General features: G+C 42.9%; 40 protein-coding genes and 3 pseudogenes. 11 read left to right on the forward strand and 32 right to left on the reverse strand.

Annotated elements, in window-relative coordinates; genetic code table 11:
* Positions 1 to 176: 176 nt before the first annotated feature.
* The gene (locus GC56T2_RS17440) at positions 177 to 602 is read right to left on the reverse strand and encodes a very short patch repair endonuclease (RefSeq protein WP_023634600.1); all 426 of its coding nucleotides are present in this window, start codon (positions 600 to 602) and stop codon (positions 177 to 179) included.
* Positions 603 to 724: 122 nt separating this feature from the next.
* On the opposite strand from GC56T2_RS17440, the gene GC56T2_RS18270 reads away from it, so the two are divergent.
* From GC56T2_RS18270 to GC56T2_RS17460, 3 genes and pseudogenes are all read left to right on the forward strand, one after another.
* Positions 725 to 1120, forward strand: a complete 396-nt coding sequence (locus tag GC56T2_RS18270; RefSeq protein WP_255516162.1) for a hypothetical protein — start codon at positions 725 to 727, stop codon at positions 1118 to 1120.
* A gap of 348 nt (positions 1121 to 1468) precedes the next feature.
* Positions 1469 to 2067 (forward strand): annotated as a pseudogene (locus GC56T2_RS17450) (RsfA family transcriptional regulator).
* 383 nt (positions 2068 to 2450) lie between these two features.
* Complete coding sequence (locus tag GC56T2_RS17460; protein ID WP_144977498.1) at positions 2451 to 4109, forward strand: IS1634 family transposase; 1659 nt, start codon at positions 2451 to 2453, stop codon at positions 4107 to 4109.
* A 188-nt stretch (positions 4110 to 4297) separates the two neighbouring features.
* Here the strand turns inward: GC56T2_RS17460 and GC56T2_RS17470 are convergent, their stop codons facing one another.
* From GC56T2_RS17470 to GC56T2_RS17490, 6 genes are all read right to left on the reverse strand, one after another.
* Positions 4298 to 5572 (reverse strand): Clp protease N-terminal domain-containing protein, encoded by a 1275-nt coding sequence (locus tag GC56T2_RS17470; RefSeq protein WP_012301099.1) that lies wholly within the window; start codon positions 5570 to 5572, stop codon positions 4298 to 4300.
* Between the two features lies 1 nt (position 5573).
* Positions 5574 to 6833 (reverse strand): MFS transporter, encoded by a 1260-nt coding sequence (locus GC56T2_RS17475; protein ID WP_012301098.1) that lies wholly within the window; start codon positions 6831 to 6833, stop codon positions 5574 to 5576.
* Between the two features lie 5 nt (positions 6834 to 6838).
* Positions 6839 to 7582, reverse strand: a complete 744-nt coding sequence (locus GC56T2_RS17480; protein ID WP_012301097.1) for a phosphorylase family protein — start codon at positions 7580 to 7582, stop codon at positions 6839 to 6841.
* A 26-nt stretch (positions 7583 to 7608) separates the two neighbouring features.
* Positions 7609 to 8829: a tRNA lysidine(34) synthetase gene (locus GC56T2_RS17485; protein ID WP_012301096.1), complete on the reverse strand. Its 1221-nt coding sequence runs from the start codon at positions 8827 to 8829 to the stop codon at positions 7609 to 7611.
* Between the two features lie 94 nt (positions 8830 to 8923).
* Positions 8924 to 9067, reverse strand: a complete 144-nt coding sequence (locus GC56T2_RS17910) for a hypothetical protein (protein ID WP_012301095.1) — start codon at positions 9065 to 9067, stop codon at positions 8924 to 8926.
* Between the two features lie 22 nt (positions 9068 to 9089).
* A complete protein-coding gene (locus GC56T2_RS17490) occupies positions 9090 to 9629 on the reverse strand; it encodes a class I SAM-dependent methyltransferase (protein ID WP_144977502.1) in 540 nt (179 codons plus the stop codon).
* A gap of 128 nt (positions 9630 to 9757) precedes the next feature.
* On the opposite strand from GC56T2_RS17490, the gene GC56T2_RS17495 reads away from it, so the two are divergent.
* Positions 9758 to 10948 (forward strand): ISL3 family transposase, encoded by a 1191-nt coding sequence (locus GC56T2_RS17495; RefSeq protein ID WP_144973182.1) that lies wholly within the window; start codon positions 9758 to 9760, stop codon positions 10946 to 10948.
* Between the two features lie 167 nt (positions 10949 to 11115).
* Here the strand turns inward: GC56T2_RS17495 and GC56T2_RS17500 are convergent, their stop codons facing one another.
* The 4 genes from GC56T2_RS17500 to GC56T2_RS17515 form a co-directional block, all read right to left on the reverse strand.
* Entirely contained in the window at positions 11116 to 12354 is a 1239-nt protein-coding gene (locus tag GC56T2_RS17500) for a hypothetical protein (RefSeq protein ID WP_144977505.1), read from the reverse strand.
* Positions 12351 to 12662 (reverse strand): hypothetical protein, encoded by a 312-nt coding sequence (locus GC56T2_RS17505; RefSeq protein WP_012301093.1) that lies wholly within the window; start codon positions 12660 to 12662, stop codon positions 12351 to 12353. The genes GC56T2_RS17500 and GC56T2_RS17505 overlap by 4 nt, the downstream gene beginning before the upstream one ends.
* The gene (locus GC56T2_RS17510; RefSeq protein WP_012301092.1) at positions 12643 to 13308 is read right to left on the reverse strand and encodes a hypothetical protein; all 666 of its coding nucleotides are present in this window, start codon (positions 13306 to 13308) and stop codon (positions 12643 to 12645) included. The genes GC56T2_RS17505 and GC56T2_RS17510 overlap by 20 nt, the downstream gene beginning before the upstream one ends.
* Before the next feature lie 318 nt (positions 13309 to 13626).
* A complete protein-coding gene (locus tag GC56T2_RS17515) occupies positions 13627 to 14862 on the reverse strand; it encodes an IS256 family transposase (protein WP_031406929.1) in 1236 nt (411 codons plus the stop codon).
* 167 nt (positions 14863 to 15029) lie between these two features.
* On the opposite strand from GC56T2_RS17515, the gene GC56T2_RS17520 reads away from it, so the two are divergent.
* Entirely contained in the window at positions 15030 to 15752 is a 723-nt protein-coding gene (locus GC56T2_RS17520) for a nucleotidyltransferase domain-containing protein (protein ID WP_012301091.1), read from the forward strand.
* Between the two features lie 31 nt (positions 15753 to 15783).
* Here GC56T2_RS17520 and GC56T2_RS17525 read toward each other — a convergent pair whose 3' ends face one another.
* From GC56T2_RS17525 to GC56T2_RS17540, 4 genes and pseudogenes are all read right to left on the reverse strand, one after another.
* Positions 15784 to 16917, reverse strand: coding sequence for an IS4 family transposase (locus GC56T2_RS17525; RefSeq protein ID WP_144977509.1), 1134 nt, complete (start codon positions 16915 to 16917; stop codon positions 15784 to 15786).
* A 462-nt stretch (positions 16918 to 17379) separates the two neighbouring features.
* Positions 17380 to 17679 (reverse strand): IS3 family transposase, encoded by a 300-nt coding sequence (locus tag GC56T2_RS18415; protein ID WP_139761701.1) that lies wholly within the window; start codon positions 17677 to 17679, stop codon positions 17380 to 17382.
* Positions 17660 to 18205 (reverse strand): annotated as a pseudogene (locus tag GC56T2_RS17535) (IS3 family transposase); the annotation flags it as partial. The pseudogene GC56T2_RS17535 and the gene GC56T2_RS18415, both read right to left, overlap by 20 nt.
* Before the next feature lie 15 nt (positions 18206 to 18220).
* Positions 18221 to 18556 carry a helix-turn-helix domain-containing protein gene (locus GC56T2_RS17540; RefSeq protein WP_144977512.1) on the reverse strand — a complete coding sequence of 112 codons (336 nt, stop codon included), beginning with the start codon at positions 18554 to 18556 and terminating at the stop codon, positions 18221 to 18223.
* A 95-nt stretch (positions 18557 to 18651) separates the two neighbouring features.
* Here GC56T2_RS17540 and GC56T2_RS17545 point away from each other — a divergent pair, with 95 nt between their 5' ends.
* Positions 18652 to 20310, forward strand: a complete 1659-nt coding sequence (locus GC56T2_RS17545) for an IS1634 family transposase (protein ID WP_144973931.1) — start codon at positions 18652 to 18654, stop codon at positions 20308 to 20310.
* A 277-nt stretch (positions 20311 to 20587) separates the two neighbouring features.
* Here GC56T2_RS17545 and GC56T2_RS17555 read toward each other — a convergent pair whose 3' ends face one another.
* Together GC56T2_RS17555 and GC56T2_RS17560 are read right to left on the reverse strand one after the other, a co-directional pair.
* Positions 20588 to 21745, reverse strand: coding sequence for a DUF455 family protein (locus GC56T2_RS17555; RefSeq protein WP_012301089.1), 1158 nt, complete (start codon positions 21743 to 21745; stop codon positions 20588 to 20590).
* Between the two features lie 268 nt (positions 21746 to 22013).
* Positions 22014 to 22320 (reverse strand): annotated as a pseudogene (locus tag GC56T2_RS17560) (DDE-type integrase/transposase/recombinase); the annotation flags it as partial.
* A gap of 251 nt (positions 22321 to 22571) precedes the next feature.
* Between GC56T2_RS17560 and GC56T2_RS17565 the strand changes: the two are divergent.
* Positions 22572 to 23486: a tyrosine-type recombinase/integrase gene (locus GC56T2_RS17565; RefSeq protein ID WP_144977515.1), complete on the forward strand. Its 915-nt coding sequence runs from the start codon at positions 22572 to 22574 to the stop codon at positions 23484 to 23486.
* A gap of 467 nt (positions 23487 to 23953) precedes the next feature.
* On the opposite strand, the gene GC56T2_RS18275 is transcribed toward GC56T2_RS17565, so the two are convergent.
* The 13 genes from GC56T2_RS18275 to GC56T2_RS17640 form a co-directional block, all read right to left on the reverse strand.
* Positions 23954 to 24082, reverse strand: a complete 129-nt coding sequence (locus GC56T2_RS18275) for a hypothetical protein (protein ID WP_255211305.1) — start codon at positions 24080 to 24082, stop codon at positions 23954 to 23956.
* A 425-nt stretch (positions 24083 to 24507) separates the two neighbouring features.
* Positions 24508 to 24723, reverse strand: a complete 216-nt coding sequence (locus tag GC56T2_RS17575; RefSeq protein ID WP_008881774.1) for a DUF3006 domain-containing protein — start codon at positions 24721 to 24723, stop codon at positions 24508 to 24510.
* An 11-nt stretch (positions 24724 to 24734) separates the two neighbouring features.
* Positions 24735 to 25580: a ComEC/Rec2 family competence protein gene (locus GC56T2_RS17580; protein ID WP_011229479.1), complete on the reverse strand. Its 846-nt coding sequence runs from the start codon at positions 25578 to 25580 to the stop codon at positions 24735 to 24737.
* A gap of 1193 nt (positions 25581 to 26773) precedes the next feature.
* Positions 26774 to 28093: a hypothetical protein gene (locus GC56T2_RS17590; protein WP_063211346.1), complete on the reverse strand. Its 1320-nt coding sequence runs from the start codon at positions 28091 to 28093 to the stop codon at positions 26774 to 26776.
* 1036 nt (positions 28094 to 29129) lie between these two features.
* Entirely contained in the window at positions 29130 to 30227 is a 1098-nt protein-coding gene (locus tag GC56T2_RS17600; RefSeq protein WP_255516163.1) for a thermonuclease family protein, read from the reverse strand.
* Between the two features lie 2 nt (positions 30228 to 30229).
* Positions 30230 to 31300, reverse strand: coding sequence for a DUF4236 domain-containing protein (locus tag GC56T2_RS17605; protein WP_068895938.1), 1071 nt, complete (start codon positions 31298 to 31300; stop codon positions 30230 to 30232).
* A 54-nt stretch (positions 31301 to 31354) separates the two neighbouring features.
* Positions 31355 to 32515, reverse strand: a complete 1161-nt coding sequence (locus tag GC56T2_RS17610) for a replication initiation protein (RefSeq protein ID WP_074044067.1) — start codon at positions 32513 to 32515, stop codon at positions 31355 to 31357.
* Between the two features lie 1077 nt (positions 32516 to 33592).
* Positions 33593 to 34162, reverse strand: coding sequence for a site-specific integrase (locus GC56T2_RS17615; RefSeq protein WP_011229516.1), 570 nt, complete (start codon positions 34160 to 34162; stop codon positions 33593 to 33595).
* 181 nt (positions 34163 to 34343) lie between these two features.
* Positions 34344 to 34814, reverse strand: coding sequence for a M15 family metallopeptidase (locus GC56T2_RS17620; protein WP_011229515.1), 471 nt, complete (start codon positions 34812 to 34814; stop codon positions 34344 to 34346).
* A gap of 19 nt (positions 34815 to 34833) precedes the next feature.
* Positions 34834 to 34980 carry a YvrJ family protein gene (locus GC56T2_RS17625; protein ID WP_011229514.1) on the reverse strand — a complete coding sequence of 49 codons (147 nt, stop codon included), beginning with the start codon at positions 34978 to 34980 and terminating at the stop codon, positions 34834 to 34836.
* A 64-nt stretch (positions 34981 to 35044) separates the two neighbouring features.
* Complete coding sequence (locus tag GC56T2_RS17630; RefSeq protein WP_041467679.1) at positions 35045 to 35257, reverse strand: DUF2922 domain-containing protein; 213 nt, start codon at positions 35255 to 35257, stop codon at positions 35045 to 35047.
* 18 nt (positions 35258 to 35275) lie between these two features.
* Positions 35276 to 35497 carry a DUF1659 domain-containing protein gene (locus tag GC56T2_RS17635; protein WP_020961687.1) on the reverse strand — a complete coding sequence of 74 codons (222 nt, stop codon included), beginning with the start codon at positions 35495 to 35497 and terminating at the stop codon, positions 35276 to 35278.
* A 141-nt stretch (positions 35498 to 35638) separates the two neighbouring features.
* Positions 35639 to 36169 (reverse strand): competence protein ComK, encoded by a 531-nt coding sequence (locus tag GC56T2_RS17640; protein WP_144977519.1) that lies wholly within the window; start codon positions 36167 to 36169, stop codon positions 35639 to 35641.
* Between the two features lie 296 nt (positions 36170 to 36465).
* Here GC56T2_RS17640 and GC56T2_RS17645 point away from each other — a divergent pair, with 296 nt between their 5' ends.
* From GC56T2_RS17645 to GC56T2_RS17660, 4 genes are all read left to right on the forward strand, one after another.
* A complete protein-coding gene (locus tag GC56T2_RS17645) occupies positions 36466 to 36873 on the forward strand; it encodes a DUF6290 family protein (protein WP_049752141.1) in 408 nt (135 codons plus the stop codon).
* Between the two features lie 104 nt (positions 36874 to 36977).
* Positions 36978 to 37775, forward strand: a complete 798-nt coding sequence (locus tag GC56T2_RS17650; protein WP_011229510.1) for a ParA family protein — start codon at positions 36978 to 36980, stop codon at positions 37773 to 37775.
* On the forward strand, positions 37759 to 38052 hold the full coding sequence (locus GC56T2_RS17655; RefSeq protein ID WP_012820753.1) for a hypothetical protein: 294 nt from the start codon (positions 37759 to 37761) through the stop codon (positions 38050 to 38052). Before GC56T2_RS17650 ends, GC56T2_RS17655 begins: the two co-directional genes overlap by 17 nt.
* Positions 38053 to 38141: 89 nt before the next feature.
* On the forward strand, positions 38142 to 39254 hold the full coding sequence (locus GC56T2_RS17660) for a DNA cytosine methyltransferase (protein WP_023634597.1): 1113 nt from the start codon (positions 38142 to 38144) through the stop codon (positions 39252 to 39254).
* A 26-nt stretch (positions 39255 to 39280) separates the two neighbouring features.
* Here GC56T2_RS17660 and GC56T2_RS17665 read toward each other — a convergent pair whose 3' ends face one another.
* On the reverse strand, positions 39281 to 40912 hold the full coding sequence (locus GC56T2_RS17665; protein ID WP_033845077.1) for an AlwI family type II restriction endonuclease: 1632 nt from the start codon (positions 40910 to 40912) through the stop codon (positions 39281 to 39283).
* Positions 40905 to 41319 (reverse strand): hypothetical protein (locus tag GC56T2_RS17670; protein ID WP_255516164.1); only part of this gene is annotated, 415 nt, incomplete at its 5' end. The genes GC56T2_RS17670 and GC56T2_RS17665, both read right to left, overlap by 8 nt.

Raw genomic sequence — 41319 nt, forward strand, 5'->3', positions numbered from 1 at the left:
CTTATAATTTTGCTTAATATTTTTTGCAATAAATTTTTGTTCCTCCTGGAATTATGAAGCAAAAAATTCCTCCCCCTCCTCCAATTAACATCATAGTTTTTATCTTTGTATAATACATAAACCTTATAAGGTTATAATTTTCTACAAATAAAAAAACGCTTGTTGCATCCAAGCGCTCATCCATCCATGGCTTGATCAATGAAATTCTTTATTTGCTTTATTGTTTGATCAAAATCCTGTTTCAAATCATGCTCCCACACTCTCAAGCAATTCCAGCCCATTTTTCTATAATATTCGTTGACTTCTTGATCCCTATTTTTGTTTCTCAAGAGCTTTTTTTCCCAATATTCCCTATTGCTTTCAGGCATATTTCCGTGCAGTGGACATCCATGCCAGAAACATGAATCAATGAAGATGGCGACTTTATACTTTTTGATGGAGATATCAGGTTTCCCAAGGAGGGTCTTGTCGTTCTTTCTAAATCGATATCCTTCCCTCCAGAGGGCTTTTGAGACCGTATCTTCCAACTGCGAGCGCGACTTTATGGCTTTCATGGTCTTGGAACGTTGCTCTTTGGTAAGATTGTCGCTCAAATGGATCACCCCAGTCAGCGAAGCCTTTCAGAAGCGTATATTTACTACTGATTATATCAGATAAACGAAATCCGCGCCGGCCTGTCCGCGGATGCCGCTTGCAAGCATGACCATCCATAGCCGTGCGAAGCGTGACCGAAGAAGCCAATGCATTGCACCGCTGCTTGAAGCAACAAATCATTAAACGAATAAGTGATGATAAAAATAATAGAGTATACATTAAAATAATTAAAACAATAAATAAACGTTTATTTCATCTTTTCTTCCAACAAACAAAAGTTTCGTGGTTCGCACGAAGATTCCATTTCCGCGCCGGTCTTCCCGGCTGGCCGCCTTCTGGCCCTTGGCCATCCGGCCGGAGCCTGGGGAAGCCCGGCGCTCAGCCGCTCGGAGAAGCTGCTTGCGATCCAGAACCTTCCGCTGTCCACGGCCGTGCGAAGCAGAATCAAGGAGTTGCTCAAAGCACCGCCGCGATCAATAATGATGTTTATTGTTTTATTTTTTGTCTGACATTAAATATTGGTTAATTTTCGACAAAAAGCGACAGATAGGTGTAGCTGCACCGGCGCTTCCGTTTCCTTTTGGTCCGGGTCCCCGGGGCGGTGTGATGGTCGGCTGGCAGCCGGAAAGGCTCAGCCACTGCAAGCCCAAGCGCCGAAGCCCTCGCCTTCCGGCTCGGTCCAGCCTATCACACCGCCCTTCCCGGCCCAAAAGACTACGGGTCGCCGGTGACCGAGGAAAGAGTGTTGAGCACATTGAGACGATATCCATATAACTATTTTCCGGCTTAAACTTATCGCATAATATACATTATCTCCTATCTTTTCTACTAGTTGCATAACATATAGTAAAAAAGAAACTGGAGGACAAAAATGATGAAGAACGTACGCCAAGATGCATGGAAGCAAGACAAAGATTTGCTGTTGGCTGAAGTCGTATTGCGCTATATTCGCAAAGGGGGGACTCAGCTCGCCGCATTTAAGGAAGTAGGGCGCCTTCTATCGCGGACGCCGGCCGCCTGCGGATTTCGCTGGAATTCATACGTGCGGAACAATACAAAGAAGCGATTGAACTAGCGAAAAGGCAGCGGAAGGAAAAGAAAAAGGAAATTATCGTAGCAGTGGAGCAAGAGAAGGAAAAAAACGAAGAAACGGCTGAAAACAAATTAACATGGAGGGATGTAATCGTATTTTTAGAAGCCCAAAGGACAGATGCATTTGATTATCAGCGGTTAGAGGATGAAAACCGTACGTTAAAAAGAGATATGGAGCAGCTGCAGCAAACGGTGACAAAGCTGCAGTTGGAAAAGGAGTCTTTACAGAAAGAGCTTGCCGTTATTCAAAAAGATTATAAGATGCTTATCGGGATTATGGAACGGGCAAGAAAAATGGTTATACTTGAAGAAGATGAGCATGCGCGAAAAGTAAAATTCCAAATGGAGAAAAATATAGTACTCGAAAAAGTTGAAAAGTAACCGTAAATATGAACATTCGTAGCTTTCGTAAAGGATATTGGTTGCAAGTGAAGGAAAATTGTCAGCAAGGAATTGCGGCAGAACAAGCAACAGTTGAAACGACAGTACCATCTTTCGAAAAATGAAAATCGACTATTGCCGCAAATGTAATAAATCCATTTCATTAGCCCCCTAATAAATTTGGTCACTGTACAAGGTTGTTTTTTATCTTCGTGGTGACCAAATGAAGGGGGCTTTTATATAGATGTACGCAAGAAGATATTCGAAGGAATTTAAGTTGCAACTCACATTTCGCACCCTCCCAACGAAAATCGGGAGGATTTTTTGTGTCCATCGTCGAATGAATCCTTGACATACAAGGAAAGTGAAGGAGTTTTTCTCTCATGAACGTTCAAGTCAAAAAGGTCTATCGCAATTATTATTTGAATATAATAAGTGCCCTATTCAAGAAACTGGGCCTGCCCCAATTGATTGACCATCTCGTTCCCGTTGATCCACAGTGCCAGACTCGAGTCAGCGATGCCGTTCAGGCCATCATCTACAATATGTTTGACGGCCGGCAAGCCCTCGTTCACGTGGAACGATGGGCTCAGGAGATCGATCTAGAGAAACTCATCCGTCCCGGTCTCCATCCTTCCTGGTTGAACGACGATGCCTTGGCTCGTCATCTCGACCGCTTGTATGAGGCCGATATTCACAAGGTGATCAGCACTTGCTTGATTCACATTTATCGCAAAGAAGGCCTTTCCCTCCGAGCCTTCCACGCCGATACGACGGACAAGACCGTTTACGGCGCGTATGAATCGGCCTCGTTAGAGGCCTTACAAATCACACATGGCTACAACCGCCATCATCGTTGGCAAAAACAGATCGGTTTCGGACTGGTCGGCAACGAGGACGGCATCCCGTTTTACGGCGATGTGCACGATGGCAACCTGCCCGATAAAACATGGAATCCCGAGGTGCTGTCTCGTGTCCATGAACAGCTGAAGCAGGCCAAAATCGAAGACGAATGGATTTACGTGGCCGATTCTGCCGCGATGACGAAAGAGACCCTGGCGCAAACCAAAGCGGCCAACGCCTTTTTGATCACCAGAGGCCCTTCGTCGCTCCGGATCGTGAAAACCGCGCTGGCCGAAGCGGATGCTGAGGACACGACGTGGAGCGATCCCTTTACGTTGGCGGAGAGAAACGGCGCCACGTACCGGGTATGGGAAACGGCCTCGACGTATGAAGGCCACCCCGTTCGGCTGATCGTTGTTGAATCGAGCGCGCTCGACCAGCGAAAAGGAAAGACGCTTGAAAAAGAACGAACCAAAGAAGCGGAGCTTCTTCGCGAGGAACAAGCCCGTTGGGAGCGTCACCCCTTCTCCTGCCGGGAAGATGCCGAACAAGCCTTGGCGTCCCTCAAGGCGTCCCTTCGCCCCCGGTTTCATCGGGTTGAGGCCGCGGTCGAAGAGATCGTACGCCTGAAAAAACGGCGCGGACGGCCGAAAAAAGGGGCGGAACCCGAGGTGGAGACGCTGTATTTCTTGCACCTTGACGTCGAATTCGACCAAGACGCGTGGGAACAGGCGAGACGGAAAGCGTCCCGGTTTGTCCTTGTCACGACCGTTCCGAAGGAATGGAAGGGCCAACCCATGGATGCCCAAGAGATCTTGAAGCTGTATAAAGGGCAGATCTCGGTGGAAATGAACTTCGCTTTTTTGAAAGATCCGTTTTTCACGGATGAGATTTACGTCAAAAAACCAGAACGGGTCGCAGTATTAGGCTATTTGTTTCTGTTGGCCTTGGCTATTTACCGCGTTTTTCAGCGCCGAGTGCGTCAGTTTATTACTCCAGAACACCCGTTGAAGGGTCCTGGAGGCCGCAAGCTGACCCGGCCGACGGGACAGGCGATTTTTCAGCTGTTTCAATATGTGAACGTCGTCCTGTTCAAGCTGCCGGATGGGCGCATCCAACGCTCACTGGATCGCTCCCTTACCCCTGATCAGCGAAGGATTCTGCAGGGATTGGGCATGGATGAGAGCATCTACGTGTAACGTGATACGGAACGATCAGTGATGGTAAAAAAAGGATTGCCATCGCTCGTTGTGTTGGTCAAAAAGTTATTCTGAAAAACTAAATAAAAAATCCTTTGTTTTGACCTTGTTAGGGTGCGAAATGTGAGTTGCAAGTGGTGAAAGAAGTGCTTCTTCACTGTTTTTTCATGAGTGTCTCCCTTTTAACGTCAAGTGATATATGTTCCTCTATCTTCACATATTAGTAAATCAGAAGTTGCGCGTTCAATGTCTAGCTTACTAATCTTATAAACCTCATTATAAGTAAATTTATGACTATTTTTTGCCCCAACGTAATCTAATAAGTCGATTGCTTTATCAGGGAAATATCGGTCTGGAAAGTATTTATCAGCTAATTCAACTATTTCTTCTAATACCTCCTGACTATAAAAAACATTATGGTATTTACCGTATTCATGAGATAAAACACTAAGAATTTTTAACGTTTCTGTTTTAGAAGGTTCCTGTAAAGGTATCCTTTGAAACCTTCTATCAAGAGCAGCATCTTTTTTAAAATATTTTTCGTATTCTTCTTCAGTGGTAGCACCTATACAAATAAAGTTACCGGTTGCTAATACCGGTTTTAGTATATTCGATGCATCTAATCCACCAGGAACAGCACCGGCACCTATCAAAGTATGAATCTCATCTATAAATAGAACTATATTAGGGTACATACTTAACTCCTCTACTATACCTACTAACCGTTCTTCAAACTCCCCACGAAATTTGGTACCAGCGACAAGGCTTGCCAAACTTAGGCTCTTTATCTTTAAATTATAGAGTTTTTTAGAAACCTCTTTAGATGTTATTCGGATAGCTAACCCTTCAACCAATGAGGTTTTCCCTACTCCTGGCAAACCGGTAATTACGATGTTTCTCTTTTTCTTTTTTAGAAGTACAGTTTGCAATATATCAATTTCTTTTTCTCGCCCTACTGGAAAAGATAACTTTCCTTTAGTACTTAAATCAGTTAGGTCAATACAATATTTATCTAAATTAGGCGTATTATAGTAAGTGCTAGTTAAAGATTCTCCATTAATATACTCTAAACAGAGAGATTTTATTCTCAGGGGATCCCCTCCAATTTTTTTAATAATATTGGTTCCTGTACAATCAGTACTTATGAGTGAATATAATAAGTGTTGTGTATCTATTATGTTTTGGTGGTGTTCTGCGAGAGATAGCATGCTCTTATAGATTTTTTCACCATTTTCAGAATACATTCTACCTGGTTTGATTGATGTTAATTTAGATTCTATTTCCTTTTTTACTACGTCCAAATCGATACCGGCATTAATTAGTATCTGTGCTGAATTAAATTTAGTATCTGCAATCAATCCCCATAATAGGTGTTCAGATTTAATTTCCGATACACCAAATTTCCACGCTTGTTGCTTAGCTAATGATAAAGAATTTTGTAAATCGGAACTGAACATTTTCATTTCAGATCCCCTCTTTAAAAGGTTCAATTTGATTAGAAATATTTCTTTTTAAGGATTGTATATATAAAACTCCTAATATACTCACTATTAATAAAAATATTCCTGTACATAGGAATAAAATATTTACGCTTAGAACCTTAGGTACTATTAATCCAATTAATAATGTTATTAGCGGGAAAATTGCGGATGTCACAAAGTAGTTAAAGCTTAATACACGCCCTAAAAAACTTCCGTCTGTACTTTCTGTAATAATGGTTTGAAAACTGGAGTTTTGAACCATTACCACGACTCCAAAAACAATGAATGTTATGAATAGAACATAGAAGTTTATAGGAAAAAACATTACAAAGAATAAGATAGGGAAAAGTAATAGAGAAGTAGTAGCTAGGTTGAAACTATTTAATCTCTTTTGGATATTTCCAATTAAGACACCTGCAAAAATTGCTCCTATTGCATATGCACCTTCAATAATCCCAAAATGAGTACTAGTTAATTTCAACTGAGAGTGAACGTAGTAACTAAGAAATGTATTAATTACTACCATTCCTAACCCTGGTCCTAATCCAATTAACAAAAATGTATATACCTTCTTATTTGTTCGCAGATAAGTTAATCCCTCTTTTATATCTTTAAATAAAGTAAATTGTACAGATATACTATGTTGTTCATTTTTAATTTCTCTATCCTCAGGGAAAGATAAAAAAATAAAGATAGAAACTATATAGGTACAAGCATCTATTATTAAAATTATTGGAAATGCAAAAAGGTTTAATAGGAAGCCACTAAGTGAGGCGCCAACTAGATATCCCCCCTGTAAACAGGCACCTCGGTATGCAGAAGCTTGAAGAAATTTTTCTCTAGGTATAATATCTTTGATGAGAGAGGAGACAGCAGGAAAGAAGAAATTGCTTCCTGCTGTTACACATAAAATTCCAATTAACAATCCTGCTATTGTAAAACTAGGAAATACTAGAATTATGACAGCAGTAATAATTTGTGTTAACGCTCTAAATAAGTTAGATATAATAATAATTTTTTTTCTGCTGAATCGATCAGCCATAACACCTGCAATGGGAGTAAACACCAAACCAGTAAGTGTTTTTAGAATGATATATAATCCTACATATGTAGGATTATCGGTAATAATTATTAGTGTCCAGAGAATGGCGATTTCCACCATACCATTACCTAAAAAATTAACTAAATTTTCTAGTAGCCATAATCTTATTAGACGATCTAATGATCTTCCTTTAAGAACCACTTACGTCAACTCCTCTGTTGAAAATAATCACATACTATTTGGACGGCTTGATCCAACACAATTTTCCTGCCAGAGAATACGATATCCCAATCTTTAATACTTTCGTTATTAATAATTAACAAATCAGTTAAATTAACCCCTCTGAAGTTACAGACAGAATGAAGAGCAGCTCCTTCCATATCAACAAACTCATATCCTTTTTTTTGTAGTATAGAGAATAGCTGTTTAGTTTCCATGTAAGGCGCATCTATACTAACTCCTAGAGAAGAAGTTATACTACTTGATATTAGATAATTATAAAAATTATTATCGAAAGCAGCCGTAATATACTCACTTCCTCCGTAATACTTAGAGGTGCCTTCTAATGAAAGATATCCTTTAGATGTAACTAAGTCTCCTATTTTTAAATTTTCTGATATAGAACAAGCTAAGCCAATCCTTATAATATTTTGGACACCTAAAGCTATGAGTTCTTCAAGTTGTAAAGTAGCAGCCGGAGCTCCTACTCTAATTGCTGCAATACTTAAATCTTTATTTCCGAATTCAGTGTAAAACAGAGGATAATATGGGTGATATACCCATTCTCTTACAATATCAGCTGAACATAAAGAAGCAATTTTAGTAGCAAGTTCAGGATTGTGAGTAATTATTATATTTTTAGAAATATTCAAATCAATAATGTCTATTCCCTTTTGTTCTAAATATTTGCTTAAGACTTTTTTGGGTGTAAAAATATAGTTTCTAATCATATTATTTACCTTTCTATTTGTAGTTTTTACTTCTTTTTGTGATAATCAATAGCCCCATATTCCTCAAACAATTGACAGACATCACAAAGTTCTGGGGGTTCATATCCAATTTGATTGAGTAAAGTTCCTCCACAGTTCTTACATTCTGAAAAGGTGATCTTATCATTCCATAATTTCTGTAAATTTCTAAATCCATGATAAAAATGATGCTCTATACCTGGCCAAATATCCTGCATATAATCTGTCATAGCATAGTAGAAGTGTCTTAAAGCGGGACCTACATTAAAGCGACTCGGTGGCCCCTGTTTAGTTAAGTGTTCTGCTTCTGAATATAGATAAAGATTTAATTCCTTTTTGGGGAATAGCCATAATGGGTATATATAATCTATGTTCCCAATTCTTCTTACAGGCATTGCACCAGTAAGATAACCTGTTGAATAACAGGAAAGCACCGTAGCTAAACAATCCTCTTCATTTAATGCTAAAGCCACTTTATTTGCGTTTAGCCTTTCTGCTGCTCTTCGAAGCATGTGCCTTATCATGTGATGTCCAATCCAAATAACATGCATTGCATCAGGACCGTGCAATAGTTCATCAAGTACTTCCGATATTGGTGCTTTAAGATTAAATTCCTGTTGTATATCCTCTGGTTCTACAACATATTGCTCTATTCCAAATTTATTACTTAGCTCTTTTGTATACCCGAAAGCTGTTTCATCATCCCAGTCTGGTAATCCTCTCAGGGTTACATTTGTTATTTTATGGTTAGGTAACTTATTTAATATCTTTTGCCTCGCAACTAAGAAGGCTGTACTATCTCTACCGCCAGAAAAACCTAAAACTATGTGATCGTTTTCTTCAATCATTTTGTCAGTGATTAAAGTATTGGCAAGCTGTGTTTCAATATAATGGGCCAGAGATTCTTCGTTAAATTGTTTTTCAATTCTATGAACATTTCCATTTTTGAACCATAAAATTGGTTTGGTATATATAGGATTTTGAGTTTCATGTTTTTCTGTTTCCATTAGCATGATATGTACCAAATCATATCCTCTATTCATTTCCAGATAGATAATGTCATCTTCTTGTAGTATTATATCTTCTGTGACTATTTTATTCCCTTTTCGAGCTGTAACAGAATTTCTAGGAATTTTCGTACTATAAAGTACATCTGATAATTTCTGTCCTTTTGAGGCATCAAAAGTAAACATTCTTCCTAACTTATCTTTATAAATGACTTGTGCCATATTATCAGCTCCTTATCCATAATTTAGGAGACTGTGCTCTAAAAAAGAGCACAGTCTTTACTTTAGGTACTGAAAATAAATCGAATCCAGAGGGTTACCAGCTTGTTATTGGGTCGGTTGCACAAGTGCGGAATCTGAGCAAATCTTCTTGAACTTTTTCTTCAACCATTGCTTTAATATCAAGAGTTTCTAAAGATGTTTCATTGTTAAGGAATTCAATAATTTCCGTTTTTTTCATATTATCACCTCCTTTCAAATTACTATTTTGTAATAAAACTTAGTTTTGATTCGTTCCCTTTTCTCCTAGCTAACACCATATATCCGTCCATTTTACTATTATCATTAATCCAAGGTATTTTACGTGCGTAAACGATGTCAAAATCATTCCCAAGGATATTTGTAACCCTATCTTTATTTAATCCCAAAATGTATCCACTTATCGTTCCCCTCAATGTTGGGCTAATATAGTGAGGGAAAGGATTTTCAGAATAAATTCCTCGTAAGAAAAGCCACCCGCCAGGTTTAATAATTCTTTTTATCTCTTTTAACCATGCTAACTGTTCTTGATCTGTAAATAAGTGTTGGAATGTTCCTCTATCATTGACAAAATCAACCGAATTAGAATTAACTCCGGTATTTTGCAGGTTGCAACATTTAAAAGTCATATTTTCGTGTTTATATCTATTCTCAGCTAAATTAATAGCTATCTCAGAAATATCTATTCCTGTTGTTATTAAACCATTTTGAGCCATAAAGTAAGTTTCTGCACCAATTCCACATCCTATGTCCACTGCGTTTATTTGACTAAAGGTATTATCTCTTTTGGTTCATCACCAAATTTTGTGATTTAGTGACAAAAAAGAGAAAGCACTGACGAGATCCTGGCAATAATGTTAGCGGTGAAATCAACATTAAGGAGGTCTCGTAAGTGCTTTCTATACCACTAGGATTGCCAGAATTTAAAGTGATTAAACAAGAACTTCATTCCTATGGTTATGCGATTCATGTAGAGAAAACAGAGACACAGGAACATTGCCCTCATTGTGGGTTTGCCACTTCCTCTGTCCACGACAGACGGACAAGAAAAGTACGGGATTTGGCGATTTTCCATCAACCGGTGTACTTGTTCGTGAAAATAAAGCGCTATCGGTGCTGGAATTGCTCTCAAGTGTTTTCCGCCTCTTTGGAATCGGTTCAACCCAATCAGCACTACACCAACCGATTTTGTGAGTACTTGTATGAACTTTGTGAAGGTTCCACCATTCAAGAGGTGAGCCGAAAGCACCGTATCCCATATACGACATTGGAACGCATCTATTACTCCATCGCATCGAAAAAAGCAAAAGAGCGTCAGACAGCGATAGAAACATCTTCTCAAGAAGAGATGGTGCTTAGCTTAGATGAAATCGCTGTAAAAAAGGGACATCAGTATGAAACCATATTGATGGATGCCAAAGCTGGATCCGTCATGGGAATGCATGCCGATCGCCAATGTGACTCCGCTATCCACTTGTTGAGCCAAAAGGTCCTGTCGAAAGAAAGGGTTCAAACGGTGATTCTTGACATGTGGGAACCTTATCATAAGGCGGTTCGTGCCCTGTTTCCATCTGCTTCGATTGTCATCGATAAGTACCATGTGGTTCAAAAAGTGACACAAGCCTTGGATCAAGCAAGAAAGGAATGTTCTCCATTGAAAAAGGCTCGATATCTTCTCTTGAAAGGCTGTGAAAAGCTTCGTCAGGACCAACGGCATCGATTAGACGATATCTTGGAGGAGTATCCGGTACTTTCCATTGCCTATTATCTGAAAGAGTTGTTTCGGGATTTTTACCGAACCGATGGATATAACGAAGCAAAGGAACGCTTGGAAGAATGGATTCAGTTAGCCAAACAGAGCCCTTTTGCTTCTTTTCAGGAAGTAGCCAACACGCTTGAAAGGTGGAAGGAGCCGATTCTTTCCTACTTTTTGTGCCCCTATACCAATGCCCGAATCGAGGGAACGAATCACAAGATCAAAAACATCAAACGCCGGGCATATGGCTATCGAAATCGGGAACGGTTTCGTTTGCGTGTATTTCTGGAGTGTATAGGGAACACTACAGGTAGTCAGGCTGCCTAAACGCTCCCTTCTTCCGCTCTCGGTATGATCGTTGGTAGAATGGAACCCGTCAAGGAAAGCACTTGACTGTTTCCATTCTACCAACTTCGTGGTCTGTATGCGGAAGAAGGATCCTGACTGATGAACCTATTTCATCCAGCTAACATGTTTCTAGGATTGAGTGGAAATCACAGAAAATGGTGAAGACCCTCTCTTTTTAACAATTTAAATAGTGATTGAATTTCTTCAGACGGGCTTGTTATTACAGTCCGATAATATCTACCTGTCTTATATATTTCATTCCAAGCATCTTTACGACTTTTACCCATCCAACTTTCAACTTTGATTTCTGGTGCAGGTAATGGATCTATATGGTTTAATATAGATACTAATCCTAATTTTGTTAATTTATTTAAAGAGCTTATAGTTTGCTCTCTAGTTAAGTTAAGCTTTTTAGCCAACTCATTAATTCTAGTATAAGAATATTTATTATTTTTTAAAAATACAAATATTTTATTTTCGAAACCACTTAGTTTAATAGATAAGTCGTAGTCTTTATTAAATCGTGTTAATTCGCATATATGATCATTAACTGTTTGCAATTCTGAGGACAACCCATTAGGCGAAAGTAAAATATAAGTGTTGTCATTGATGTTTATATCTTGTTTTACTTTTATTTCACTAATACTAACTTTCGGTAGTTTAACAAGTATCCAACTAAGTAAAGGTTCACCTCTAGGTATAGTGACAGAATCCTGGTTATCAGGAATTTGAGAAAAGTCAATTTTTACAGGTATTTTAAGTGACCCCATTATTCTTGGAACAGATTCTGAAACGCCTTGATGTAAGACTACACCTGGAATATCTTTTTTGTGGGCAACAGGGGTGATAATAAGTGCATAATCTTTAGGGACATCTAGTAAAAAAACGCCTGAATCAATAATCCATGTATTTAATCTAATATCCCCCAAGACAAATAAACCTAGCGAAGCTTGGCTGTCTATTGGTTGCGGAAGTGTCATAAGACAAGCTGGAAACTCTGCAAAGCTTTTTTCTTCATTAGAAGATCTATTTAAAACGATCCCCTTTCCTTGGCGGGGGTGATAACGATATGTTGTATTATCTTCTTTTCCATAAAATTCTTTAATTTCAATAGAACCATCTCTGTAAAAAGTGGCAGTGTAAGGCATCCTAATTGTTATTCCAATTTCCTCACGTCTCATCATAGCCGGACATGATCTTTCATCGGCTAGAATATTAGGTACGTCTTTGTTAATCTCGCTCCATTTAGCTTTATATCCTATAGTAGGTTGTGGTATGTGATCATGATACAATGTATACTTTACCTCAAGATTTTCGCAGAAAGCTTCGCCGGAGAGAGGTACATATTTAGGGAAAGGACATTCATCTACTTTAGCTTTTGTCATATAATTACACCTTCTTCCACTACTATTAGAACTGTATCCTCCCAAGCTGGGTCTCCAGTTTCCCAATTGGAAGGGCAAGATTGATAGAGAATCTTGTCATTGTTGCTAAGTTTTATAACGCATTTATAGTTTCCAAAACTTTTTAATTTAAAATCTAATCTTTTATTACTTACTAAACCATCTAATAGGAGCACATCTTTATCCCTTATTGTTTTTAGTAAAATTCCATCACAAAAAATTTTTAATTCACCATTAACATCTTCAACCTCAACTTTTAAGGTATTACCTTTATCTAGTGTGATTTGCATGATTAATTTCACTCCTTGTGTATTTTAAAATTCTCTTTTCATACTCCTCTTTTTTTATTAAATTTGCTGCGTATGCCTTATTTAATATAATTATTTCCTCTTCTATCCATTTTTCAAAAACTATATTATTTTGTAAAAAACTGAGTAACAAATCTATGTATGCTTTGTCATAAAAAACAAATTCATGAGATATTCCTAAATACTCTATATCTTTTGATATTACCCGTTGAAACGAACGAATAAGACCCTGAATCATTCCATGGAATCTAAATAGTTTTGTTCTGACTTCAAGACCCGTATATTCTCTTGCTTTCTGGGAAGACAATAATTCGATTGGGATATTTAATATACCTTTTGCCTGATCAGTAGAAGAAAAGCGAAGTGAAGAGCATTCCATTAAAAGAGAGTTAGGTTTTTCTTTGTCTGATATCAATAGATTATTATGTTCATCTCTATAAACTGCTGCTCTTTTATTTACTAATAATTCATTTAAAATATTTTTTAATAAATTCTTGTCAAGCCAATAATTGAGATACTTATTTCCTCTTTCAGTTTTCGGCTCTATCCAAAAGCTTGAGTTTACTAATGTAGTTATTACAATATCAATAACCTTTTTTAGTTTAATTTCATGTATTCCTTCAGGCATAAAGATCCACCTACTTTATAAAAATCGATATGAAATAACCAATAAAAATTTACACAACTTAAATATTAAATATTCCAAAAAATTAACTATGTATAGGGCACTATTGGGTCAAGTCCAAATTATTGTGTAAATTCCCCTTTGATAGACAACATGGACCTGATGACTTGACGTATGGTAGGTAAGACTGGAAAGTCTCCCTGCCGGTCGCCTTCCCGGACAAATGATCATGTTGTCAAGGAACAGGCGTGTCAAGGAGCTTTCGCGGCATATCCTCGCTTCGCTCCGGTATTCCACGTTCTCCTTGACACGGCGTAGAGGTTATCCCACTCTCTTGATCGCCGGAGCCTCCTGATTCACCGATCGGACTCCTTGCTCTTTCGTTTTCCGCCACTGCCAATATTCAGCCATATCCAAGTATTTGCGCCCTGACATCCATTTTTCATCGATTTCGATCAACACGGCACCAACGAGGCGATACACCGATTCCCGGTTCGGAAAGATGCGGATGACCCGTTCTCTGCGGCGAATTTCTTCGTTCAGCCGTTCCACTCCGTTGGTCGTGCGCAGGCGCCGCCGGTAACGGTCCGGATAGTCCAATACGGCGGTGGCGTCTTCGAATCCCTCTTCGAGGATTTGCATGGCTTTTGGGGCTTTTTCTTCCCATTTGGCCAGCACTTGTTCCAATAACAGCCGGGCCGTTTGCTTATTTGGAGCATGAAGAATCCCACGAATCTCCTCGAGCAAGGCATCCTGCATATACTTTGGTGCGGCATCGAGGATATTACGAATAAAATGTGTCTGGCATCGTTGCCATGTAGCGCCTTGGAAATGCTTTTCAATGGCTTGCACCAGCCCACCGTGCTGATCCGAGATGATCAAGTCCACTCCCCGGAGTCCCCGGTCTTTCAGCCATCCGAAGAACTCGCTCCAGCTGGACTCCGATTCACTGTTTCCGATTTGCAGGCCAAGAATTTCTCGATATCCTTCCTCATTCACTCCTGTAGCGATCAACACGGCTCTGGAGCGTACTCGTCCATCCTCCCGGACTTTCGTATAAATAGCATCTACTAGCACAAACGGATACACGTGTTCATGAAGGGAACGATAATTCCAGTCTTGGATAATCGGATCCAGTCCCTTGCACAGTGAGGAGACCGTGGATTTGGAAAACGAAGTGCCGCATAATTCCTCCGTGATTTGAGTGATTTTTCGGGTAGACACCCCGTTTACCACCATTTCCATTAGTGCCAGTACCAGTGCTTGTTCGCTCCGTTGATACCGTTGGAACAGTTCCGTAGAGAACTCCCCATCTCTTGTCCGTGGAACGCGCAAGGTCAACCGTCCTACCCGGGTCGTCAGCTGGCGTGGATACGAACCGTTTCGATAGCCTTTTCGTTCTTCCGTTCGTTCATAACGGCGAGCTCCCAGCTGTTCTTCTACTTGTGCCTCGAGGATTTGATTGAGGACTTGTTCCAATAGCTTAGCTAATCCCTCATCTCTGGTGAATAACCCGTGCAAAAGTTCATCATTTAGGGTAATATGATATTGAGCCATGGTTGCATTCCTCCTTATGTTTGGTGTTTTTGGTCCACTGTTTATTCTACCAAAGGGGAAGCAACATGGCTCTTTTTCTATTTCCCTTTTTACACAATTATATGGACTTAACTCACTATTGAGTGGTAAAATATTCATAATACAAATATTCAAAAGGAGAGATAAATATGTCTTTACGGATACCGCCTATAGAAGCTGCTTTAAAATTTATAGATAACTATATCCCAAATTGTGATTTGGCTATCTTAGGGGGGAGTATAATTAGAGGAGATTACACAAATACTTCAGACCTAGACATTGTGGTAATTTGTAATGATGAAAACGCACCCTACAGAGAATCATTTATAGAATATAATTGGCCAATTGAGCTATTCGTACATACTAAAGCTTCACTGTACGAGTATTTTAATAGGGATTGTAAACGAGCAAGACCTTCATTACCAAGAATGTGTTGGGAAGGAGTTGTTATTAAAGACAAATTAGGATACAGTGAAGAAATCAAGAAGGAAGCTAAAAGACTACTTGACATGGGTCCTCCTAAATGGGAGCATCATGAAATTGAAGTTTCTAGATATGGCATATCAGAATTATTATATGACTTAGAAGGTTCTATTGATTATATTGAAGATATATTTACTGTAAATAAGTTAATTTATTCTATACATGAATTTGTACTAAGAACAAATAATTATTGGATAGGAGAGGGAAAATGGGTTTGGAGAGCACTGCAACAGTACGACATTAATTTTTGTTCTCAACTTGCTCAGGCACTTAATAATTTCTATAAAAATCACAATAAAGATGATCTAATCAACCTCTGTGATGAGGTATTGAGGCCATACGGTGGACGTTTGTTCAAAGGGTTTTCAATAGGAAAAAATCAAAAATAGTGAAAAGATTTTAGAATATCACGAGTGTTGATTATCCAAAATTATACATACGCCTTCCATAAATTTGGGCATACTCAAACAAAGCAGCGGCCATCCCGGATTTCCAATCGAGAGGAAGCTGCCCAGAGAAAAAACGGCGAACAAACGAAATGAAGGAAAGAGAGACGTTCGTCTGTTTTTTGGTTTGATCATACAGCCATCGCAGCAACACATACGCGATGAACGCCCCAAACAGCTGATTGTATACCGCATTTTCCGTCGTGCCAAACAAGATCGGGACATTCAGATATTGCTTCACCCAACGGAAAAAGACCTCAACAGTCCAACGTTGTTGGTACATGTCGGCAATGGTTTCCGCAGACGCATGGAAGAGGTTCGTCACGACCCGAATGTCGCGGCCATTTGCATCTCGAAAGATCACGACCCGGTGACGCTTGGTCGATCGGCATTGTTTCGTCCCCAACTGGCACGTGAAGTCGGCTTGAACCGATGAGGATGTGCTGGAAAGGCGTTTCAAGCTTTTTTTCTGATGAAGTTCGATGTTGTCCTTCATCCGAATGACAAAGAACTGATGCTGCTCTACAAATCGATCGAGGCGTTCGATTTTGAAATACGCCCGGTCTTCCACCAGCACTTGTTGAGCGTTCGTCAACTGTTCTCCCACTGGGCCATCATGACGCAGTCCGATGGTTTCCACCACGTCTGCCGGCAACGAGGATTCCGGCGAATACGCGACGTGCAGCTTCACTCCGGCGCGTTCGCCGTGATACGGCGCCCATGGCAGGCGGTTTTTCCCGACCGTGACGGTCGTCGAATCCACCACCCGAAGCGGTTTGGGAAACCGAAGCGAACGGCGGGTTTGGCGGTTGCACTTGGAAATGATCAACGCCAACAAGCGTTTCATGATGTCATAGGGAACTTCTTTCGCTTTCTTGGATACTGTGGAATAATGGAATCGCGGCAATCCATACAGAGGCCCCACATCGGCTCCGTGGCGAAAGCTTTTCCATTGATGCATGGCGGCCAGCAGGAAGAAGTGAATCAACTCGCGCAACGGAAAGGTTCGAGACGAATCACGATCCCCAACCGCTTCGGCAATCAGTTGAATCTCTTCATCCGAAACAAGTTTTTGCATCAAATTCGGGAGTGTGGTATGCTTGTTCATAGAGAGCACCTCCTGGGTTTGTTTGTGTCGTTACTCACATTCTACAGGAAAGGTGCTCTTTTTTCTATACCCTTTGGATTTTATTGGATAATCAACACGCCTGTTAGAATATTTTAATTTACACTGATCCTGTCAAAAAACTCATAATTACACAAAAATCACATAAAAATATTATTATAGATAGAAACTTTTTAACCATAGAAAGGAAGATGGAATATCATTGTGTTACCAATTGTATGAAGGAACATGTATTCACCCTAGATAGTAAATGCGCGTTTAAATATTGGTCGTTTACATTTGGAGGAATAACAATATTATTTCTAATGAAACGAAGAAGTATAATTGGATAAATTTACCGCAATCTAAAGTATAAAGAGAAAGGAAACTAGTGATTTAAGGAAAGGCTGACTCAAAATGGTCTTACCCCTGTCAAGTAGACAGTAATAAAAAAAGAATGATTCACTAAGCAGCCATACCCCTAAATTCGATCAGAGTAAGGTTGTTTAGTTTCTTTTGAAATCGTTTATGATTATAAAACGTGATATACCGTTCTACAGCTTTCCGTACCTCCATTGGGGTTTGAAAGCGATAGCGATAAAAACACTCGGTCTTAAAGTGGCTAAAAAAGCTTTCGATACAGGCATTATCGAAACAATTCCCTTTTCTAGTCATGCTTGCTTTTATGTTGTATTCTTGTAATAATTGGTGATATTTTTGGGAGATGTATTGGTATCCTTGATCACTATTGGAGGAGGAGACCATTTACATCTCGTTTTTTTATGGCTTTTTTTACCGTGTTTATTACAAGTGAAAGATCATTTCTTTCACTGATTTCATACCCTACGATCTCATTATTGTAGAGGTCTAAAATGGCAGATAAATATAAACGTTGTCCATTGAAAATCAGATATGTAATATCAGTCACCCATTTTTGGTTCGGTCTTTCAGCTGTAAACTCTCGGTTTAAATGATTTTTTGAAACCACATACGCTTCTTTTCTGCCGAAATACTTCCACTTTTTCCTTCTGATTTTGGCTTGGATTCCCATCTTTTTCATTAATCGATAGATACGCTTATGATTGATGTTTATGTTGTACTCACGTTGGAACCACGTTTTCAGCCTTAGATAGCCATAACTCCAATGGATTTCCTTGTCTGTTTCACACTCCATTATTTTATCCATGATCCATTGATCTTCTAATTGTTTTTTCGATGGTTCTGTCTGACGTTTCACCCATTTGTAATATCCAGCTGTAGAAACCCCTGCAATCTCACATAATAGGACAACCGGAAATTGAGTTCTTCATTCATGAATGATCGTAAACACTAAAGATTTTTCTTTTGTCGTATCAACCCCCTTTCTCACAGCCAAGAGCTTTTTTAAGTAGGCATTTTCTGCTTCTAAGCGTTTCATTTTCTCCTCTGGACTTGACGGATTTTTACGCAGTCTTCCCTTATTCGTTCCTATCGTTTTTCCTTGTTTTTCTTTCAGGCCCTTTATTCCTTCTCTTTGGTACTGATTCACCCATCTCTGTAACATCGAGTTATGAATATGAAAGTGTTTTAAAAGGTCACTTTGGCTCCAACCTTCATGAAGGTACTTATGAACAATGTCCATTTTAAATTCTGCAGAACTCACATTTCGCACCCTCCCAACGAAAATCGGGAGGATTTTTTGTGTCCATCGTCGAATGAATCCTTGACATACAAGGAAAGTGAAGGAGTTTTTCTCTCATGAACGTTCAAGTCAAAAAGGTCTATCGTAATGATTATTTGAATATAATAAGTGCCCTATTCAAGAAACTGGGCCTGCCCCAATTGATTGACCATCTCGTTCCCGTTGATCCACAGTGCCAGACTCGAGTCAGCGATGCCGTTCAGGCCATCATCTACAATCTGTTTGACGGCCGGCAAGCCCTCGTTCACGTGGAACGATGGGCTCAGGAGATCGATCTAGAGAAACTCATCCGTCCCGGTCTCCATCCTTCCTGGTTGAACGACGATGCCTTGGCTCGTCATCTCGACCGCTTGTATGAGGCCGACATTCACAAGGTGATCAGCACTTGCTTGATTCACATTTATCGCAAAGAAGGCCTTTCCCTCCGAGCCTTTCACGCCGATACGACGGACAAGACGGTTTACGGCGCGTATGAATCGGCCTCATTAGAGGCTTTGCAGATCACACATGGCTATAACCGCCATCATCGTTGGCAAAAACAGATCGGCTTCGGACTGGTCGGCAACGAGGACGGCATCCCGTTTTACGGCGATGTGCACGACGGCAACCTGCCTGACAAAACGTGGAATCCGGAGGTGCTGTCCCGTGTCCACGAACAGCTCAAACAAGCCAAGATGGAAGACGAATGGATTTACGTGGCCGATTCCGCCGCGATGACAAAAGACACTCTGGCGCAAACCAAAGCGGCCAACGCCTTTTTGATCACCCGAGGCCCTTCGTCGCTTCGGATCGTGAAACGGGCATTAGCGGAGGCCGATTCGCCTCACATCCCGTGGAGCGAACCCTTTACCCTGGCGGAGAGAAACGGCGCCACGTACCGGGTATGGGAAACATCCTCCACCTATGAAGGCCACCCCGTTCGGCTGATCGTCGTCGAATCGAGTGCGCTCGACCAGCGAAAAGGAAAGACGCTCGAAAAAGAACGAACCAAAGAAGCGGAGCTTCTTCGCGAGGAACAAGCCCATTGGGAGCGCCACCCTTTCTCGTGCCGGGAAGACGCTGAACAAGCCTTGGCGTCCCTCAAGATGTCCCTTCGCCCACGGTTTCATCAGGTCAAGGCCGCGATCGAAGAGATCGTACGCCCGAAAAAACGGCGCGGACGGCCGAAAAAAGGGGCGGAACCCGAGATGGAGACGCGGTATCTCTTGCGCCTTGACGTCGAATTCGACCAAAACGCGTGGGAACAGGCAAGACGGAAAGCGTCCCGGTTTGTCCTCGTCACGACCGTTCCGGAGGAATGGAAGGGCCAACAAATGGATGCCCAAGAGATCTTGAAGCTATATAAAGGGCAGATCTCGGTGGAAATGAACTTCGCTTTTTTGAAAGACCCTTTTTTCACGGATGAGATCTATGTCAAAAAGCCAGAACGAGTTGCGGTATTGGGCTATTTGTTTCTCTTGGCCTTGGCCATTTACCGCGTCTTTCAGCGCCGGGTGCGCCAGTTCATCACACCCGAACACCCATTAAAGGGCGCCGGAGGCCGCAAGCTGACCCGACCGACGGGGCAGGCGATTTTCCAGCTGTTTCAATATGTGAACGTCGTCCTCCTGGAGCTGCCGGATGGACGCATCCAACGCTCACTGGATCGCTCCCTCACCCCTGAACAACGAAGGATTCTGCAGGGGTTGGGGCTGGATGAGAGCATTTACGTGTAACGTCATACGGAACGACCAGCGATGGTAAAAAAAGGATAGCCATCGCTCGTTGTGTTGGTCAAAAAGTTATTCTGAAAAACTAAATAAAAAATCCTTTGTTTTGACCTTGTTAGGGTGCGAAATGTGAGGCAGAATACGTTTTTCTCTTTTTTTCCATAAAAAATCCCCTCCATAGTTAGACAGTATAGCCTTTTTTTGCACTGTCTACTATAAGGGGATAATACCAAAAGGTCATTGAATCGATCTTTTGAAGCCAGCCTCTTTATTAGTTAATCTACTAGGACTGTTTTATGGTTTTTTCTACAACTTCTTTTGCTTTTGCAATTTGATCTTCACTCATTCCAGCCCAAATACGTTCTTTTTCTTGAACAGGCATTTTAGGACGGTAACCATGATGTATTAATTTTTTATAAGCATTGTCTAGGGTTATTAATGCTTGGTCTTTATCTCCTTTACATAAATAAATTAACCACTTACATCCTAATCGGACATGGCTTACTTCGTCTACAGTAATATAGTCGAATATTGCTGCTGTTTCATAATCCTTTAAATTAGCCATATATTCAGTAAATATAACATCTGAATCTAAACCATGACCTTCTTGAATCACTTGTTGGATCGCTATTTTTTCCGCTAAGTTTTCTCCTAGCTGTATTGATTCCCAAATATCAAGAAATATTGGGAGCATACCGTCTTTTCCTCCTAGCTCTTCTACACGTTTAATAAGCATTTCTGTATGTCTTGCTTCATCATAGCACTGTCGAGAAAGATCAAAATAAAACTCCCAAGGCATATCTGGATTGTCTGTTATAAAAGAAGAACATATTTCAATAGCAGAAAGTTCAACACATAGTGCTATTTGATGAAGTTTTACCATTAGTTTGTCACTAAGTTTTTCTGATCTAGGAGGGATATATTCTCTCTTCCTAATAAGTTCATACTTTTGATCTCGGTTTGGTTGATTTTTAAATTCTAATGGAATATCATCATTTACTCTTTCAAATTTGTTAGCCAATTCCACTGTATTGAGTAGCGTGTTTTTTACCGTTAATAAAACAGAGATAGAAGGATGATCTCTTAATCCTTCACTGTCTTCTAAATAATTATCTATTTTATCCAGATATTCTTTACACTTACTTGTTAGAAAGAAAAACCTTTTTTGAGCAGTATTTAAATTTTCTTTAATTATTAAAGAGGGAGGATTATTTGGTATTTTCTCCTCAGATGTAATGAGTTCTTTAATCCTAGTATCCAAATTATCTATACATATACCTAATAAATAGATTGCCCTTCCTGTAATTACCTTATGATTTGTAGAATAAAATGATTTTGGCCAATTGCAGACTTCCAAAAATAGTCCTTTTAACTCTGATTGAAGATTAGAGAAAAATTTAAGTTCATCAGAAACCATCCTTATTTTACTAATATTAGACACTATACTCACTCCTTATATTCCTACTTTGATTTGAGGTTTTAATTGGGAAATATTGAATCTAAATTTCTAAATTATATATATAGATAAAATTTATAAAAAATTACATGTGTTAAATAAATAAAAATACCCAATATAGTCAGAATAAAATTCCCTACTTACAATTTACGATAGAACTATAGTGTAAATGAGAGAATCTATGGTCCATGATTACGAAAGGGGAATTTTTCGTGACCAAAGAGAATGTATGAAAGGAGAATTTATCGACGATGATGACACGAGGCTTAGAATCGATAGCACGATACAGGTACATCCATTGTCCTTTTACTCTGATATAAGTTTCATCCACTCTCTAGGAATCTTGGTTGGCTTGAGGTGACGCCGGATTCTCTTATCCAACTCAGGACTATATTGATGCACCCAACGCATAATCGCTGTGTGAGCTATCGATAGACCTCTCTCTTCTATCATTTCCACCAATCACGAAAACTTAAGTTGTACCGTAGGTACTATCTCACTGTAGGAAGGATGATCTCAGACTGATAATATTTCCATTGGAACAAATTTTGGTTTTCCATCCTGATCGTTCCCCTTTTTTAGATAGTAGTATTAATATGTTCAAGTTTGACAGATTACTTACAATCAGACTAAGGTTCTTTTTTGTATATACTTGTTTTCTATACAATTAAACTAGCCATATAATTTACGTTATATGACTAACAACTCTATCTTTTTTATGATATACTCGTCATATAATGTTATTTTTTTAATCGATTATTTGCTCTTCGAATCCTTTTAAACTCGTCGTATAAGTGAAAGGATGGAAAAGATGCTCAACGAGTATGTCACTTATCTTCAAGAAAAGGGAGCTTCCCCGAACACGATCATCTCCTACACGAATGACTTGAATATCTTCTTCAACGATTTACATATTCGTCCAGGTGATTACGTCACGACGGCCGATATTCGCAAATGGATTCAGCAAATGTTGAATCCAGCCGAAGGGAAACCGTTGGCCATCTCCACGATCAATCGTCGCCTGAATGCGTTGCGGAGCTTTTATGCGTGGGCGGTCGAACATTATAAGCTCGAACAGAACCCAATGAAAGATATCCAGGATTTAAAATCGGCCGATGAAGACAACGAAAAAATTATGTGGCTGACAGAAGAAGAATTTGAGGACTTGTTGCATCGGATGCGGAAAAAACCGGTGCAAAGCCGGGGAGTCGATCCTGAAGAGAAATATCGTCGGGACCGTGCGGTAGTGTATTTGCTTACCTATGCGGGATTGCGAGTGGAAGAGTTATCCAATTTAAAATTAACGGACTTAGATTTAGAGATGAAACGAATTCGGATCGTGGGAAAGGGGATGAAGGTTCGGACGGTACCGATCTCGAATATCTTGTTGGCAGAACTGGAGGATTGGCTCAAGTTTCGTGCGGAAATGGCGAAAAAGAAACCGCATGTGGCCGCATCGCCATACGTCTTTTACAGCCAACGCTCGCCGAAGTTTTCGGTCCGAGGCATTCAGCGAATGATCGAAAGCTACAGCCTGCCAAATAAAAAACTGACGCCCCATATGTTTCGGCATACGTTTTGTAAGTGGATGTTAAAGGCGACGAACAATGACATCGAGAAAGTACGGAGGCTTGCCGGACATAGCAATATTGCCACAACGTCCCGATACTTAAAAGACAGCTATAGTGATCTGGCGGATGCGGTGGAGGCGTTGCCAAAGTTTTAATATTGTTGTATGTGGAAAAGGGAGAAAAAACAGCAATATATCAGGGTGACATTGTTGGTTTACTGGTTTGACCCCGGTTAACTCCGACGCCACCGAAAAAGCCGGAGGTCGATTTGTCCTGGCTGGCCGTGTCACCGCACACTCTGGGGGTCGTGTGGATGTCCTGTGTTGACTCTGGGATGTCCTCAGGAGGAGGCAGACGCCGCCACGAAGGATACCCATGGTGTCTCGTTCTCCCCCCATCCGGCGTTTCGTGACGTCAATGACATCACGCCCCTAATCCCGACGCTTACCGTCCGGCTCGTTTTGTGGGAACAAGACGGACAGTTGCGTCAAGGGGCGCTGGCATTATCCGATGATTCGGTGCCGTTGCCGCTCGATCGCGTCTCACTGAACCGAGACACATGTCGTCCGTCAAGGGCATCGATGAAGTCTTGTGTGAGCCGCTGTCCATACCGGAAGATTTGCTACTCGGCGGGGATGACAACCCGATTGACCGGCTGAACGCTGAAGAAGGCTTGGTATCCTTCGCCACACCGTTTGTAGCGCACTTCCACTTCCTCGCCCACACAGCCAAGGGGGCATTTCCGCGACATCCTATGTCTCCGACGCGTCCCTTGATTGAGTCTGCCCTGCATCATCCAATCCTACAAAGCCTCCCTTTCCCCAAAAACGTCTGTATGAGCGCATTAGGTCGGTTTTTAGCGGTGTTCTTCTTTTATCCAGTGATCCGGCTTTCAGCCATCGGACGAATGGATACCACGGGCAACAGACGCCCAGCAGTCGCCACGATAGCGGCCACTCGCTTCGTACCTTGATTGAGTCCACGATTGAGTCCACGAAGGTTGATCTTCTCCATCATTACAATGACGAGCCGCCAACCACCCATCATTAGTCGCCACACGCCTCTCACTGAAGGACAGAAGATGACTCTAACAGACAGGGGTTTCCCATGCCAGAGACAAAGAACGCCTCAGCGCTCCCTTGTTTTGGGAAAATCGTTTATATAAAAAATGAGGTGTTACTCCTCAAACACCTCATTCATCAACTCTTCAATCTCTTTCCACCGCTTCTCTGTTTCTTTTTTATCCACTCGGAACTTTCCGTTCTCTTGTACAATCACATCGCCGGCGCGGGCGTTTTTGGGTAGCTTGCTTTTCTCAATATCGATCATTTTGCCATCCTCCGCCTCACAAACTGCCCATTTACCCTCGAAGCGATCAATGATATATTTCATTTAACCACCTCTTAATAAATTGGTTTTACGTTGAAGGTAAGCGTTGTTCCGTTGGTTGTTGCGATAATCGTTCCTTGTTTGTCGGTACGGAATACCTTGACTTTATAAGATTTCAACCGATTTAAAACTTCCGATGTTGGATGGCCATAGGCATTCTTGCCAACCGAAATTACCGCATATGTTGGTTTTGCAGCTTTTAAAAGCGTTGCGCTGGTCGATGTTTTCGCACCGTGATGACCTACTTTCAACACATCAGCGCGCAAATCCTTTTTCGCTTTAACCATATCCGCTTCTGCTCGAGTCTCGGCGTCGCCTGTAAACAGAAACGACTTTTTGCCGTAGGTTACTTTCAAAACAGCGCTCCAGTCATTTGTATCGCTAGTGCTGTACGATTTTACAGGTCCAACAAACTTCGCAGTCACACCTTTGATTGGCAGAACAACATCTGCTTTAGCAACTTTGATGGTAAGTTTCTTATTTTTCACAGCGACCAAGAAATCTTTATATGCTTGCGTTGTATTACCGACTTTTGGAGCATACACACTTTTCACAGGGAAAGCCTTGAGAACCTCATCAAGACCGCCAATATGGTCGGCGTCTGGATGAGTCGCGATCATGATTTCGATGTCCTTTACCTTCTGCTTTTTAAGATAGGCGACGACATCACTGCCATCTTTATTTCCTCCATCAATGAGAATGTCCTCTCCATTTGGCGCTTTAATGTAAATACTGTCACCTTGCCCAACATTGATGAAGTGTACATACATGTTTTTTGGGGCTGCGTCTGTTACAATTCCCGGTAGTATTGCTATCATAAATACAATTACAGCTACCATCAGCATCTTGATTTTCCTCATTGAAAACTCCCCCTTTTACTTTTCAAGAAGATTATACCATCAATTGAGCTAAGAGGGAGTATAGAAAACAAACAGGAGGCGAAAAAATGTTCGATATTATTAGAAGACTAAGGTGTCCGGTATGCTCAAAAATTGTCCGCCCTAGCGATAAAGTGTTCTTGGATATAATCAATACAATCATCCACCAGAGATGCTACTATCAAAATTTGTCCCGTAAATTCCTCCCATTCAAAGACAAAGGAACATTTCAACATATGTTGCTGAAGTATCCGTTTTTACTTGATGATCATGATAATGAAAGTGTTTAATTTTTTGTCTGACAAAAAATAAATTAAGTTCGTTTTTTCAAGACACGATGATATGCTGTGTCCTCAGAATCCCCCGACCGGGGACACCCACTGTCCATATTGTCATGGGAGACACGTTTATTATTTCGGTCTGTCGCGATTCATTGTCCATCGTCTCCGGCGGCCGCTAATCCATCGGGACATCTGTCGCGACACATTCCACATCTTGTCCTCTGTCAGACAATTACTGTCTTGACTTAAGACAGGAAACAAATTTATGTCACCTGGTTGTCTTGTTGTTCATGATTCACCCTACTCCTTTTTGTCTTCACCAAGGACAAGTGAGAAAACAACAGGAGTGGCCGTTGTCCTCCGACGGAATGCTTTCGCGACACCTTGTCGCAACTGTATATCTTAGTTGCATAGATTTTTGATTGATCGAGGAACAGGGACACGATCCTTGTCCTCGTCTTTTATTTCAATACCGCCCTTCGCGTCATTCCAGTGTCCTCACCTTCATTCGCTCCCCTGATTCTAAGCAGAATTTTTATCTTATTGGTGAATTTGCATTGAGAATTATGTTCTAAATAATCATATCATCACCAATCAAAATCTAATCAATAAACCTATCCCCTTTATAATAACTACTAACTGGCATTTTCACCTTGCAGCTATGCGTCCAAAATCAATCTTTAAAATCCCTTTTACCATCCTTTTTGCGACGATCCGCTTGCATTTCACCCTTCATCGAAGTGAAAATCTGAAGTTTAAAACCCTCGGGACTCCCCCCACCAATCTAATGAGGTATTGGAACAAAACCAATTTGGTTTATTCTTTCTTTATGGTCGCGGGAGCAAGCAGGCTGACGCCCATAATATAAGGGCGACGAACCATTTCACGGGAACGTCAGTTCTTGACCAACCTCTTAAGCTGCTGGACACGCCGCACCGATATCTGAAGCATCATGGCCAGCTGCTTATTTGTCGCGTCAGGGTGTCGCTCCATTGCCTTCTGCAGTTGCCATGCCTTGTCCTCCGTTCGCTCCCGTTGTTCCTCGAGGTACTCCTCCCTTGTCTTCGCCCCTTGTCCCCGGCGCAACTCCCCTGTCCTCGCCCTGTCGCGTTCCCGTTTCCGCCGGCGCTTCTCATTGGCGTCAATAATGGTCTGCAAGTGTCGCTGTTCCTCCGGCGTGATGTCCAGCCATCGAATGATCGTAGAGTTCTTCAGATTATAGCCGGCGCCGGGATAGCCTTTTTTCCTCGCCTCCTCATTCGCCTTCGCATCATTCTTAGCCATCCACGCTTTCTCGGCGCTTTTTGTCGCCCGGATCACCTCTTTTTCAGACAGCGGCTCCTTAAATCCAGCGTTCAGCTCTATCATCTGTCTCAGCGCCTCATCGGGATCATCAGTGAGGCAACAACTCCAGTATCGATATAAAAAACAAAACAGCTCCCTGTATCCCTTCAGATCATAATTTCTAAGCTCCGCAAGACGAATCAAATCCAGTAGCCTGGCATAGTGCAGCGTCTGGATATTATGTAGCCGGACAAGTTTCCCTTTTCTTCCTTTCTTCCCTGTCTCCGCCCTTGTCAATTCCGGCAAGTACTCATATTGCAAGTCACGGAGGACATACCTGTCGCCGTGCCGGTACTCGACGACGACCTCCCTTTTGCTCTTGGAGTTGACCGACCCGTCGATCCGGAACACCCTGGTCGGATCCAGCGACTTCTTGTCCGCCCCCACATAGCTAAGTTGCTCATAAAAATAGTTCTCCACCGCCTTCCACAGCGGCAAGGCCTTGTACGGGACCGGCTCGATCAACCAAACGCATACGATTCCGCGACCCGAGAAAATGATGAGATTAGGTTCAGGCAAGATATTGTCATAGAATACCTCGATGTCCAGCTTCCCGACCACCCACTCCGGCTCATAGCCAATCGTATGGCAATCCACATCCACGTACAGAGCCCTCAGCTGCCTTATATTCTCGATTCTTCGTTGAGGCTTATAAAAGGTATTCTGGCTAAAATAGACGTCCTCTCCAAGCCATTTAGGCAGTTCTACAGCCAATTCGTTGGGCTGGTAGTGATACTGCCTCCATCCCCCATCCGGCTCCTTCTTCGCCAGCGTGATCCATCCTGAGGCGCCGCGGTGTTGAATCCATACATGCCGCTTTGCGCGATCCAAAGGGGAAATTTCCATATTCTCCAGCTTCAAATTCTCCACAAAACACCCTCCCTACATGGGAAACAACCGCATAGTCGCGCGGGTGCGAGGTACGATCATTATGCAGAAAGACAGCGGCCGTTTCTTCAAAATTTACACACCATTCAAATAGAAAAAGGGAAAATAAGAATGCCATGAGGATCAATCGAGGCCTATTGAATAGGAGAGGACTCTGGCGGTCTTGAATTTCGACACTTTATTTCAAAATCCTCCATTTATTTCAAAAATCGTAAAATCGATTAACAAAAATGCTCTTTTGGCTGCATTTCTTGGAACACCGGCGACCCGTAGTCTTTTGGGCCGGGAAGGGCGGTGTGATAGGCTGGACCGAGCCGGAAGGCGAGGGCTTCGGCGCTTGGGCTTGCAGTGGCTGAGCCTTTCCGGCTGCCAGCCGACCATCACACCGCCCCGGGGACCCGGACCAAAAGGAAACGGAAGCGCCGGTGCCACTGCACCTATCTGTCGCTATTCGTCGAAAAATAAACCTATATTTAACGTCAGACAAAAAAATAATACAAATCATTATTCACCGCGGCGGTGCTTTGATTCGCTTCTCGTCTCAGCTTCGCACGGCCGCGGGCAGCGGCGGGAAACTGGATTACGAGCGGCTTCTGTGAATGAACCGAGCGCCGGGCTTCCCCAGGCTCCGGCCGGATGGCCAGGGGCCAGGAGGCGGCCAGCCGGGAAGAGCGGCGCGGAAATGGAATCTTTGTTCGAACCACGAAACTTTTGTTTGTTGGAAGAAAAGATGAAATAAACGTTTATTTATTGTTTTAATTATTTTAATGTATACTCTATTATTTTTATCATCACTTATTCGTTTAATGATTTGTTGCTTCAAGCAGCGGTGCAATGCATTGGCTTCTTCGGTCACGCTTCGCACGGCTGCGGATGGATGAGCCAGCGAGCGGCTTCTCGAGCAAACCGAGCGCCGGGCTTCCCCAGGCTCCGGCCGGATGGCCAGGGGCCAGGAGGCGGCCAGCCGGGAAGAGCGGCGCGGGCCTATATGAAAAAGAAACAGCCCTAAAAAGGGCTGTTATCTCTCGCATGCATAGTTATCTTTGTCCCTGTCCATTCTTGGCTGATATGCTGGATGATCAGCCGGAACACCGTTAGGATACACTTTCCGTAGTTCTGTACAGTTTTTAAAGTACTCGACACTTTCTGATGACGAGGAAGTTCCAGCTTTAGTTGAACTACTTTCTGAACTAGATGAGTTACCTGAGCTAGATGAACGATTTGCTGGCGAATTGGACGATCTTTTTTCCGTTTCTTTTGGGTCGAAATCTCCTTTCGTTGTGCCGTATTCACCATACGCCCATAGCCCACGATTCGCCTCGCGTGCTTCCCTCGCAAACTTTCTAAAATAATCGGCGTATTTCACATCAGGCGGATAAGTTGATGGCTCAGCATACCCGTCAATTACTAGCTTGGCATTAAACATTTTGGAACGTATTTCATTTTCATTCATATCATCAGTCGGAACAGATAACCAAACGATTCTAAGCAACCGTCCGTATTGGTCTGTATCTGAAACGTCTTTTTGTAAATAAACTCGTTTGCCTTCTAGTTTTGATTTTGTATATTCGCTTGCTTCTTTTCCATACTCTTCTGTTCTAGTTGTCGATTCAGGAGTATTTACGCCAATCAAACGCACCTTTCTTCCATCTGACAGCTCAAAGGTGTCACCATCAACTACTTTGCCAACAACAACCGCCTGTAACCCAAATTTTTTAATCAAGGTTTGTAACTGATCTTGTTTTTGGGCCTCTTCATTGTTCTTGCTCTGCTCATTATCAATTTCTTTTGACTGCTCATCGTCATCCTTTTTCTCTTCTTGTTTCTTGTCTTTTTCTTTCTCAGATTCATCACTTCGCACTTTGACTGACTCTTGCTTTACAGCAACTTCTTTCTCTGATGTAGCATCATCGTTTCCAACGCAAGAACCTAACGCCAAGATCAAACCGATACTCAAGATGACAGCTGGTTTTTTCGATCTAGCCCCCAATTTTTTATTGACTGTCCACTCATAAATGCCCCAAATGGCAATAGCCATACCGATTAGAAAAAGTGGGTAGTTAACAAATAATGCGATTAAGATAATCAACAAAATAATTCCTAAGCAGCCTCTCATTTTCATCGTATCTCCTCTACTAGCTTGAAACCTTTTGTTTTCAAAAACTTCATGTTGTGTTCAAATTGCTCAATCGTATCGGAGCAGTCGATATGGGTAAAATCAATCACATCCATTTTTTCTTTTAGAAACACAACAGACAAAATGCATCCATACTTTTCTTCCGCAGGCGATTCATCGTAAACATTGACGATAACTTCTTGAACAGGGAGGAGATTAAAAAACTCCCTTGCGATTCTCAGCGTACAACTGCAGACGTAATCTTGATAAAGTTGTAAGTACTTCCCCTTTGCCATATTCTTTTCTGAAACCTTCCCTGTTTTTGTTAACGTGATCACCTTTTGGGGAACGACTTCTCGATTATTGATGTCCAGTCGAGCGATAACACGTCTGGACTGATCAAATTGGTATCGCACTCTGCTCCCCATTTCTTCAATATCTTCAAATGGTTTAGCGGTATCAATAACTTCACACCAAGCCTTTAAATCATTGGCAATCACTCTCTGAGCGATTCCCTTATTTTTCCCCCATTCTTCATAAATCTCCTCATCTTCCTTGATAGCTTGATCCATACGGCTTAGCATCTGGCGTTTTTTTGCTTCAACCCGGTTAAAAAAGCGATCTCGCCAAGTCGGTTTATACTCATCAATCTGTTTTTTCAACTCTTTTACGTTTGGTCCATCTTCTTCGCCAATACGAAACGGTGGATCTGAATTTGCAATCTCCTTCCAATAGACTTTGTCGTTTGCTTCTTCGTGAACAGTAAGCAACATATCAATGTGCGCCTCATACTGTTCCACCTTATTACGAGCTTCTTCCATTGCCTTTTCTTTCTGCTGTTGATACTTGATTTGCTCGTACCTTGTCCTTTGCGGTCTTTTTTTCCTCGTGCTATATATTTGTTTTTGATAAGAAATCCCGGTCCCTGGAATACTGCTACTAACCGAAACTCCTCTTGAACTCGTATTAACCCTGAACCCTTTCCCGCCAAAAGACATACTGACGCCTTTTTTACCAATATTCATTCTGACACCCGGTGCAATCTTAACACTTTTACGAAACCGCAACCCCATTTCACCATCCCCCTTTTATCCCCAAACAATGATAAAGGACATACTTTTTTCAAATCAAGGTAAATCCCTATCTTGACTTTTATACTTCTGCAATCTCTCTTCAAGCTCACGGCGCATCTGTTCGATGTCTTCATCCGTTTCCTTGCCTCCAGAGCTCTCGGCAGCAAGCTTCTCTTCATAATCTCGAAGCCAGTCCGGTACGATCTCTCGGCGGATAACTTTAGTACCGTTATGAACCGTCACCTCATTTGGGTCAATCCCGGCCTGGACCCGCTCGACCTTTTCATTCAAAAAATACGTCAGGAAAGCAATTGGTTCACGGATATCCGCCCGTTGCATAATGCGTCTTGTCGTTTGAATCAGCTCGCCCATCCAGTTATCACCAAAAGCTTTTTGCGCAAGCACTGCAATTTTGATGAACTGCTTCTCCGTTATGTACCGATCATATGCCTGTACCACAGCCAAAAATTGCAAATACTGATTATCTACCGCAACATCTTTTTTCTCTTCAATGGCTACTGGTTCAATGACCTTCTCCTTGATTTGAAAACGGAGCGCTACAACCTTTCGCTTTTCTCTTATCTCCTTATACACAAACGTGATATCTGTCTTCTCTGAAATTTCCTTATTGGCTGGAGTGAGCACTCGCTTTTTGAAGTTATGGTACTCTGAATACTTATCCCCCACTCCGACCATCATCCGCAAATCATCTAACTGAATTACCACTTCGCCCATATACTGCCAACGCTTCAAAAGTTCATACATGCGAATGGAGTAGGAGCTTTTTAATTCCATTACATTCTTAAGCCGATATGTCGTGAATTCTCTTTTCAGTTGCAAAAGGTATGGCTTTAAACGGGGATCAAAAGCCAAACTGACATAACCGGAATGTGCATCATACTCCACATATGAAACCCAACTCATTTGCTTAAGTTTCTGTCCTTCTCTAATCTCAAGGACCTTTCTCATTAAGTTCTTCGTGATCTCCCTCAGTTCTGTGTATTTTGGGCTCCCGCGATATCCTAGCAATTCGGAAAACTCCTGTATCGGCAACTTGTACATTTTAAAATCATCGTCATCTTTATGAATTTGACTGATCAAATACAAAATAATCTTCTGTTCCAATGTCGAAAGTTTGTAATTCGCCTCAATCAGCGCATTGGACTTCGTGACGGCGTTGTTATATTGCCGCTGCGAGATGGTCGGAGCTTGCATTATCTCATCCTCCACCTACTAAAATAGGAAAATAACACCTTAATTCTATTTTACAAGAAAACGATCGTATTAAAAAGTACATATTTTCATCCATGTACGCAAAACAATGAAAAGGTGTTTTAGCTTACATCGCGTACATTTATTTTTTTGTGTACTAAATAGACACCAAAAATGTACTTCAAGCACCAAAAGTGTACGCTGAAATAACCAAAAATGTACGAGATAAACACCAAAAGTGTACGCCTAACACCAAAAATGTACTGGATAGACACCAAAAATGTACAAGATAAGCACCAAAAATGTACGGTTGAAGCACTCAAAAAGCTTGATAAATCAAGGATCTTCCGACTCCTAAATATATAAAAGGTTAAAAGATATAAATAATTAAAAGTATATAAAAGCAGCAAAAGGAAGCCGCTGCAACTCGATACACTATGGTTTGATATCTTGCTAAAGAATAAAAATAAAAACGTCTTCTAGGCCCTGTACAGCTCGTCTGAGACACTTTTAATACTAGGTTGATAGTTTTATACCCCCTAAACAAAAAAAACGCCAAAATAAGCCGTTTAACGACGTTTTACGGCAATATATGATTTTCTTTCCGCGCCGGTGCTTTGAACAGCCTCTTGGTTCTGCTTCGCACGGCCGCGGGTGGTGGGAAAAGCTGGATCTCGAGCGGCTTCTCGAGCGGCCGAGCGCCGGGCTTCCCCAGGCTCCGGCCGGATGGCCAGGGGCCAGAAGGCGGCTGGCAGGGAAGACCGACGCAGGGATGGAATCTTTATATGAATCACAAAACTTTTGTTTATTGAAAGAAAAGATGAAGTAAACGTTTATTCCTTGTTTTATTTATTTGTATAAATTTTCATCCATTTTTAACATCGTTTATTTACTTAAAGGTTTATTGCTTCAAGTAACGGTGCGATGCATTGACTTCTTCGATCACACTCCGCACGGCTGCGGATGAATGGGCCCGCAGGCAGCTTCTTCGAATGAACCGATCGCCGGGCTTCCCTAGGCTCCGGCCGGATGGCCAAGGGCCAGAAGGCGGCCAGCCGGGAAGACCGGCGCGGGCTTCGTTCACAGATCAAGCCCTGCAGTGACTTCATCGATTTGCTCCTGCGTAATGCCGATGTAGCGAAGCGTTTCGGCCTGGCTGGAGTGATTGAGGATTTTTTGGATCATGGCCAAGTCCGTTCCTTGTTTGTATGCGAAATAGCCGAACGTTTTGCGCAGGGAGTGGGTGCCGATGCGATCCACAATCCCAACTGCTTTGGCGGCCCGGTTCAGGATGTAGTGGGCATGCTGACGGCTGATCGCCCGGCCTCCTTTTTGGCTCCGAAACAGCGGCTCGTCGCCGCGGGCGTGCGGCCGCTCCTGCGCTAAATACAGCTCGATCAGGCGGCGAGTTTTTCTGTTCAGTGCGACAACCCGAGTCTTTTTTGTCTTCTTTTCCACGATCTCAATGCGTTCGACAACGCCTTTTTGATTCCTCACATCCCCAACTCTCAGAGCCAAAATATCGCTGATCCGCAGCCCCGTATTGATCCCGATCGTAAAAAGAAGCTCGTCTCTCAACGACGAAGCACGCAAAATCTTTTTCATCGCTTCGATTTTTTCCCTATCTTTGATGGGCTGGACGGTATGCAAAATATGACACCCCCTTGTCCATGAGGGAGATGAGTAAGATTTTTGGACAAAAAGTGGGAGAGCGGCAAAGCGGCTTCGTGTTGCTTCCTTCAACGTATTTAACGTCAGACAAAAATCTGACATAACGTGCTTTTGTCAGATTTAAAAAAATCCCCTCCACTTCCGGAAGGGGCGAGACAGTCTATTTTTTAGCCACGACAGCGGCCGGCGGCCTTTTTCCCGCCCGCAACTGCGCAAGCGAAAGGCCAAATGTATATTGAAAATGGGGATAATCTTTAAAGCTCTTCCAATCCCCGCCCCATTCAAGGCCAAGCGACTTTCCGATCTGACCGACGCGAAACCACCGACGGTCGAGGCTCCAGCTGGGGATCAGCGTACCTTTGAAAACATTGCAGACACAAACGTCAAACGCCAATCCAAAATTATGATAACTGTATCCTCCACGGGCGTTCGTAACAATCCGTCCAGGTTTTGTCCGCCCAAGCGCATACAGGCGATTCTGCTCCTCGACGGTTCGAAACCCTTGCGTAATGATGATATAAATGCCTTCCTCATAAGCCTTTCGAATCAACGCTCTAGCTTTATCCGCCACCAACGGATGCAGCCCGGACAGCCTTTTCTCCGCCCGGAAAAGCAGCTCCACCAATTCCACTTCGAATTCCCTCCCATCATCAATTCTGCGGACCTCGGCTCAATGCGATAGTTAGATCTTGAATGGATTTGGTCAACTGATCCAGCTTCGTCTCCATCCGATACAGAAGATAGATAGAAACAAGGATCGGGAAGGAAACTTCACTGATCATCGAAAACAAATCCATTGCTTTTCCCCCTTTCAATGCTCAAAAACGGAAGGCGAGAAACCTTCCGTTCATGACAGATGCGTTATGGCAGCTGGATGTCTTGCGTTTCGCGTTCAATGATGCGGGCGCTCTTCGGGCTCACCAGCTCCCCGTTGCCGGTCATAAAAACATTTGCCGCTACGAGCTGGTTCATCACCGTTTTCACTTGCACCGGATCAACCGGCTCCTTGGGATAGCGGATCAAAATCCGCGCCGGCCCCGCTTGAGCGTTAAACGTCAGTTCCAACGTCTTCATTGTTCATTCCCCCTCTCATCATGCATTGATAATATGGCTGGTCAACGTCGTGCGCACGTACCGCAAGCTGCCGCTCGACAAGCTGGCGATGGCGGCGGCGGCATCGTAAAGCGATTGGACACTTGCGTCGCTCTTCACTCTGAAGGTTTGCGAGCGGATGATGTCCTTTCCGTCGCTGTCCTTTCCGGCGTAGAAGTCCAAAACAAGAGTGCGGCCCGACACCATTTCTGAAGCGGCCATTTTCCTACCTCCTTTCGATTTGCCAACATCATATCAACCGAGAACACCCATAGACAAAGACGATTTCAAAGCGAAAAAAGAAAAAAGCGGCCTCCAATGCCGCCGATCCTTCCGGTTTATTGCGATAAATCATTCATTTCACTACATAACCACCGTTTCACAAACTGCGCTGCCGTTTATCCATTGCCTGCGATGCGGTTCATGAATCTCCCCGTAGCACATCTCAATCCATTTTGCATTTTTGAGTTGGTCAATGCAGAACTTGCGGGAATGAAACACAGGAATCTGATGTCCGGAAAGAAGATGGATCGTGGTGCACTGGGGAGATCTTTGCCGGAACTGCTCAATCTCTCTTGACACAAACCACCCTACACGGCTTTGTCGGCCGACCGGCTCGCGAACGTTAAACGGAATGATGGTAAAGCCATACGACAATACGATGGGAACGAGCTGCTTTTTCCCCACCAACTCCCCATACCGATGGCGGTTGATCGAAATGCTTGTGCCAAAGAAGGTCAGAAGCCGCTTCAAAAACAGACTCGATTGCACGTCAAGCAGCTTAGTTTCCCCGCTCCTGAGAAAAAGTTTGACCGAATCCCCTCTGTTTTCCACGTTGACAGGGATAAACGCCTGGCCGGTATAGGCGAACCGCTTTACCTCTTTCCAGTCCAACTTTTTCCATCCCCCTCTTCCCCTTAACGCTCGGGGTGAAATTTGTCGAAAATATCACATTTTTAAGTACAATATACCCCTATTTGGCAAAAAAATCAAAATGACAAAACATTATCTTTCAGCTCGAAAACAGCGATTTTTGTTCTGAAAAACGCCGATTCGATTAATTTGTGCTTTGAAAGGCAAAATTGGCACTGGTATCTTAATTTTATGTCAGACGAAAAATGTTGAATTAGTGAAAGTCTGGAGGTATAATAAACACAAATAGTGTCGGACAAAAAATAGAGGTGATGGCGATGATGGAAGGAAGATGCTATGAGCGGCACGATTTTCAGGTTCTCGTCCTTCAGGAATTCGGCAAGCGGCGCCCTCGGTCCCCAGAGGAAACAAAGAGGCTGCAGGAAGAGTACCTCCGGCTTCTTGAAGAAATTCCCCGAATGTGGGAAGAATTCGTAGAGAAACATAAAAACATTTATGAGCGGTTCGGATACCTCGATGTTGTCGTCCATGATGATCTGCGCGTCGAACGCAAAAAGCTCCAACGTGGACGCCCAAAAGAAGAAAAGTCCAAGTCATATCGCATTACCGTGCGCTTGGACGACGAGCTTTACGAACTTCTCCAGAAATACTGTCAGACAAAAAACATGTCGGAGTCGGAGGCGGTGCGGCAACTCATATCGGAATTGAAGTGGAAGCGTTTCTAACGCTCTTATTTTTTGCAATCATTGAAGGAATCTATAAAATAACGTAGAATAAATCATATAAACAAAAGAAGAAACAAACCTTGGAAGAAAGGAAGGTGATATAAGTGGCCATCACCATCACCATGGGCATCCAGAAAGGCGGATGCGGAAAGTCCACGACAACAGGAGTCCTCGCCTATTTGTTGAGCAGGGACGGATACAGGGTTTTGGCCGTCGACATGGACTCGCAGGGGAATTTGACAGAGCTCCTTTCGCGAAAGCCATCCAACGAATTCACGGAGAAATCCGTTCTCGAAGCGATGCAGGAGAGGGATCCGGAGCCGTACATAGTCAAGGTCAACGACAGGTTGGATCTGCTTCCGGCCAACAACTTCCTGGCCACGTTCCCCCGTTGGATTTACACAGGGGAGACGTACCTTGGAAAATATATTAGGTATAAGGGAAAGCCGACCTTGATACTGGACGATACGTTGGACAAGATCCGGCATCGTTACGATTTCATTGTTATCGACACGCCGCCTTCGTTGAGCGAGCAGACGACAAACGCCTTGTGCGCAAGCCAGTATGTCATCATGATGTTCGAGTGCTCCAATTGGTGCTACTCGGCGGTCCCGAATTTTATGGAATCCGTTGAGGGAGCGAGGGTGCATGGGCGGCACAATACCAGGCTGCTGGGCATTCTCAGAACCATGAACGACGTCCGCCGCAACGACGCGAAGGCGTTCAATGAAATGATCGAGGAAGATTATCCGAACGAGGTGTTCAAAACGATCATCACCCGCAAGGCGCCGATCGGACGCCTGTCGCTATACGGCTTTGAGGAAAACAATGAGTTGAACCAGGCGTTGGAGCAGTATGAAAACTTCTACAAGGAGATGATGGAACGTGTCCAAAGTAGATGACATCAAAAACATGAAGCGCCAGCAAAAAGTCATCACGCCTACGCAAGTGCTGACCGATCCTGTAGGGGAGGAAAACAATACATCTTTAAACGAATATAACAACCAACCAAGAAAGGAAGATAAGAAAGTGGAGAGAAAGCGCGTTTCCTTCGATATTCGGACGGACCTGCACAAAGAGTTGAAGATGCAGTCGATTTTGCAGGAGAAGAATATCTATCTGTTGATTGAGGAAGCTGTTGAAAAATATCTGAATGAGCTCAAGAAGGGAGCCGAGTGAAGGCTTTAATTGAATTGCTGTTGTTTTTTTCAAAAATCCTCTATAATGTACTGACACGTTGATAATTCTTTCGCCACGGAGGTAATACAATGATTTTTCGCAAAGGAGAACTCTTCAGCGGTCCTGGAGGCCTTGCTTTAGGAGCCAAAATGGCGAGGGTGGTTGCTGCTGATGGCGAAGAGTTCCGCATTGAGCATGTTTGGGCCAATGACTACAACGAATCGGCATGCAGGACGTATCGACGGAATATCTGCGGCGATCCAGACGATCCATCCGTCATTGCATGCGATGTAAGGGAGCTTGACATTGAGCAGCTTCCCAGAATAGACGCATTATCGTTCGGTTTTCCATGCAATGACTACAGTGTTGTAGGAGAACACAAAGGAATGGATGGAGAGTATGGACCTTTATACACATATGGGGTCAAGGTCCTTAATATTCACCAACCAAAGTTTTTTGTGGCCGAAAACGTGGGCGGCCTGCAAAGCGCCAACGAGGGCCGTGCATTCATGCAGATTCTGAAAGAATTGTCCGAGGCCGGGAGAGGGTATGACATCGTGCCGCATCTATATAAATTTGAGGAATACGGCGTTCCTCAGATGAGGCACCGCATTATCATAGTCGGCATCAGAAAAGACCTGGATTTGAGGTTTAAAGTTCCTGCGCCGACTACTCCCGACAAGTATGTGACGGCGAAGGAGGCGATCACCAATCCGCCGATCCCAGACGACGCACCCAACCACGAGTTTACGCGCCATAACGCAAAAACAGTAGAAATGCTCAAACATATACCGCCGGGTGAAAACGCATGGTATGAAGGGATACCTGAGGAGTTGCGCTTAAATGTAAAAAAAGCAAGGCTGAGCCAAATCTACAGAAGGCTGCATCCTGATCAGCCCTCCTACACCGTTACAGGGAGCGGCGGCGGTGGAACGCACGTATATCACTGGGAGGAGCCGCGGGCTCTCACAAACAGGGAAAGGGCGAGGCTCCAGACATTCCCGGATGATTTTGTGTTTGAGGGGACAAAGGAAAATGTCAGGCAGCAAATCGGCATGGCAGTTCCTCCGAAAGGAGCAAAGATCATCTTTGAAGCCATTTTGAAGACGTTCGCTGGCATTCCGTATGAATGCGTTGAACCTAAATGGGATGTTGAAGAATTGTTTGGAACGGAGCAATTGGCCATTCCAGAGCTTGTGTAGAAGGGCGGAGGGAAAAATCCCTCGCCCTAGCTTGTCTCTTTTAATTCTCGAAGCAGAGCTTCGAGCGACTTGTATCCTTTGTTTTTGACAGCCTTGACAAACAGTTCGGCGCGGTCTTCCAATGGCACATCGTTCTCAATGCAATAATCAAGGAAGCCGAGCAAGGTTCTGGCTGTGACTAAAAATCCGCTGATGGGATTTCCGGTGATTCGCTTAGCTTTGTCCGATATCTTTTCCAGGTTGCGCTCCCCGCTGAAGTCGTTTGCGGTCACATAGCCGAAAAACGTTAGCTCTTTGCCTTCATATCCCGTGTAATTGGGGATGTATTCAGACGCCATATGTGAAGCCAAGGAAGAGGACAGTGGGAACTTTCCTGCATAGTTTTTGGCGTCAATGATGCCGAATTTGCTTCCTCCATACCCGGCGATGATTTCGATTTCTGTTCTTTCCCCGTTCTTGGCTTTGGGGCGCATTGCAACGTCAAACCCCAGCGCGCTGAATATTTGGCCGGTCTTGTCTTCAAACACCAAGTTGTCTTTTTCATTCAAGTAGGCCTCTACAAAATCGGAGTTGATCCCTTCAAAATCGTCCTTGCTTTCCACTATCTCATGAATGACCTTTTCAATGTCTCTCGGCGATAAATATTTTTGGAGGGCCCCAGCGATTTCCTCTTTCGACATCGATTCTATGGATGGAAATTGCGCAAGGATCCTCTCTGCTTTCGCCCGAAGCTTGCTGGAGTTTGCAGCTGGTTTTATATTGCCGTATCTGCTGGCCTTGTAGCTGTCGACATCCAAGCCGCTGTTTTCCGCCATGCGCTCGAGCGATATCATGTACCGTGTGTTGAATGGGTAGCGTTTTTCGATTTCAGCGATTTCCTGCTTAATTTCATTGATCCTGGAAGAATCGCCTTTCAAAGCCTTGCCGCGAATGTATTCGACCAATCCTGTGTAATCGCTGATGAGCATAAAAGTGTGGGCCACGTCGGAGTGGGCTTCGTAAAAGTCCCTCGCTCCTTTGTCTGATCTTTCCCTATGGTCGAACTTGGCGGCAATGTCTTGTTTCATTTCTTCTCTCTCGCGAGGGCCGGCTTTTCGGAACGCCAATATTTTATGCACGATTTCATCCAGCTGCGAGTCCTTTTGGGCTGTCATGGCAAAATAAGTGATCTCCTCTTTTGTTACATAAAAGTCCAATCTTTCGTCATTCGCCAACTTGATCAGAAACAGGACAGGGCGGATCCGAAACCCTTCGTCGAATTTTGGGCGGAATCCCGGCTCGAGAAAATAAGCGTTTGGATATTGGAGCGTCAAGACTTGTTTTCTTGTGTTTTCGTACACCTTTTCTCCCTGGATGAGCTTTTCTCCGACTTTTGTAAGGCGAATATATCCGTCATCATCTACATAGCAATAGGAGAAGGTTTTGAGCATGGCCATCCATGTGCGTCCTCCGGAACCGTCATGGCTGACGTTGTTTCTTTTGATCCCCATATTTGCGAGCTCTTCTTCATACCGTTTATGGACTTCTCTATTTCCCGCCCATTTCAGCCTGAAATCATCCGTCGCCTTCTGCAAAGCCAGCAATGCCTCTTGATGGAATCGGGGGTCTCTTTCCGGGCGTGTAATAAACCATACCTTTCTGGTGCTTTTCTTATTCATGGTCGAGCATCTCCTTTATTTCTGCGTAGATGTCTCTCTCTTCGATTGTAAATGGATCGACTTTTTTGGACTGGGTGGTGGAAAAATAAAAGTCCAGCGACTTGAAAAACTCCTTGTTTTCCTTGATCAGCTCAGTGATGTCGGCATCTGAAATTTGGTTGAGGATGCTGACGGCTTTCTCAATTTCATTGTCGATTAGAATTTTGGAATAAATGGAAATCTTATTTTCCCCGATAATCTGCTCCGCTGCGTGCACATAACGGATTATGGTGGCCACAGACGGGACCGACATTTCGTTGATGATTTTATTGAAGGCGTTGTCGGGAGCGCCAATATATCGGCTGATTTCCCGGTTTGCAATCCGATGCTGGGATAAAAATCTGTTGAAGTTGTCCATCACTTTTTTG

Source organism: Geobacillus sp. C56-T2 (assembly GCF_007829715.1).
Classification (GTDB): domain Bacteria; phylum Bacillota; class Bacilli; order Bacillales; family Anoxybacillaceae; genus Geobacillus; species Geobacillus icigianus.

Excerpts from the sequence above, each read along its gene's own strand:
- GC56T2_RS17525 (WP_144977509.1), bottom strand. The coding sequence starts at position 16,917 with ATGAACAAGCATACCACACTCCCGAATTTGATGCAAAAACTTGTTTCG.
- GC56T2_RS18415 (WP_139761701.1), bottom strand. The coding sequence starts at position 17,679 with ATGGTCTCCTCCTCCAATAGTGATCAAGGATACCAATACATCTCCCAA.
- GC56T2_RS17625 (WP_011229514.1), bottom strand. The coding sequence starts at position 34,980 with ATGGATTTGTTTTCGATGATCAGTGAAGTTTCCTTCCCGATCCTTGTT.
- GC56T2_RS17505 (WP_012301093.1), bottom strand. The coding sequence starts at position 12,662 with ATGCAAATCACACTAGATAAAGGTAATACCTTAAAAGTTGAGGTTGAA.
- GC56T2_RS17910 (WP_012301095.1), bottom strand. The coding sequence starts at position 9,067 with ATGAAAAAAACGGAAATTATTGAATTCCTTAACAATGAAACATCTTTA.
- GC56T2_RS17485 (WP_012301096.1), bottom strand. The coding sequence starts at position 8,829 with ATGGCACAAGTCATTTATAAAGATAAGTTAGGAAGAATGTTTACTTTT.
- GC56T2_RS17575 (WP_008881774.1), bottom strand. The coding sequence starts at position 24,723 with ATGAAATATATCATTGATCGCTTCGAGGGTAAATGGGCAGTTTGTGAG.
- GC56T2_RS17610 (WP_074044067.1), bottom strand. The coding sequence starts at position 32,515 with ATGCAAGCTCCGACCATCTCGCAGCGGCAATATAACAACGCCGTCACG.
- GC56T2_RS17500 (WP_144977505.1), bottom strand. The coding sequence starts at position 12,354 with ATGACAAAAGCTAAAGTAGATGAATGTCCTTTCCCTAAATATGTACCT.
- GC56T2_RS17480 (WP_012301097.1), bottom strand. The coding sequence starts at position 7,582 with ATGATTAGAAACTATATTTTTACACCCAAAAAAGTCTTAAGCAAATAT.
- GC56T2_RS17515 (WP_031406929.1), bottom strand. The coding sequence starts at position 14,862 with ATGGCTCAATATCATATTACCCTAAATGATGAACTTTTGCACGGGTTA.
- GC56T2_RS17545 (WP_144973931.1), top strand. The coding sequence starts at position 18,652 with ATGAACGTTCAAGTCAAAAAGGTCTATCGTAATGATTATTTGAATATA.
- GC56T2_RS17645 (WP_049752141.1), top strand. The coding sequence starts at position 36,466 with ATGATGGAAGGAAGATGCTATGAGCGGCACGATTTTCAGGTTCTCGTC.
- GC56T2_RS17630 (WP_041467679.1), bottom strand. The coding sequence starts at position 35,257 with ATGAAGACGTTGGAACTGACGTTTAACGCTCAAGCGGGGCCGGCGCGG.
- GC56T2_RS17470 (WP_012301099.1), bottom strand. The coding sequence starts at position 5,572 with ATGAAAATGTTCAGTTCCGATTTACAAAATTCTTTATCATTAGCTAAG.
- GC56T2_RS17635 (WP_020961687.1), bottom strand. The coding sequence starts at position 35,497 with ATGGCCGCTTCAGAAATGGTGTCGGGCCGCACTCTTGTTTTGGACTTC.
- GC56T2_RS17510 (WP_012301092.1), bottom strand. The coding sequence starts at position 13,308 with ATGCCTGAAGGAATACATGAAATTAAACTAAAAAAGGTTATTGATATT.
- GC56T2_RS17565 (WP_144977515.1), top strand. The coding sequence starts at position 22,572 with ATGCTCAACGAGTATGTCACTTATCTTCAAGAAAAGGGAGCTTCCCCG.
- GC56T2_RS17660 (WP_023634597.1), top strand. The coding sequence starts at position 38,142 with ATGATTTTTCGCAAAGGAGAACTCTTCAGCGGTCCTGGAGGCCTTGCT.
- GC56T2_RS18275 (WP_255211305.1), bottom strand. The coding sequence starts at position 24,082 with ATGTCGCGGAAATGCCCCCTTGGCTGTGTGGGCGAGGAAGTGGAAGTG.
- GC56T2_RS17665 (WP_033845077.1), bottom strand. The coding sequence starts at position 40,912 with ATGAATAAGAAAAGCACCAGAAAGGTATGGTTTATTACACGCCCGGAA.
- GC56T2_RS17460 (WP_144977498.1), top strand. The coding sequence starts at position 2,451 with ATGAACGTTCAAGTCAAAAAGGTCTATCGCAATTATTATTTGAATATA.
- GC56T2_RS17605 (WP_068895938.1), bottom strand. The coding sequence starts at position 31,300 with ATGGGGTTGCGGTTTCGTAAAAGTGTTAAGATTGCACCGGGTGTCAGA.
- GC56T2_RS17600 (WP_255516163.1), bottom strand. The coding sequence starts at position 30,227 with ATGAGAGGCTGCTTAGGAATTATTTTGTTGATTATCTTAATCGCATTA.
- GC56T2_RS17520 (WP_012301091.1), top strand. The coding sequence starts at position 15,030 with ATGTCTTTACGGATACCGCCTATAGAAGCTGCTTTAAAATTTATAGAT.
- GC56T2_RS17580 (WP_011229479.1), bottom strand. The coding sequence starts at position 25,580 with ATGAGGAAAATCAAGATGCTGATGGTAGCTGTAATTGTATTTATGATA.